This window comes from Sinorhizobium numidicum (assembly GCF_029892045.1).
GTDB classification, from domain to species: Bacteria; Pseudomonadota; Alphaproteobacteria; order Rhizobiales; family Rhizobiaceae; genus Sinorhizobium; species Sinorhizobium numidicum.
In genome coordinates this window covers 2,282,058-2,324,848 of record NZ_CP120367.1, presented here as the reverse complement: position 1 = coordinate 2,324,848, position 42,791 = coordinate 2,282,058, and the positions used below count along the sequence as shown (strand labels likewise).

The following is a 42,791-nucleotide window of genomic DNA, read 5'->3' as shown; positions in this document are numbered from 1 at the left end:
GTTCTCTTCCTTTTTGGTTGTGACCTTCCGTCCTCGGAGCGATGGACGCCGGCGCCGAAGACGGACGATCGACTAACGGTCTGAGCTTCCCGCCGCCAAGCCACGAGGCTCAATTAGTCAGGTGGCGCGTGCTCAGGCGGCTACTCGCGACGCCGCCACCGTCTCGACGAAGGCCGCGGCGTCCCGGGCGAAACGCTCGGGCTCTTCCCAGTGGAACGAATGACCGGCCGTTTCGTACAGCAACAATTCGGCGTTCCGGATCACGCCCAGGAGCTTGTCCTGGTCCGACCGCGGAAAGAAGTTGTCGTGGGCGCCCCATACGATGAGTGTGGGAGCCCCGATGCGCGGGAGATCGCGCGTATGATCGGCGTTCATCAGCCCCTGTAACGCCGCGCGCCATACCCTGGCGGGGACTTTGAGGCTTTCGCTGATGAAAGTCTCAAGGAGTTCATCCGGGATTGGCTGGTTGACCGTGCCACGTTGAAAATCGCACGCGAGATCCCTTCGTACCGGATCTTCGAGTTGCGAAACCCCTTCCCGCCAGAGTTCGTCCACAACGGCGTTACCCATGACGGTCGGGAACGAGCCCATAAGGACCAGTCCGGAGACACGCTCCGGGTAATCGATAGCGATGCGTTGTGCGATAAAACTGCCCATGGAGTGACCGGCAATGACTGCGCGGGAAATGCCGAGCCTGTCCAGCAGTCTCACGGCGTCCGCCGCGAAATCTTCGGGCGAGTAGCCGTTGGCCGGTCTATCTGCCTCGCCGTGCCCTCTTTGCGTAAACGCGATGGCGCGGATCGAAGCCGGAAACTTCGACAGCATCGGTTCGAACGAGCGCCAGCTATCGGAATAACCATGCAAGAGAAGCAGCGGCGTCCCGGCGGGATCGCCGTGCTCGACGCATGGGACCGAAAGGCCGTCGCCGAGTGTGACGGTGTATGACCTCAAATTTTCGCTCATGGCATTCTCCCTAGACGTGTGGTTCTGAGGTTTAGGACCGTTGGACTCAGGCCGAACTCCCGCCTCAGATTCTTTCGGAGCCGCGCTCGTTCCCTTCCGATCCTAGGCCGCGTCACGCGGCTTCCATGCAGCTCATACGGATCTGCTCGGTATGGCGATGATCGGTGCCGCAGCAGCCGCCGAGCACCTCGATGTGCCCGAAACAACGGCGCAGGTCCCGGTACTGCAGGCCGAGCTCTATCGGATTCCCGTCATCGAGTACTGTCGCGGCATCGAGCTCGGCATGGCTGCATTTCGAGGCGTTGGCCCTTATCCCGCACAGCCGTTCGACCCAGGCTCCGCCATCAAGCACGTTCTTGAATTGGGTCGGATGGGCGCAGTTGATCATGAAGTATTCCGGCCCGTTGCCGATCGCCCGATCAACGGCCTCGATGGCGTCCTGAAGGCGCTCGCCCGTGGGGAGGCGCCCGTCGGTCTCCACCGTGAAGGAAATGACGGCCGGTAGTCCGAAAGCCTGCGCCGCCCGGGTCACGCCGATCGCTTCGTTGGTATTGGTCATGGTGATGGCGGTGACCAGATCGACGCCGGATTCCGCGAAGACGCCGACTTGCCGAGCGTGGTAGGCCTGAGCCTCCTCCGGGCTCATCACCTTGCCGGGATCGTAGCCGTCGCGGCGGGGACCGATGCAGCCGCTGATAATCATCGGTGAGCGTTCGGTCTCGAACTCGGCCTTCAACTCGCGCAGGAGGGCGATCGCCTTGCGGTTGGCCTCATCGAGCGTCTGCGCGGAATAGCCGAGCTTGTCACCCCAGTCGCGGCTCGCCCGCCAGGTGGCGCTTTCCAGGATGAAGCCGGTTCCGTTCTTTCGCGCGATTTCCGCGTGGCGGCGATAACAGTCGCGCAGTGCTTGCGCGCCTTTCTCGTCCCGGAGCAGATGAAAGGCCGCGAAATGAGGAAGTTCGAGACCGTCCTGGAATATCGATCTGGTCTCGATTCCGGCGTCGGTTAAAAAGATGTCTCCACCAAGCTGCGGCAGACGATGTCTAAAATCGCTCATCGTTTATGTCCTCCGCTGCGGGACAGAGATGCGTAATCGCGGATGCGGTCGGCGACCACTACCCCATCGCGGCCTCTTCGCGCGTATTTTCGTTACTGTCTTTGCGCTATCGGTTATGATGCAACTCGCGTTCCTGGAGAATGACCGGAACGCCGGTTCTCTTGTCCGAGCCGCCGGACAACGGGGTGGACAATGGATGCGCTGCTGGACATCTGCCGGACGATGCAGCTTACCGGGGGAGTCTTTCTCGAGGCGGAGTTCACCGCGCCCTGGTGTGTGACTTCGCAGATCGCGCCAGAGGACTGCGGCCCTTTCATGCCGCCGCCGGCTCAGTTGATCGCCTATCATTACGTGACCGCCGGTCGCCTCATTCTGCAGACGGACGGGCATCCACCGGTTCCGGTTCAAGCCGGCGAGATCATCTTGATGCCGCGCAACGACGAGCACGTCATCGGTAGTGCGGCCAATCTCAGGCCGATTAACGCCCATTTCCTAATCCAGCCCGCAGCAGCAGGCGGATTGGCTCGCATCGTCTACGGAGGCGGCGGCGAGCGGACCCAAATCCTGTGCGGTTATCTCGGCACCGATACGCCCAATGCGACGATCTGTGGCATCTTGCCGAGGATGCTCAAAATTGACGTCGAAGAGGGAGCCTCCGGCAGCTGGATTGAGAGTTCGTTCCGCTTTGCCGCGCAACAGCTAGCAGAAGGCAGGATCGAGTCGCCGGCGGTCCTTGCGAAACTGGCCGAGCTGCTGTTCGTGGAAGCAGTGCGCCGCTATGCGAGGTCACTTCCACCGGAGGCGAGCGGGTGGCTCGCCGGCCTGCGCGACCGCGCGGTTGGGCGGGCGCTGGCGCTTCTGCACAGCCGCATGACCCACCGCTGGACGACCGAGGAACTCGCCCAGGAAATCGGGTTGTCGCGCTCCGCGTTTGCCGAACGATTCACAAGCCTCATGGGCGAGCCGCCGATGCGCTACCTGGCGAACTGGCGGATGCAGGTCGCGGCACAACGACTGAGGGGCTCCCACGAACCCATCGCTCGCATTGCCTTTGAAATTGGCTACGAATCGGAAGCCGCCTTCAACCGGGCCTTCAGAAGCACATTTGACATGCCGCCAACCGCTTGGCGCAAACTGCAGTCGGGTGTGAACGGCGCCCCTGACAGAATGATCAGTGGCGGACTGTGACGCCTAACTCCCTCGCCTGTTCGATGAGAAGCGAACATCCGCCCTGGGTCGACGGTGAATCAGCAGCCCAATTATCGCGGTGCGCGCGCCGGCAGTTTCCCTTCAATACATTATGCGATCTTTCGAGCACGGAACGAGAACATCCCTCGCTGCGACCGTCGAAGCTTGTGGAGGTAGAGCTGCTCTCGAACTTAGGAGACGTTGCACTGGGCTGGCCGCCTCCCGTCGCTGTCAAACGGAGCGGGCTTTCGAGCTACCTTGATCCATAAATTCTACCGGCCGCCGAAACCCTCGATTGAAGGCCGCGGAAGCATATGTTTGTCATTGTCGGGACACGCGGGCGAAAACAATCGCGCGCCCGCGCGGCGTTTTAACTTCTGCTACTTCACCGGTATCATAAGGTGGGCGTAGGGAGTGCCCGCCCACATCACATATGGTCTGGATGTGTCGGGTTTGGGATCCGTCGGATAGCCTTGCATCATGTCCGTCGCATTGACGATCATGACATGCGGGCCGGTTTCCACCCAGTTGTTACCCGCTTCAGGCTTCGTCGCATAAGGATCGGTGTTGCTCGCGTCGGTGCCGCCGGCCAGCATATACATGAAGCCCACCTTGCCCTTCGGCGGCTCCTTTTTTTGAATCCATGCCATCGCCCATTCCATCGCATTGGCATCGCCGCACATCGGGTCCTGGCCAGGCGTGACCGGATTGTCCGGCATGCACCAGAAACCATTCGTGCCTTCTCTCAACGTACGCATAGCACCCTTCTCATCCATAGCGTGGATAGCAGCGCCGCTTGCTACCGCAGTGGGCGCCGCGGATTCAGCGCTTTTGATCAGTGCAGCGTCGTCGGCGGCCGCGCCCTGCACAACTGCAACCAAACTGCTCGCCGCCAAAAGCGCAGCGGCCGTTAGAAGCCTTTTCATGGCCGTTCTCCCGGATCGAGTTCATCGTTGTCATGGTACGGCCTGCGGCTGTTCCGAGCCGTATTAGCCACAACTAAAATGATAGCAGATCGCGCGCACCCGGACAATGAAGCAGGTCATCCGCACCAGACTGGTGAACGCGCACCTATGCGCTTGGGCGATTGCCGCTTCCGACCCCATTGTATGGACCGGCTGCCTTTCGCAAGTGAGGCGTGCAGGGATAGCGGAAGTCGCTCATATGTATCCGGCCTGTCGATCGGCTCGCGGGCCATGGCCTTGATGGGGAATACGCACGCACCTTTGGTCTCATTAGCGGACAGGTTGGCGAACAACCAAAAGGGTCGTCAGACTCTGGATGCATTCATCGATCCGGTCCATGCTTTCTCCTCAGTCGCGAACTTGGTCGAGGCGTCGGCTCAGATGGCCATGGCCTCGTGGCGATGGCTGTCGAATGGCTTGTCGTTGCGCAGCACGCTCCAGGCGATGCGCGCCAGCTTGTTGGCCAGTGCGGTGGCGAGCTTGTTGCGGTGAAGCCGGGGCGCTGCGTTCTGCAGCCACGATCCGAAGCTGATGTCGGACCGCCGCTAACGGCCCTGCCAGAGCATCGTTGCTCCAGCCAAATCTCGGCCAGCCGTTCAGGGTGTGAATATAGCTCAACATTCTCCGCGTCCTTTGCGGTGAATATGGCCTTTAATCTCCGCATTGCAACAGTATTCTCCGCATTTTCTGCGGCGATTAGTGCACCGTGTTCACCGCAAGGGAGTAAGGGATATCGCCCCTCGTCTTGGACTCGAGACCTACAGCCCCGCCGCGGGCCAACATCCGCGTGTCTGCCCCGATGAGCCGTCATGCGATCTTTTGAGCAAGAAACACAAACACTCTTGCACTGGGATCGGCGAAGGTCATTCCGGAAATGTGACCCGCCGCAAGTGGAACTCTTAGGCTGCCGAACTTACATCCTCGTCGCCGAAAAATCGTCTTCACCTTGTCGGCGCCGGTTGACCGTTCACTAGTGCTGCCGCATCGCCTGAAGTTCCCTGAATCGCGAATTCCCGACTCGTACGAACGCTCACGGGCGTTGAACGGGTGTTCGCACGATATCTAAATACCAAAGGGTCCACAGTTCAAAAGTGGGAGACCGGCGCCAAGCGCCGAGCGGACCCGCACTGAAGCTCCGCTCAATTGTCCAGAAGCACGGGCGACAGATGTTGTCGCGAGGAGGTCTTCATCAGACCCAGCGGCAAGCCACTCCAACAGAAAGAAGGGGACATACGAGGCAGAGGCGCCGCAGTGCCGAAGCCAGTTCGCGCGCACTTGATCGATTATGAGGGCAGCCGCAGGTTTTAACGTGAGCAGCCGCCCGGAATGCAAAAACCGGGACCACTGCGCCCGGCAAGCTGCTCCGTTTGAGCGAGCGAAGACCGCCTCCCCTCACCTTCCCGGCCGCGCCAGCGATCTTGCAATGTCGATGATGTCGTCGCGCGAGGCGGTCGGGTCCTCCTTGTTCCAGGCGACGCCGAGGCCGATGCGGAAGTCGACGCCCCTCACCTTCCGGAGCTCGAAATTGCGGTTCGGCAGATCCTGCGTCCATTCCGGCGCAAAGCCGATGCCGAGGCCGGCAGAAACCAGCGAGACGAGCGAGAAGCTGTCGTCGCAGCTATAGGCGATGTTTTTCGTCAGATCGTGCTCTTCGAACTTTTCCGTAAAATAGCGCTCGGTATAGGAGAGGTTCGCCCTGGAAAAGGAGATGATCTTCTGGTCTCTGAGATCCTCAAGGCCGATCTCGCTTTGAGCGGCAAGCGGGCTTTGCTTTTCCACCGCCAACAGATAACGCTCCTGGGCGATCGAGAAGAAGCGCAAGGCGCCGATGTTTTCGACCGGCCTTATGAAGCCGAGATTGATCTTGACGTTTCTGCCGGCGACCGAGCGGGTGGCTTCGGTGGAGAGATCGACATCTCTTAAGATCCGGACACAGCGATCATGAAACACCTCCCCTGCCCTGGTCAGCGCCACCCGTCTCGTCGTGCGGGTGAGAAGCTGGACGCCGAGTTCCTTCTCCAGCGCCTGCACCTGATTGCTCAACGCCGGCTGGGCGATATGCACCCGTGCCGCCGCCCGACCGAAGTGCAGCTCCTCGGCAACCGCAACGAAATAGCTCAGCTGGCGCAGTTCCATGGATGACTCCGGCCGTGTTTCCTACCGTGCGCCTCAATTAATACCCTGTTTTGGGGTACTCGAAAAGCGGGTTTATTGAGATCGCTGGTTCTAACCAACTGGCGATCGAAATTGTCCTCTTTTCACGCGATTGTTTACGGCCGAATGATCGGCGGCCTCATCGCGGCTCGAAAGGCCGCAAACGTCACGCAGGCGGAGTTGGGCCAGCGGATTGGCCAGCGTCAAACCTTTGTGTCCAAATTCGAGCTGGGGGAACGGCGCCTCGATGCAGCGGAGTTCGTCAAGGTAAGCAGAGCGATCGGCGCTGACCCATACAAGATAATGCGGGATGCTGAATCGGATTAAGACCGACGTCTTACAGACGGGTTCCGATTGATACATTATGCGATCTTTGAAGTACATAACGAGAACACACCCGCCGAAGTCCGGTTCGTGCGTCAACGGCCGCTATTGACTTTCGTTCAGCGTCCTAATTGAGCCGATGTCGTACAAATGGTCGCGATGCCTCAGGCGATCTGCCATCTCGACGAAAAAGAAACCGGTCGAGGTGGACGGGACGCTGGCCGGCTCGCGCAACTGGAAAGCGAGATCTATCGCGGTGACGGCAGCGAGCGGATGAGTGGGTCAGATTGGTCATGTTTTCCTCTTCTGCGCTGCCAGTCATTGATTCTTTCGTCGCCGCTCAGACGCAGCGAACTTTCGGCGCTGGCGACGTCCGGTGTTGGGGGCAAAGCGAAGTTTCTCTGAGGTGGTGCCGGAAAAGCTCCCGGAATTGTTTAAACGTGCGGAAACCTAGAAGGCTGGCAAGCCGGACCACGGTGGTCGATGAGACTGAACACGCGGCCGCGACGGATCTCGCGGTCCCAAAGGCGACAATGTCGGGTTTGGCCAGCGTTCCGCGAAGAACGCGTTCGAGCTGGGGTGGCAAGACAAGCTTCCTCGACGCGATTATCTGTTTCAGTTCCGAGAGACTTTTCGGCGGCATGCTTGTCCCCTCCTGGACCTGATGAGGAGGCAACCGCCTTCTCCTCATCTGTTCCGCAACCCACGCTCATCGGCCGCTACCGGCTGATGGTCTGTTTGAGGGCATCGACGGAAGAGGTGATGCCTGCCTCGGTAGACATGGTGAAGTCCTCCATCTCGAGGCTTACCCAGCCGTTGTAGCCGCACATGCGCACGACCGAGAAAAACTCCTTCCACCACTGCAGATCACGGCCCGCGCCCACGGCAACGTAGTTCCAGCTGCGGTTCGCGACGTCGGTGACCTCCTTCAGTTCGAGAAGGCCGTTCACGTCTGCGAGGCCGCGCTCGATACGGGTGTCCTTGCCGTGGCAATGGTGGATCGCGTTGCCGAGCGCACGAGCGGACGCGATCGGATCGGCTCCCATCCACATCAGATGCGACGGGTCTAGGTTCATGCCGACCATCGGGCCGACTTCGTTGCGCAGGCGGAAAAGCGTCTCGGGATTCCGTACGAGCATCGCCGAGAAGTTTTCGAGCGCGTATCTTTCGACGCCGGCCTCCTTGGCCAGCTTCACCAGATCGTGCCACAGCGGGAAAGCGCGGTCTTCCCACTGATAGCGGTCTCGCTCGGGCATCTCGTCGGGCCAGCTCTTGGTGTAGACGAGCCAGTTGGGGACCACGTCGCCAGGCGCGGCTTCAGGCAGACCGGACATGGTCACGATGGTCTTGACGCCGATCTCGCCGGCGAGGCGGATCGTGTCCTTCATCTCTTTCAGGTGGCGTTTGCCCATCTCGCCCGGATCGAGCGGATTGGCCGAGCAATTGAGGGCCGCGATCTCAAGGCCGCGCGCCTCGATCTCCCTCAGCTTCGCCCTCAGGAGCGCTTTGTCTGCCAGGAGCTCGTCGGCCCGGAAATGTGGCGCCCGCGACCAGCCGCCGCCGGTCATCTCGATACCCTCGACGCCGAGTTTAACGGATTTGTCGAGCATCTCCGTGAAGGAGAGATTGCCCATGACATCTGTGCAAATCGAAAGTTTCATCTTGTCTCTGTCCGAAAAAGGGGGGCGCACTTCAGTGCGCCCCAGTTGGGGAGGAGCTACTTGAAATCGACCCAGGCGGAGCCGGCGTCGGCCGAGCGGACGCAGTTCTCCAGCCAGCGGACACCTTCGGTGCCGGCGCTGATGCCCGGGTAGTGGTGGGTTTTCAGGAAGGCTTCGTCGCCGCGGTTCTTGGCGTCGATCGCCTGCGCGATCCACAGGTAGATGTTCGACCAGCTGTCACCGAGGCCCTCGGTGTGCAGCGCGCCCATGCGGTCGACCGCAAGACTTTCTTCCTCGAGATAGGGCATGCCGTGATGCAGGGTGCGGTTCGGCTCGCCCTGGACTTCGTAGATCAACTGGTCGGGACGGCTGTCGGACCATTCGACGGAGGCTTTGGAGCCAACGAAGCGGTAGCGCTGCGAACCCATGTTGCCCGCGTCCACGGACGAGACCCAGAGGCGGCCGCGCGCCCCGTTGTCGTAGTGCATCAGCACCGTGGCATGGTCCTCAAGCGGTGCGCGGGTCGGGATAAACGCCTTGCGATCGCAGAGCAGCTTCTCGATCTTCATATGCGGCAGCACGATCTCGGACAGGTAGTAGAGATGCGTGCCGATATCGCCGAGGACGAAGGTGGGGCCGGCGGTCTTCGGATTGGTGCGCCATCTAACGGCCTCGCCGGCGCCAACATCGTCGCCCGCATTGAAGCCGTGGGTATATTGCATGTCGACGATGCGGATATCGCCGAGCATGCCCTTGTTGACCATGGCCGCCATCTGGTGAACCAGCGGATGGCCGGTGAAGCCGTAGGTGACGCCGACGATCAGGCCGTTCTCATTGGCGAGCTTCTCGATCTCCTCGCATTCGGCGACGGTGAAGAAGAGCGGCTTTTCGCAGATCACATGCAGGCCGGCCTCTAGGCAGGCCTTGTTGATCTCGTAATGGGTGAAGTTGGGCGTGGCGATCGACACGACCTCGAGGCCGTCGGGACGCCCTGCTTCGCCCGCGATCAGTTCCTGGTAAGTGGCATAGCAGCGGTCCGCGGCCACTCCCAGCTTGGTACCGAAATCGCGCCCCCGCTCCGCATCGAGATCGAATGCACCAGCGAGCAATTGGTAAGTGCCGTCCCTGAGTGCACCGGTGCGGTGCTTGTAGCCGACCTGGCCGGTGCGGCCGCCACCGATCATGCCCCAGCGCAGCGGGCGGGAAATCGTTCTTTCTCCGTTGATCATCCGATCATCTTTCCTGAAGTGGCCCGCCGGTTCATTCCGCCGCCATGGCGGTCGGAGGCCCGTAAAGGCTTGGTTTTGCTATCAAGTTGATTGATTCAAAGCCGCCACTGACCGCACGCAGAGCGGCATCGGCCACCAGCGTGGCCGCGTATCCATCCCAGGTGGATGGACCGGTCGCGGTGCCTGCGGCGGCCGCCACGAGCCATTCCCGGAACTCCTGGTCGTATGCTTCGATGAAGCGTTCGCGCCAGTCCTCGGGAATCGCCTGGCGGATGCCGTTCGAATCCGAAATCAGAGTTGCCGGGCGGTTCGGCAGTGCGGCGACGCCCGTCTCGCAGCTGACCTCGCCGCGGATGTCGTAGCCGTAGGCAATGTTCACCGAAATCTCGACGTCGACCAGAACGCCCGAAGCCATGTGCAAGAGCACGAAGATCGGGTCGCGCAACTCGCCACCACGCGAGGAGCGGCGCGGGACGCGCACCTCGACCCCAGTGACTTCGTCCGACAGGAGCCAGCGGGCGATGTCTGCGTCATGCACCAGCGTGTCGTTCAGCGGCATCTCCGACGTGTAGAGACCTTCGGGCACCGAGGCATTGCGGTGCACGGAATGGAACAGGAGCGGCGCGCCAAGTCTGCCGCTGTCGATTACGGCCTTGAGGCGGCGATAATCGGCATCGAAACGGCGCATGAAGCCCACCTGCACGAGACGCCGGCCAAAGGCCACTTCGGCTTCCATCACGCGAAGCGCGGCCGCCTCGGATGTGACCAGGGGCTTTTCGCAGAACACCGGCTTGCCGGCGGCGATGCAGGTGAGCAGTTGCTCTTCATGCGCGGGTCCCCAGGAGCAGATGACCACCGCCTGCACTTTTTCCGAAGAGATCAATGCCGTGGGGGTGGCGAACACCTCCGCTACTTCAGGGGCGGCGGCAGCGGCTCGGGCCTGGTCGATGTCGGTGACCCCCACGACCTCAACGCCGGACAGGACTTTCGTAAGGCGGCGGATATGATCCTGGCCGATCATACCCGTGCCGATGATGCCGACTTTAAGGCTCATTTTGCCCCCCAGTATTTGTCGATGTAGCGCTGCATTTCGGTGCGCATGAAGGTGCCGCTCTGGTCAGCCTTGTCCTCCCAGGCGAAAACGCAGGCGGTCATGATGCCGTCGAAGCCCACTTCAGCCAGGGTGCTGAAGAAATCGTCCCAGGGCACCTCGCCCTGACCGATGTTGAGGTGCTGGTGTACCCGGGCGTTGGTGCCCGGCGGATTGAGGATATATCTCAGACCAGAGCTGGCCTTGTGGTTGAACGTGTCGCCCACGTGGACATGGGCGAGCACGTCCTTGGCCTCGCGCAGCATCGCCTTCGTGTCGTCGCCGAAATAGAAGGTGTGGGGCGCGCAGTAGAGGAACTTGACGCGCGGGCTGTTGACCGTGCGGATGATATCGAGCGCCGGCTGCAGCGTCTCGCACCAGTCTTCCGGATGCGGCTCGACATGCAGGTTGATGCCTTCCTTCTCGAAGATTGGCACAAGCTCCTCCATCGACCGCCACCAGGCGTCCTCGCAAGCCTCGATCATCGACCCGGTGTGGCAGCAGTAGCAGGAGCCCTTGTCGGGATGCGGGCCGCGGCCGAACTCGGAGTTCATCGTGTCGACTTCCAGCTCGACGCAGATCTCGATGGCGCGCTTCCAGTGCTTCACCGCCGCCTGGCGCTCGGTCTCGTCGTTCGAGGCCCAGCGGTACATCGGTAGAAGCGAGGCAATGCCGACACCGCCCTCCTTCAGTGCCTTCTTGAAGCTCTTGATCCGCTCGGGAAAGACGCGCGGCGCCTTGAACCATTCGAGGAAATCGCCGCGCGGCGACAGCTCGATCCAATCGTATCCGAGTTCCTTGACTTTGCTGGGCAACTCCTCAAGCGACAGATGCCGATGCATGAACGGGTCGAGTGCGATTTTCATGTTGACCTCCTGATTCTGAACGCAATTCTCCCTCCTCCGACAGCGGTCCTTTCAGGTGCTGTCGAAGCTGAGCGCTTGCGCAATTCGTTTGTGATGCCGTCAGCGATTACTGGGCTGGCGGCGGCGGTTGGCCCTCGTGGCTTGCCATGTAGGTTTCGATCTGCGCCTCGAGGTCCGCCATGGTTTCCCCGCCCGCCATCAGATCGGTAATCTCTTCCCGGGTCTTCTCACCCCTGCGGAAATCGGCGGCGACCGCCCCACGGATGAGCACGGCGAAGTGATCGCCCACTGCCATCGCATGCATGACCTGGTGCGTGATAAACACCACCGCCAGGCCCCGTCGCTTCGCCTCGTTGACGATCCGCAGCACATGCGCCGCCTGTTTCACGCCGAGAGCGGCGGTCGGTTCGTCAAGGATCAGCACTCGGGCGCCGAAATGCACGGCACGGGCGATCGCAAGTGACTGGCGTTCGCCCCCTGAAAGCCCCCCGACAAGACGATCGCCATCGTCTATACGGGTGATTCCGAAGTCTTGAACGGCCTTGACGGCAATCTCGTTGGCCGTCTTGCGGTCATAGACCTTGAAGGGCCCCCACCCCTTCGTCGGTTCGACTCCTACAAAGAAGGAGCGGCCGATCGACATCAGCGGAAAGGTGCCGCCGAATTGGTGCACCGTCGAAATGCCCTTTTCCTGCGCCTCGCGCGGCCCGCTGAATTCGACCGGCTGGCCGTCCATCAGAATGGTGCCGCGCGTCGGCTTGTGTACCCCCGCAAGCGTCTTGATGAGCGTCGACTTGCCGGCGCCGTTGTCGCCGAGCAGGCAGAGCACTTCCCCCGCACGGACCGTGAGCGAGATGTCGTGCAGCACGTCGATCGGACCGAAGCTCTTGTCGACATGTTGCAGTTCAAGGATCGGAGTATTGTCAGACATGGTTGAACGCTCACTTCTTTTTCTTCGGCATGAGGCTCAGCGCCATCTGCCGGAAGGTGTTGTTCATCAGGACCGCGGCCATGAGCATCACGCCGATAATGAGGTTGGACCAGTTGCGGTCGATATCGGTGAAATAGATGCCCTGGCTGACGACAGCGAAGGTCAGCGCGCCGAGGAATATCCCGGCGACCGAACCAAAGCCGCCGGTGAGCAGCACCCCACCCACGACGATCGAAACGATCGTGTTGAAGATGTAGTTCATGCCACCGGAGACCTGGGCAGAGTTGAACAGAACCGCCCCACACATTCCGACGAACGAAGCGGCCGTGCTCGATAGTACGAACAGAGCAATCTTCAGCCTCTTGGTCGGGATGCCGGCATTGCGGGCGCTGACCTCGTCTCCTCCCATCGCGAAGATCCAGTTGCCGTAGCGCGTCGCGTGAAGCACGAAACCAAAGACCACCGTCAGCGCAAACCACCACAGGATGATCACCTGGAATTTGCCGAGGATGAGTTGGCCGAAGATCATCTTCGCCCAGGCCGGCGCTTCGAGCGGAACCGAGGCGACCCCGGTCAGAATGACCGATCCTGCAAGGACGAGACCCTGCACCGCAACCAGCGTGCCGAGCGTGACGATCAGCGAGGGCACGCTCGTGCGCACCGCCAGGAAACCATTGACCAGCCCCACGAGAACGCCAAAGGCGAGCGCGCCAAGCATGCCGATCACGATCGGCAACTCGTAATAGCCCGACAGAATGGCGATCGACATCGAGCCCGCCGGGATCATCGCGCCGATCGAGATGTCAAGCTCGCCAGCGATCATCAGCAGGCCGACGGGCAGCGCGACGATACCGAGATTGGCGGCGAAATTGACCCAGCTTGCCGCGCCGAAGAGCGTACCCAGGCTAACGCCGCCGAAAGCGACATAGAAGGCAATCACCGCGACGAAGCTCAATACGGCCCCGAATTCCGGGCGGCGTACGAATTGTCCAATGGAGAAATCGTTCATTTTCCCGCCCTCATTTCTTCTTCTTCGCTGCGTAGGACATCGCCATCAGCCGGAACCTGTCGTTCATCATCACCGCGAGCAGCAGGAGCGCACCGATGATGACGCTGCCAAGATTCGGGTCGATCCCGGTGAAATAGATGCCCTGGTTGACGATCGCGAAGGTGAGCGTACCGAAGACAATGCCCACCACCGACCCGGCGCCTCCGGTCAGAAGCACACCGCCGATGACCACGCACATGATCGAATTGAAGATGAACGATTGTCCCGCGAGCACCTGCGCGCTTTGGTAGACGAACACCTGGCTTATGCCGACGAAGGCGGCAGAGAAGCCCGACAGCATGTAGAGCGCGATGGTCAATCTGGCCGTCGGGATGCCGGCGTTGCGAGCCGAGACCTTGTCGCCACCCAAAGCGAGGATCCAGTTACCAACGGGCGAGATGTGCAGCAGGTAGAAGAAGGCAGCCACGAACAGGGCCCACCAGAAGATCGTCACCTGGAACATGCCGCCGACAAAATCGCCGAGGATCGCCTTGACGGTCGGGCTCGGCACGAGCGACACGCCGGTGCTGCCGGCGATGAGCACGGTGAAGCCCAGAGTCAGGCCCATGACGCCAAACATCGAACCGATGGTGACAATCAAGGAGGGCACCCCGGTCCGATTGACCATGTAGCCGTTTAGAAATCCGACGATGAGCCCGACGCCCAGGCCGGCGAAAACCCCGACAATCTCGGGAAGGCCATAGTGGCCGGAAATGATGGCCACCGTCAGAGATGCCGCCGGAATCACCGCGCCGATCGAGAGGTCCATTTCCCCCGCGATCATCAACAGCCCAACCGGGAGCGCGACGATACCAATCTCGGCGGCGACGTTGAGCCAGCTCGCATAGCCCGCGGAGGACAGGAAAACCTTGCCGCCCACCAGGGCAAAGAAGACGAAGACCGCGATCAGACCCAACAGCGACCCCGCTTCAGGGCGGCGGGAAAGCTGACCGATGGTCGCTTTGATGTTTTGGCCACCTGCGGGAACCGAGGTGACAGGGACACTATTTGTCGTGTTCATTCGATACCACCAATGAAGCCAGAGCCCGATAACGGTCGGCACTATTGGAAGACTGGAAGCCGCCTGCCTCACTGGCAGGCAGCTTCGCGACGGCTCAGCCGAAGCTTAGCGGGCGCCCGCCTGCACACCGGCCAAGGTGGCCTCGACGTTCGCTTTGTCGATCACGCCGGGACCGGTCAGGATTTCCCGGGTCGGCACGGTGAGGCCGTAATTGACGTTGGCGTTCAGGATCGAGACCGCGAGGTACCCCTGCAGGTAACCCTGTTGGTCGACCGCACAAAGCTGGGTGCCGTTTTTGATGTTGTTCAGGATGGTTTCGTCCATGTTCATGCCACAGACGTGCACCTGCCCCTGCTTGCCTGCCTGCGTCACACCGTTGACCGCCGAGTTCGTGTCGACGTTACCGATCGCGAATACGGCCTTGATGTCCGGGTTCTGCAGCAGGTGCGCCTTCAGGGCCTGGGCCACCGCCGTCGCCGAACCGAAGGAGGTTGCCGGCAGCGGCAGTGACGAGCCGACGCCGCCACCTTCGGTGACCCCATCGATCATGCCCTTGCAGAAGGCTTCAATGTTCGCAGCACCGGGCAGCGTGTTGAGGCAGACGGCGTTTTTCAGATCATGCTTGGCGAAGTAGGTGCCCGCAGCCTTGCCGGACAGGTAGTCGTTCGAACCGACATAGTTCATCGCGCCAAGGCGATCGGCAGCTTCGATGCCGCCAGCGTTGTAGATTATCAGCGGTATTTTTGCGTCGACGACCGCTTTGAAGGCGGGGTCCATGGCTTCCGGCACCCAGTCCGGCCCAACGATCGCATCGGCACCCTGATCGATGGCCTGACGGATCAGCTCAGCTGCATCAACCCCAAGGTTGTCGTAGTTCTGGGGCCCGAGCCAGGTTACCTTACCGCCCTGCGCCTCCACCACCTTGCCGGCATCCTCGGCGCCACGCTTCACGATCGACCAGAATGGATCATCCGGCTTGCCGCCCACAACGAAGATGTTGGCAGCCATAACGGCGGTCGCAGTGCAAGTGATGATGGCGGCAGCCGATACGGTTGCCGCGAGACGGCGAAATTCGATCATCTAAATCTCCTCCCTTGGCCCGCCTCCCTGGCGTGACCGTGAGGAGAAACATATCGGCTGCTTGAAATTTCAGAAATGGGAAATCATACTGAACATGCAAAAAGTGTCATGTAATGTCATTCATAATGACACAAATACCGTGAGAGGGGGAACATTCATGCGTCGGCCGACCATCGCCGATCTCGCCAAAGAGGCAGGCGTCTCCATCTCAACAGTCAACAGGATTCTTAGCGGCACCGCCTCGGTCAAAGGCACCACAGTGCAACTTGTCCAGTCGGCCGCAGAGCGCATTGGCTTTTACGGCGTCGGCGCTATCGAGGACCGGCTGCGCAAATCCGTACCGAAATATCGGCTTGGTTTTCTGCTGCAGCAATCCAGCCGTGAGCTTTACCAGCTCTTTGGCAAGAAAATCGTCGAGGCCTGCCATGCAAGACGTGACGAGGTCGTCGATCCGGTCATCGATTTCGTAGATCTGCTAACGCCAGAAAACATCGCAGGCCGGCTGAAGGCGCTTGGTGCAGATTGTGACGCCGTTGCGGTGATTGCAGCAGATCATCCGGTCGTCGCCCAGGCCATCCGCGAGTTGCACGATAAGCGCAAACCCGTCACTGCCTATATTACCGATCAATCCGCGCGGGAAAGGGCCGCTTACGTTGGAGCCGACAATTGGAAAATGGGCCGAACGGCGGCATGGCTTATCGGGCACATGACGCCCGCGCCAGGGCGTATCGCTGTATTCATTGGTAACCACCGCTACCAATGCCAGGATGTCGCCGACGCGAGCTTCCGCTCTTACATGCGGGAACACGCGCCGCATCTGAGTATCGAGGACAGTCGCCCCACCCATGAGGAACCGAGCGAGGCGTACCGGATGGTCAAGGAGTTGTTGGCGACAACGGATGACCTCGTCGGCATCCTGATCGTCGGGGGCGGCATCTCCGGGGTCCTACGAGCGCTGAGAGAAGCCCCCGAGGACCGGCGCAAGAACATCCGTGTGGTATGCCGTGACATCGGCCCGGAGACACAAAAAGGTCTGTCCGAAGGGCTGATTACGGCGGCCCTCTGCCATCCATTGGAGAAGACTTCCGCCACCTTGGTGCAGACGATGGTCGAGACGATCAATCAGGGCGCGCCGGGCAGCACAATCCACAGGACCGTCCCATTCGATATCGTGACGCCGGAGAATATGTGAGACGCCGCGGAAGCAACTAACTCCTACTCTCACTGACCTACTGATGAAGGAGATCCCCAGGAGGCCGAGCCGCACAAACCTCGAGGGAACGTTTCGCGACGAGAGTCTTCGACTCGCGGCCCCGATGCGAACTGCGACTCGAGACGTCTCCCACACATCAAAGCCCAGTGTGGGCGCTTACATCGCGCATGTGCCGACGGTGACGCCACCGCAGGCCTTCGCTTTGAAGAAGGCCGCCGAAATGCGCCCTATCGGCGCATATCGGCCGAATTGCTCGTTCACCTCGGACTTCCGCCCTCTACCCAACCGTGACGCGGATGAAGGCGAATTCTCGACCCTTTGTGGACGTCGGGACGCTTCAGCTTAAAGAGCGCTTTGATCCCAACACCATTAGCGTTCCATGTCGGTGATGGAAATTCATCAGTATCCTCGTTCACAGTGCAGTGTCATGCCGCTACAAACTGGCACAATTCACCCTGAAGGCACCGGTTGCCGTCTCGTCGTATTTGCGGGCCTTCTGGGGCTGAGCACAGGAAATTGTGCCCGAAGTGACGTCTTAAAGGGAGGAGACCGCCGATGGCCGGGAAGGGAATTGCTGTTATTGGTGCTGGCATGATCGGGGCCGCGCATGCCTCCGGGTATCGCACCTACGGTCCTCGCGTGGATGGATTGTCGACTCGGCTCGATACCGTCTGCGACGCCAACGCCGATCTGGCGACAAAGCTCGCACGCAATTGGGGGTTCGCGCGCCTTGCGAATGACTGGCGCGCGGTAATCGATGACCCGGAGATCGATATTGTGTCGGTCTGTCTGCCTAACTTCCTGCACACGGAGGTTACCCAGGCGGCGCTGAAGGCTGGCAAGCATGTTTTGTGCGAGAAACCACTGGCGCTCAGCGCGCGCGAAGCTCGTGCAACCCATGATCTGGCGCTCACTGCGTCGGGTAAATCCGGGACGGTCTTCAATTATCGCCGAATTCCGGCGATCACCGATATCCGGGCCCGAGTGAATGCGGGCGAACTTGGTCAGCCGGTACAGATCGTCATCTTCTATCAGTGCGACTATGCCGCCGATCCGATGCTACCGCACAGCTGGCGATACGAATTCGACCGCGCAGGCCCCGGTGCACTCCTCGACGTCGGCACGCATGCAGTCGATCTTGCGCGTTTCATTCTCGGCGACGTGGACGAAGTTAGCGGCGCGATTTCCACGATATCGATAAACGAGCGCTTTCTGCCTGCTGAGACGGCGACTGGGCACGGGCACGTGGCTCTGTCCGATAAGAAAGCGAAAGTCGACAACGACGATGTGATGTCCGCGCTTCTTCGGTTCCGGAATGGCGCGCAAGGTTTCGTCACGGCATCACGGGTGGCAGTCGGCATGGGGAACCGGATCCAGGTCGAGGTCTATGGAACCAAGGGAACGGCGCGCTTCAGCAACGAACTGCCGACCCATTACGATCTTGCCGTTTTCGACGGCAAGGGACCCGCGCCGTTCACGCGCATGATCAACCGGCCATCCTCGCCTTATGTCGGCGAGCTTGCCGCAGTGCCGCATGATCTGGTGCCGATCGGATATGCTGAGTCCTTCGGATTCATGATCCATGAATTCCTTTCCGCCATTGCAGAGGACAAGCCGTTCGAGAACGGATCCATCGAAGACGGATATCGCGCGGCGCAAGTGCTCGATGCGATCCAGGAGGCAAGCATGACAAACGCACCCGTCAAAGTTGGTGGCGAGGAATAAGTGATGAAGATCGGTTTGAACACGGACAGTCTGGGAGCGCTCAGCCTGGAGGAGACGCTCGATCACGCGGCGAGCCTCGGTCTCGACTGCGTGGAATTCGGGCTTGGTGGATGGTCCTCGGCGCCACATCTCGACATCGGCGAATTGTTGGCGAGCCCCTCTGAGCGGGACCGGTTGCTGGGTATGCTTCGCGAGCGCAAGCTGGAAATCTCGGCGTTGAACGCCTCAGGCAATCCGCTTCATCCGGGCGAGATAGGCCCCAAGGACAGCCAGCTCGCGCGCGATGCGATTGAGCTTGCAGCCGAGCTTGGCGTGGGACGGGTGATCATGATGTCGGGCCTGCCAGGCGGTGGGGTGGAGGAAAAGACGCCGAACTGGATCACCTCATCCTGGCCGCTGGAGGCGATGGATATGCTCGAATGGCAATGGACGGAAAGGGTCATTCCGTTCTGGAAGGATCTGGCTCCGTTTGCGGAAGTGAAGGGTATCCGCCTGTGCGTGGAGAATCATGGCCGCCAATGTGTCTATAATCCTGAAAGCTATTTTCGCCTGCGTGAGGCAATCGGTCCGACTGTAGGGATGAATTTCGACCCGTCGCACCTGATCTGGATGGGAGGCGATCCGGTTTCGGCCGTTCGCGCACTTGGCGTGGAGAATATCTACCACTTCCACGGGAAGGACACGCGTGTTGAGCCGCAAGCGCGTCTCAATGGCACGCTCGATACCAAGCATGTGGTGCCGGTTGTGGGACGTACTTGGAATTTCGTGCCTCTGGGACACGGTCTATCGCGGCGTGGCTGGCTCGAAATCGTCCAAGCCCTGTGCGAGGTCGGGTACGACGACGTGATTTCCATCGAAAACGAGGACTATACGCTCGAGATCAAGGCAGCGATTGCTGAAAGCGTCGATGTTTTGCGCTTTGCGATCGGTGAAAGCGAGCGTCGTCGGTCCGCCTGACAGGCACCCGTATTTCGCAGCTTCATGCCTTATCTTGTCGGAGTACAGAAAAGGCCTCGCATGGATAGCGAGGCCTTTTCTGTTTTCATGCCGGTTTCCTCCAATCAGGAGCGAGAGCTAGACCGCGATGTGATGCAGGAGCTTGCCGATGGAGTCCTTAGCATCACCGTAGAACATCCGCGTATTATCCTTGTAGAAGAGCGGATTCTCGATGCCGGAATAACCGGTACCCTGGCCGCGCTTGGAGACGAAGACCTGCTTGGCCTTCCAGACTTCGAGCACCGGCATGCCGGCAATGGGCGAGTTCGGGTCTTCCTGCGCGGCTGGATTGACGATGTCGTTGGAGCCGATGACGATAACGACGTCGGTCTCCGGGAAGTCCTCGTTGATCTCGTCCATTTCGAGAACGATGTCGTAGGGGACTTTCGCTTCCGCGAGCAGCACGTTCATGTGGCCCGGCAGACGGCCGGCAACGGGATGAATGGCGAAACGGACTTCCTTGCCGAGCGCGCGCAACTGCCGTGTCAGTTCGGAAACCGCCTGCTGCGCCTGGGCGACCGCCATGCCATAGCCCGGAACGATGATGACCGAGTCGGCATCGTTGAGTGCCGCACCGACGCCTTCTACGTCGATGGCGATCTGCTCGCCGTCGACCTCCATTGCCGGGCCGGTGGCGCCGCCGAAGCCGCCGAGGATGACCGACAGGAAGTGGCGGTTCATTGCCTTGCACATGATGTAGGAGAGGATTGCGCCCGAAGAGCCGACGAGTGCCCCTGTGACGATCAGGAGGTCGTTGCCGAGCAGGAAGCCCGTCGCCGCCGCCGCCCACCCCGAATAGGAGTTCAGCATGGACACGACGACCGGCATGTCGGCGCCGCCAATGGCCATGACCAGATGCGCGCCGAGCACGAAGGCGATCAGCGTCATGAGGTAGAGCGTCCACGAACCGGCGCCGTCCATGTAGAGCATCATCAGCAGGACGGAAACCGCGACTATTGCGACGTTGTAGGTGTGGCGTCCGGGTAGGATCAGTGCCTTGCCGCCGATCTTTCCCGCAAGCTTGCCGTAGGCGATGATCGAGCCGGTGAAGGTCACCGCCCCGATGAAGACGCCGAGGAAGATCTCCACTTCGTGGATGATCTTTTCCGCATTCGTCGCGAACTCATGCGCCGTCAGGTCGGAGTTGAGACCAATGAAGACGGCGGCAAGACCGACGAAGGAATGCAGCGCCGCGACGAGCTGCGGCATGCCGGTCATTTCCACGCGCTTGGCGAGGATGGTGCCGAGTATGGTGCCGATGATGAGCATCAGGACAAGCGTAAAGGAAAGCTCGACGCCCGGGCTGAAAACCGTGGCCATGACGGCGATCGCCATGCCGACGATGCCGTACCATACGGCGCGCTTGGCGCTTTCCTGGCCGGAAAGGCCGCCGAGTGACAGGATGAAGAGAACGGATGCCGCAATATAAGCGGCGGTGTGGATACCGAAAGACATGTTGGTCAGCCTCCGCTTGGAATTACGATTTCTGGAACATCATCAGCATGCGCCGGGTGACCATGAAGCCGCCGACGGTGTTGATGGTGGCGATCAGCACCGAGATGGCCGCCAGCACTAGAACCAGCCACCCGCCGGACCCGATCTGCAACAATGCGCCGATGATGATGATGCCGGAAATCGCGTTGGTGACCGCCATAAGCGGCGTGTGCAGCGAATGGGAAACACCCCAGATGACCTGAAAACCGACGAAGCAGGAAAGCGCGAAGACGATAAAGTGGCCCATGAAGGCCGGCGGCGCATAGGCGCCGACGAGCGCCATCAGCAGCCCCCCGATGACAAGTAGGCCGATCTGCTGGCGGGTTGCCGTCTTGAAAGCGGCGGCATCTTGGGCCTTCGTTCTTCCGGTGTCAGCTCCTTCGGTTTTTCCTTGGGTTTCTGCGCAGCGATCGCCTGGACCTTCAGCGGCGGCGGGAACTGTCTGGCGCGAGTTCGCGGAACTTTTCAAGCTGCTTTTCGCGGAACTCCGGCGAGGAAGGGGCCGCGTAACCGCCGGTTGCCGCACCGTCCTGGTTCTGATCGGCAAAGTCCAGATAGACGAATTCGGCGCCCATGGATTCGTGTCGCTTGGCATTTAATTTTGAGATTGCTGTACCAATGATTTCAGTTGGTTGGCATGACACTTAATTTGATGGGGTGGAGCGGCCTCCCAACGGCGTCTAGCCTCGCTGTTGTGAGAAACATGGGAAAGGAGCCACTCCATGAACCAGATTGTGACAATCGGACTCGACCTTGCCAAGAATATCTTCCAGGTTCACGGCATCGACGCATGCCGCAAGGTAGTCGTCCGTAAGCCATTGCGCCGCGGCGAGGTGATGAAATTCTTCGCGAGCCTTCACCCCTGCCTCATCGGCATCGCGACGGCTCATCATTGGGGCCGGGAATTGGGCAAGCTCGGCCACACGGTTCGGCTGATGCCGCCAGCCTACGTGAAAGCCTACGTCAAGCGCGGCAAGACCGATGCGGCCGATGCGGAGGCGATCTGCGAGGCCGTGACACGACCGACCATGCGTTTCGTCGCGGTCAAGAGCATGGAACAGCAAGGCGTTCTGATGCTGCATAAAACCCGCGACCTGTTGGTCCGCCAGCGCACCATGTTGATCAACGCCCTGCGCGGACATCTCGCTGAATTCGGCATCATCGCCGCGCAAGGGACCGCCGGCGTGAAAGCGGCGATCGAGGCTTTTCATGCGATGCAAGACAGCCTGCCCACATTGGCGCGCAAGGCGCTGCATGGATTGATCAAACAAATGCGCATCGTGGCCAGCGAAATCGACAAGATCGAAACGCAGATCTTGACCTGGCATCGGAATAATGCGGCAAGCCGGCGGCTGGCTGTCATCCCCGGCATCGGGCCGATCACGGCAAGCGCTATCGTGGCGGCGGCACCCGATGCAACACTGTTTTCCTCGGGCCGCTCCTTCGCGGCGTGGCTTGGTCTAACGCCGCGCTCGCATAGCAGTGGCGGCAAGGAGAAACTTGTCGGCATCAGCAAACAGGGCGATGGCTATATTCGGCGCCTGCTTGTTATCGGCGCCACGGCGGTGATCCGTCGAGCACGGCAGGACAGTGCCAGCAAAAATTGGGCGGCCAAGCTGCTCACCCGCAAGCCGGCCCGGCTGGTCTCGGTGGCCCTGGCCAACAAGACAGCGCGTATTGCCTGGGCATTGCTGGCGCGCAACCAAGCCTATACCGCTGACGTTGGTGCTGCATAATCGAATCTTCCGTTTAGCAAACTCGAATAGGAACGCTGGACGGTAGGTAGCGAGGGCTGATGAGATGTGATGGCAAACCGGTCGAACTGGGGATTGGATAAATCCGAGATTCTCAAGGCGCATCGAGCGCGCTAATTTGATTGGAACCCGATCCGCGGACTTCATCAGGGCCTGCGGCCATATGCGCCGCCTTGCGAAGGCCGGACACATGGCTTGCACCCGACCAGAGCGGCATCACAGATTTTCTCTCTTGCAACAAACGGCCGCTCCACACATGAGAATGAGCCGGGCAGGATTTTTTCATTTCAGTGAACGATCCGGCATCTTTTTCAACGTTTTAAACCTCATAGCGTGCCGGCGTCAGGTGGCGTGGTTCTCACTTTGCATAATTATTTGAGAACCGACGCGCTGAGATTCCCCATTAAGTGCCCCCGCCTGCATGAACTGCTGCATTCTTACGTTTAAGTGTTCTGAACCCGAGTGCACTGCTGGTCGGAGCTGCCTTGTGTCCGGTCTGTTGATGCGGCGCTCGTGGCCGCTGGCCATAATGCTCTCCGCGGATCGGGTCCGGTCAAAAGCCCGACCGCTATCTGCTCCAGTTGCTCGTCGTCGGCGACGCCCGCCGGACATGAGCTGTGTGGCGGTGCCGATGTTCGAGAAGGGGGGCGCCGTCGCGGGCGGCATCGCCATTTCGGGACCGAGCAGTCGCTTCGACATCAAGCACCTCGAATGGTTGCACGACGTGGCCCTCGAGCATGCGACAAAACTGTCCCGCACCCAAGGCGGCCTCGGCTGGGCAGCCGCTGGCTCTGTCTTCCTATCCTGCGGTCTGGATCACTCCGACCTCCCCTCATCCAATCGTCCGGCCGGAGGCGTCGAAGACGTGGACGCGATCCGCTGCGATGCCGAGCCGCACCGTGCTGCCCGGTTCCGCTTGGTATGTGCCCGGCAGTTCCACGGTCAGGAGATCGCGGAGGCCCGGGACGCGCGCGTGCAGCAGGCTCGACCCGCCCAAGCGCTCGACCAAAACGACGCCCCCCGCCAAGCCCCCGCTGTCGACGAGCGAAATGGCGTCGGGCCGGATGCCGAGTTCGACGCGGTCGCCCGGGGCGATGGCCCCCGAGACCGGCCGGGAGACGATCACCGGTCCGTCCGCACCGAGCCGGAAGTCGATCGGTCCATTGCCCGGCGCGGCGATCGCGAGAAGGAAGTTCATCTTTGGCTGGCCGAGGAAGCCGGCGACGAACCGGTTCGCCGGCTTCTCGTACAGTTCCAGCGGCGGCCCTTCCTGCTCCACCTGCCCATTGTTGAGGATAACGATCCGGTCGGCCAACGTCATCGCCTCGACTTGGTCGTGGGTCACGTAGATCATCGTCGTCCTGAGCTCGTCGTGGAGCCGGGCGATCTCGACGCGCATCTGGGCGCGGAGGTCGGCGTCGAGGTTCGAGAGCGGTTCGTCGAACAGGAAGACATCCGGCGATCGCGTGATGGCGCGGCCGATGGCGACGCGCTGGCGCTGTCCACCGGACAGTTGACGCGGCTTGCGCTCGAGCAGTTCGCTGATCTGCAGGATGTTCGCCGCGGCGTGCACCTTGCGGTCGACCTCGGCCTTGCTCACCCCGATCATCTTTAGTGCAAAACCCATGTTCTCGGCGACGCTCATATGCGGGTAGAGCGCATAGGACTGGAACACCATGGCAATGCCGCGGTCGGCGGCCGCCACCCTGTTCATCGGCCTGCCGCCGATCAGCAATTCTCCCGAGGTGATGCCCTCAAGCCCGGCGATCACGCGCAGCAGCGTGGACTTGCCGCAGCCGGAGGGGCCGACGAAGACGACGAGTTCTTTGTCGGCGATGGAAAGCGAGACATCGCGCACAGCCTCGACCTTGCCGAAGCTCTTGACGATATTCCTGAGGTCTACGGATGCCACGCGCCTAACCCTTCGCTCTGACGGCCCACATTTCGATCTCGACCAGATACCCCGGCAAGAGGATCGCCTGCACCGCGGTGCGCACCGGCAGCGGCTCGGGCATCGCCTCCTCGTAGACGGCGTTAAAGCGCGCCCAGTGGCCGAGGTCGACAAAGTAGATGTTGACCTTGAACACATCGCTCAGCATGCACCCGGCGCTCGCCAGGTGGCCAGCGCAAGGCAGCATCGCAATCGTCTGCTTTTCGATGCTGTCGCCGATGACGTGGCCTTCGAGATCGACGGCGACCTGGCCGGAGATGACGACGAGGCGCCGCACAGCGACCTCGAGCACCGGTGAGTAGGGGCCGGCGGTCACATCCTGGCGCGGCGCCCTTGGGGCGGCACTTCAATGGGTGATGGATCTCGTCACCGGCGAAGTCGGTCATCTCACTATCCCTTGACGGCGCCGCTGAGCAGGCCCTCGACGACAAAGCGCCAGACGAAGACGACCAGCACCAGCGTCGGCACGATGGCGATGAAGATACCGGTGTTGAGCAGGCTCCAACTCACATCAGTGTTGCGCGCCAGCGCCGTCATGACGACCGAGACGGGCCGCGTCCGGGTGTCGCCGGAAAGGATCATCGCGAACATGTACTCCGAGTAGGAGATCATGAAGGCAAACAGCCCCGTGGCGGCGACCGACGGTAGCGCCAGCGGCAGCGCGATGCGCCAGAAGGTCTGGAAGCGGCTGCAATGATCGAGAACGGCAGCCTCGAAGATCTCGGCCGGGATCTTGCGGAAGAACACCGACAGGATCAGCACGGTGAACGGCAGCGCCTTGGCGGTGTGGACCAGGATGATGCCGAGCTGGGTGCCGACGAGCCCCAAAAACTGCAACATCATGTAGATCGGCGTCACCAGCGCCACGGCCGGCACCAGCGGCGACAGGATCAGGTACATGAAGCTGATCTTCTTGCCGGGGAAGACGTAACGGGCAAAGACGAAGGCCGCCGGCGCGCCGAGGATGAGGTTCAGCACCATCGCGGCAAGCGCATAGATCGAGGAATTGACCAGCGCCCGCGGCACCTGCCGCGCGGCGTCCGAGATCATCGCGCGGTTGGCGCTTTCCTGCTGGTAGCTTTCGGGCAACTGCCCGGTAAAGACGTAGCGGTAGGTCTCGAAGTTCGGGCCTTCGGTGATGATCGACTTGTCGGGGCTGAGTAGGATACGATCGGGCACCAGGCTGCCATAGAGCGAGAGCAGTACCGGCCCGCCGGTGAACAGCAGGATCAGCGCGGCGAAGGCTACGGTCAGGATGGGATGCAGCCGACCAGCCATCTCAATCGCTCGCAAACAGGTCTGAGGGCAGCGCCCGGGTGATGGCGACGATCAGGACCGCGGAGATGACGACGACGATGAAAGCGACCGCCGAGCCGGCGCCGAAGTCGTACATCGAAAAACTCTCGCGCCAGATCTGGAAGCTCAAAAGCGTCGTCGCCGTCCCCGGGCCGCCGCCGGTCATGGCGTAGACCAGGTCGTAGCTGGTGAACGCGATCAGCGCGTTATAGACTAGCAGCACCACGATCATCGCCTTGATCTCGGGGAAGATGATGTAGCGGAACCGCTTCAGTGGATTGCGGCAGTCGATGGCCGCCGCTTCGAGCGTCTCGGAGTTGATGGTCGAGAGCGCCGCCATCATCAAAACGACGGCGAATGGGATTTGCGTCCATACATGGGCGAAGGTCACCGCCATCAGCGCGGTACGCGGGTTAGTGAGCCAGAGGATCGAGTCCTCGATCAGGCCGAGATCGCGCATGATGCCGTTGAGGATACCGAAGCTCGGGTGGAACACCCAGACCCACAGCACCGCCGAGATCGCGCCCGGCAGCACCCAGGGCAGCAGCACGATGGAGCGAACGACCTGCGAGCCGAAAAAGCGCCGCTGCAGGAAGAGTGCGATCAGCGTGCCGAGGATCACCGCAGACGGCGCGGCGAAGAGCGTAAAGACCAGCGAGTTCCGCAGCGCATCCTGGAAATAGTTGCTGGCAACGACGCGCCCGTAATTCCTCAGACCGACGAAGGGCTCGCCGGGGAACAGGATCATCACCTCGTGCAGCGACGTCCAGAGCGCGTGACCGATCGGGTAGACCGTCATCAGGATGACGGGCAACAGCGCCGGCAACAGCCACAGGCCCGGAAAGCGATTGATGGTCCACATGGATCGGGCGTCCCGCGAGGCTTCGGGTGACTATGATGGCGGACAGCGACTAGTCGCAATCCGCCGGCTTCAGGAGCAAGCTTACCTGCTCGCGAACTTCTCCTTGAGTTCGGTCCAGCGCTGCGCGCCGTCCTTCATCACCCGATCGACCGGGGCCTCGCCGACCATCGCCTGGGCCAGCAGCGGCCGGAAGTAGGCGGACCAGATCGAGGAGAACTCGGTATAGGTGCCGGCCTTGGCGATCGAAGCCTGCGCGCCGAGCGCGCCGACGTCGGCCCATTTGCCCCAGGCGGTGATCACGTCCTGGTCTTCGAACAGCGGCAGCTGCGCGAAGCCGAGACCTTTTTCAACCGCCCAACGCTTGGCAACCGTATAGGGCTTGCCGGCCATGAAGTTGACGAACTTCCATGCCGCCTCGGCGCGAACCGGATCGGCCGCGGTGGTCGCGGTGACAACATAGGACTTGGCAAAGCCGAGGGTCGAATGCTTCTCGCCCGGCATCGGCGCCAGCGCGAACTGGCCGGCGAGCGGCTGCGTTGCGGCGTCGTTGAGGGCGGCGAGCACGTAGGTAAAGACGATCGTGAAGGCGTGCTTGCCCGTGTTCATCGCTGTGATGATCGTCGACTCGTGGTTGTCCGACTGCACCAGCCCCTTGGCATAGGCGTCGGCGATCCACTCGAGCTGCTTGTAGGCACCGTTCTCGGGATCGGCGAACAGCGGGTTCAGCTCGGCGTCGAATAGTTCGGCGCCGCGGCCATAGGACTGCGCGACGAAGGCATCGTAGAAGTTCGGCAGCTCCTGATTGTATTCGTAGATGATCGGCTTATCCATGCCGCCAGCCTTGAGCTGCTCGGCCGCGGCCGTCACCTCTTCCCAGGTCGCGGGCACGGCAATGCCGGCATCCTTGAGGATCTTCTTGTTGTAGATGAAGCTGATAGTGTCCGAGTAGTACGGCAAGCCGTAGACCTTGCCGTCATAGGTCACGTCGGTGAGCGCAAAGCCGGCGATGTCAGCGGAAAGCTCCTCGATCGCCCCGGCAGGCGCGACCGAGTCAAGCGGCGCGATGAATCCGGCGGCGGCCCATGCCGGCAACCAATCCTGACCACCATAGACCACATCGGTCGGCGTTTTGCTGCGGATGCGCAGGATCAGGCTGTCGTGATAGTCGGGCCAGGCATAATCGGTGATGTTGACCTTGATCCCGGGATTGGCCTCCTCGAACAGACGGACATTGTCCTGGATGGTCTCGAGCGAATAGTTCCAGACGACGAATTCGAGCGTGAGATTCTGCGCCAGCGCCGGCTGCGCGGCGAGGCCTAAAGCCACGGCCGCGGCGGCTAGGAGTTTCCTGATTTGCATTTTGGGTCCATCCTCTCTGTCTCTTGGCGGCCGGTTAGTTGACTGACCGTGCCGACCGGCGGGGGTGCCCCAATTCTCGTTGACACTCCTGCTCGTTGGTTGAATTATAAGAACCACTTGAGATCAATTGCAACCACCTTCGTAGAACAGGTCGCGGGATGGCGCATAACGGCGAAACCAATTTCATCGGCGGGCACTGGCGCGGCGATCCGCAGGGCGAGACCAGACCGCAGCATTCCCCGATCGACGGAAGCGCCATCGGGCTGCTGTGCTGGAGCTCGCGGCAGGCGGCGGTCGATGCCATCGCCGCGGCGCGTGCGGCCCAGCCGGGCTGGCGCAAGGTCTCGACCTGGGATCGCGCCAGGACGATGCGCCGGATCGGCGACGCCATCACAGCACGGCGCCAGGAACTGGCGCGGCTGCTGACGCTCGAGCAGGGCAAGCCCTATGCCGAGGCGTATTTCGAGATCGGCAAGTCGGTCGACGGCTTCAACCTTGCGGCTGACCTGGTGAAATATCTCGAGGGCACCACCATCCCGACCGAGGACCCGACCAAGAGGGTGATGACCTTCTACCAGCCGCGCGGCGTCTACGCCGTGGTGACGCCGTGGAATTTTCCGGTCAACATTCCGGTCGAATACATCGCGCCTGGACTCGCGGCGGGCAACGGCATCGTTTGGACGCCGGCGCCGACCACCTCGCTCGTTGCCATGGCGCTGGTGGAAGCCATGGAGGACGCCGACCTGCCGCCCGGGATCCTCAACCTAGTGACCGGCGCCGGCAATGTCGTCGGCGACGAGATTGTCTCCAATCCCGGCACCGACGCCGTGGGCTTTACCGGCAGCGCGGCGACCGGCAAGATCATCAGTCAGCGCGCCGCAGGCAAGCCGCAGCTCATGGAGCTCGGCGGCAACGGCCCGGTGGTGATCCTCGACGATGCCGACCTCGATCGCGCCGCCGCGGCGACCGCATCGGGTTCGTTCGTCAATGCCGGTCAGGTCTGCTCCTCGTCCGAGCGCATCCTGGTCCACCGCAAGGTCTACGATGCCTTTGCCGGGCGCATGGCCGCGGCGGCGCGCGCGGTCGTCCTCGGCGATCCGCGCAAGGAAGGCGTGACCATGGGCCCGCTCAACAATGAGGGCGTCGCACGGAAAGTGGCCGAGCATGTCGGCGATGCCGTCTCCCGCGGCGCCACCGCGATCGCCGGGGGCAAGTTCCCGAAGGGCGCCCTGAGCCCGCTCTACTTCGAGCCCACCGTACTGACCGGCGTCACCCGCGATGCGATCATCAACAGCGAAGAGACTTTTGGACCGGTGGCGCCACTGCTCGTCTTTGACAGCGATGAGGAGGCGTTCGAGATCGCCCGCGACAACCGCTACGGCCTGGTGTCCTCGGTTTTCACCCAGGATATCGACCGCGCCTTCCGCTATGTCGAGGAAATGCCGACCGGGATCGTCAACATCAACGACACCTCGAACTATTGGGAGCTGCACATCCCGTTCGGTGGCGTTTCGGGCAAGGACAGCGGCACTGGGCGCGTCGGCGGCAGACACGCGCTGACCGCCATGTGCGACCTCAAAACCGCAACCTTCACGGTGCGATGATGCGCTGGGAGGAAATGACCTCGCCCGAAATCGGCGCGCTGGACCGCGCCGCGACGGTCGTTATTCTGCCGCTAGGCTCCGTCGAGCAGCACGGCAACCACATGCCGCTCGGCACAGATACGCTGCTGGCCCAGGCGGTGTCTCTGGCGGCGGCGGAAACCGCGGGCGACACAATCGTCATGCCGCCACCCTGGTATGGATTCTCAGCCCACCACATGCGCTTCCCCGGCTCGACAACGCTGCGCCCCGAAACGCTGATCGCTGTGGTCGAGGACGTGGTCGCCTCGGTGGTAACACACGGCTTCCGCCGCATTCTCATCGTCAATGGGCACGGCGGCAATAACGGCGTGATCGACGTGCTGGCCTCAACGCTCGGCCACACCCATTACGGTGCCGCCCGGATCGCCGCGCTCACCTACTTTGCCCTCGCGCGCGAGGCGATCGCAAAACTGCGCAAGTCGGAAAGCGGCGGCATGGGCCACGCCTGCGAGTTCGAGACTTCGATGGTCCAGCACCTCCGGCCCGAGCTGGTGAAGATCGACCTTGCCGAGACCACCTACCCCGACCCGGGCTCGCGCTACCTCACCACCGACCTGCTTGGAGCACAGGCCATCCGCCTCTACCACGACTTCGGCGACCTTTCGCCCACCGGCACCCTTGGCGACCCGGCGCTCGCCAGTCCAGAAGCGGGAAAGGCCTTCTTCGACGCCGTCACAAGCGAACTCGCCACGTTCATTGCCAACTTCCGCTTCTGGACCATTCCGGAGCGGCGGCCGTGATCGAACCGCTGAGAGTCGGCGTCATCGGTCTCGGCTTTTTCGGCGGCTGGCACGCCCGGGTCCATGCGGATCATCCCCCCGCCGGGCTGATCGGCGTCGCCGACCTCGATCCGGTGCGGGTCGCCGGGGTGGCCGGCATGATCGGCGCGCTGGGTTTGCCGATTACCACACGTTGCTCGCCCTGCCCGGCCGTCCATGGAGCGAGCCTCTGCCTGTTCTACGCACCAGATTGGGCGCGAATAGTTGACAATGGTGGCCCGATTCGCCTCATTGCCGACCACCTGGAGGACCTGCATTGATGACCATGACTGCCGCATTGCCGCAACTGACCGCCATCAGCACCAACGACCGGGCGACCCCGTCGCTGGTCTACCGGTCGCTGCTACGCAGCATCAAGGACGGGCTGATGGTGCCGGGTGCCAAGCTCCCCAACGAGCGCGAGCTCGCCCAGCAGCTCAACACCAGTCGCACGGCGGTGCGCAGCGCGCTGGCGATGATGGAGCGGCAGGGCCTGGTGCGCCGCCGCGTCGGCAGCGGCACCTTCCTCACTGACGATGCGCACGACGTATTCGGGCGAATGGACCAGACCAACGCCGCAAGCCACGAGGCCGTGCCGTCCTTCGCCGAGATCGTAGAGGGGCGCCTCTTGTTCGAGCCGGCAATGATGCACCTCGTCGTCAGCCGGGTGCAGGAGCACGAGATCGTCGAGATGCGCCGCATCCTCGAAGTGATCCTTGGCGCCACCACCTGGGAAGATTTCAAGGAAAGCATCTACGCGCTGCACCGGCAGATGTTCGCCTCGACCAAGAACAAGTTCCTCGAGCAGATCATGGCTTCGATCCTGGACGACCGCCGCGCCGTGCTGCTTGACGGTCACGACACCGGCAAGCCAGCGCCTAGCCCGGTGAAACAGCAGACCTACAAGGACCTCAAGTCGATTGTCGACGCAATTGCCGACCGCAACGGCCAGCGCGCCGAGGAGCTGGTTTCCAACCACCTGATGCGGACGCTTGCGACGATTAACATTTGGCAATAGGTACGCTTGGCCCAGAACTGGCCGACCGAAGGCGCCATTGAATGGCAGCTTCGCTTCTAGGCGAGCCGTGAATTCGAGCATGCCGGTTGGGAAACTGTCAGCAAAGGATACGAGCGGCATTTTGCGCGTCTCACCCACGCAGACCGTGCCAGCTATTTTGGCTGCCGCACGTGTTGCCAAGGGAATGCACGTGCTCGACGTCTGCACCGGCCGCTCGCGCGAGCCGCCCTGGAGCGAGGGGCGCAAGTCCTTCAGGACCTTCGCCCACGAGGCGATTTAATCGGCGTGATCGTCACGCGGCTCGATCGCGAGACCGAGGTCGGTGGCAAGAAAAACGCTGCCTTATTCGGCATCCAATTCCAGCCTAGCTTAGCTAGCTGTGAGCTTTCAGTAGGTTGTCCATCCGGCCCAGACCGGGAAAGCTGAGGTTGTCGAAGCTTCAGTGATTCTCGGAGGACCGGATGAACATCCACAAGAATGCGCGGCTGACGCCGCGCGGTCGAGAGCGAATTGTAAGGCAGGTCGAGAGCGGGCAGACGCCGGGGGCCGTGGCCAAAGCCGCAGGCGTCTGCCTGCGGACCATTCGGAAGTGGATAGACCGATATCGCCGCGAAGGATTGACAGGATTGCATGATCGCTCCTCCCGGCCCCATCGACTGCGCCGGCCGACGCCTGCGGCGATAATCGAAACGATCGAACGGCTGCGCCGCCAGCGCTGGACGGGCAAACAGATCGCCGCTGAGGCCGGCGTCTCGCCAGCGACGGTGAGCCGTATTCTGCGCCGGTTGGGCTTGAATAAGCTGAGCGCGTTGGAGCCGGAGGCCCGTGCGCCGCTATGAACGGGAGCATCCCGGCGAACTCATCCATCTTGATATCAAGAAGCTCGGCCGGATCGGCTCTGTCGGACACCGCATCACCGGACGACAAACTGGCATGATCAACCGTCACACCGGCATCGGCTGGGAGTGCGTCCATGTCTGCATCGACGATGCCTCGCGCGTCGCTTTCGTCCAAGTTATGCCCGATCAGCGCAAGAACAGCGCTGTCGCCTTCCTTGAGGCCGCCGTTGCTTATTACGCCAGTCTCGGCGTCAAAGTGCAGCGCGTGATGACCGACAACGGTTCCTGCTACCGGTCAAAGACTTTCCGGGCAGCCTGCAAGCGTCTCGGCCTGCGCCAGATCTTCACCAAGCCCTATACTCCCAGGACCAACGGGAAAGCCGAGCGCTTCATTCAGACAAGCTTGCGCGAATGGGCCTATGCTCGCGCCTACAACACCTCAGACGAACGCACCGCCGAACTGCCGCGATGGCTTCACCGCTACAATTGGCATAGACCGCATGGCAGTATCGGCTCAAAACCACCCATCAGCCGACTCGGTCTGACCGGGAACAACCTGTTGAGGCTCCACACCTAGTGCTTGAACTGCGCCACGTTTGCCTTGGTGAGCTGCATGACGCCGGTCTCCACCTTCTCCGGCAGTGGGTTGATGCCTGCGGCTTTATGGTCCGGCACCACTTTCATGGCGCCTGTGTTGAGCCAGTGCAGCAGATATACACCGAGAAAGGCCTCGACATAGGATTTCTGCACGACCGATCCGACGATCGTCCCATCCTCGATATAGGGCAGCATGTCGTCGTTCCGGTCCATGGCGACGATCTTCACCTTGCCCTGGAGGCCGGCTTCGGTGACCGCAATCGCAGCCCCCTTGCCGCTGTCGCCATCGGTGCCGCCGACGCCGATCACATCGGGATGGGCAAGCAGAGCCTGGCTATAGGCGGTCGGCGCGTAAGAGGGGTCGGCCTTGTCGTTGACGACATCGACAACCTCGATTCCCGGCGCGTTCTCCTTGAAATAGGTCTTGTAGCCTTCCACACGCTCCAGAACGGAGGGGGCCGGGAACGAGCCGAGCAGCACCTTCCCTTTTCCGCCGATCGCGTCGGCAAGCATCTTGCCGCCGACCTTGCCTGCCGCGAGGTTGGAAATGCCGAGATAGATCTGGCGCTTCGAGCCGGGCGCGTCGCCGATGATCATGGCGACGGGAATGCCAGCCTCCACTGCCCTGTCGATGCCTGGCGTGAGCGCGGCGGCATCGGCGGGGAAGATGAGCAGGCCCGCGGGTTTCTTGGCGATGAGCTCATCGAGCTGGCGCGCCTGCGCGGCGGTGTCGAAATCGAGCGGCCCTGTGAAGGCTGTCTTGACGCCCAGAAGCTTCGCGCAATCTTCGAGCGCCTTGCGATGGTCGACCCAGAACGGAACCTGGGTGACGCAGGATAAGAAGACATATTCCATCCCGGCTCCCTGCGCGAACGCCTCCGCGCTGAAGCCAGGCAGCAGGCTGAGGCCCGCCAGGCCCAGTCCTCCAAACTTGAGAAGATCGCGGCGATCCATGTCGAGTGTGGTCATTTTTTCCTCCCTTGCCTTTAACCGTCGAGATGACGGTTCATTCGTTGCCGCGGCGCACGAGCATGTCGAGTGCGACCGCGGCCACGAGCACGGTGCCGGTGACGATCATCTGCCAGTAGATCGATACTGCCAGCATGGTCATGGCGTTGTTGATGAGGGCGACGAAGATCACCCCGAGGAAGGCGCCGAGAACCGTCCCTTCGCCGCCGCGCAGACTGGCGCCGCCGATCACTGCGGCTGCGAGAACCTGCAGCTCAAGCCCGGCGCCAGCGGTAGGGGTGCCGCTCATCAGCCTGGAGGCAAGCAGCACGCCGGCGAGCGCGGCAAGCAGGCCCGAGAGCATATAGGCGACGATGCGGACGCGCTCGACAGGCAGGCCCGACAGGCGCGCCGCCCTTTCATTCGATCCGATGTAATAGATTTGGCGGAAGAAACGTACATGCCGCATGGCCAGATCGAACAGGACGACCAGCCCGAGGGTCGTCCAAACCAGGAAAGGGACGCCAATAAACTGCGCCTTGCCGGCCCAGGCGAAGGCGGCCGGCAGGTTTGACAAAGAAAAACCCTCTGTGAGCACCAATGCTATCCCTCGCGCGATCGACATCGAGCCTAGGGTCGCGACAAGCGGGTTGACGTTGATCTTGGTGACGACCAGCCCGTTCGCCAATCCGATCGCGGCGCCGAGCGCGAGCGCGGCCAGGACGGCGAGCGGGATCGGCCAGCCGTCGATGATTAGCAGCGCCACGATGGTGCTTGCGAGCGCGAGAACGGAGCCGACGGACAGGTCGAAACCGCCCGAGGCGAGCAGCATTGTCATGCCGATGGCGATGATGGCGGTCGGCGCCATACCGACTGTGATCGCCCGGAAATTAGCCATGGAGAAGAAGAAGGGAGAGGCCAGCCAGGTGGCGATGATGAGTGCCACGATCAGAAGGGCGAGCGTCAATTCGCGCGTCTCGATGATGAGACGCAGGAACTGCCTGCAGACCAGCTGAACTGTAAGGCGGCGCATGTTCTCGGCTCTCATGCCACCGCTCCACTTTTATGGCCTCGTGTTCCCGCAGCGAAGGCCATGACGAGTTCTTCGGTTGCGCTTGCGGTCTCGAGCTCTGCCGCGATCCGGCCCTGCTGCATTACGATGATGCGGTTGGTGAGCGCAAAAAGTTCGGGCAGGTCGGATGAGACGAACAGGACCGCCTTGCCTTGGGAGGCGAGGCGGCGGATTTCCTGATGGATGTCCTGTTTGGCGCCGATGTCGACGCCCCTGGTCGGCTCATCGATTATGATGATCTCGGGCCTCCTTTCCAGCCACTTCGCGATCATCAGTTTCTGCTGATTGCCACCGCTGAGCTTGGCGGCCGCCGCGCAAAGCCCTGGGACCCGAATGTGAAAGCGCTCGACGGCTTTTTTCGTCGCCTCGCGGCCCGCGGCCGCGTTGAGCAGGCCGTTCCGGCTGAACCGGCCAAGCGCTGTCACGATGATGTTGTCTACGACCGATTTCGTTACAAAGAGCCCTTCCTCCTTCCGGTCTGCAGGCACATAGGCGACGCCGAGCCGCATCGCGTGACGGGCATCATGGAAGCGCACCGGATCTCCGCGAACTTCAATCGTGCCGCAATGAACCGGAACGATTCCCGCCAAAGTCCGCGCAAGCTCGTCCCGGCGTGCACCCATCAGGCCCGCCAACCCCACCACTTCGCCGAAGCGCAGGGTGAGGTCGACGCCTGAAAACTCGCCCCGTCGTCCCAAGTTTCGCGCCTTCAGCGCGACCCCACCGCCGGCCTGAGCCGACGGAGCCGTCAGCGCAGCGAAGTGGCGGCCGACCATGTCCTGCACCACCAGATCGGGTGATATCGCGTCCGTATGATTTGTGCTCACCAGCCGCCCATCGCGCAGGACCGTGATCCGGTCGGCAATGCGGAAGACCTCGGGTATGCGATGAGTGACATAGACAATGCCGATTCCGCGCTCCTTGAGGCGGCGCAAGACCTGAAAGAGCGCCTCCACCTCGACCGCATCGAGCGCGGAGGTCGGCTCGTCGAGGAGCAGGATCCGCGAGCTGAGCGACAGCGCCTTGGCGATCTCCACCAGTTGACGCATGCCGACCGGCAGCCGCCCCACGGGCCGGTCGACGTCCGCTTCGACATCGAATTCAGCCAGAATGTCCCGCGTCCTCCGCCGAAGCTCGCGCCATCGAACAAGGCCGAAGTGGGTGGGTGCGCGGCCGGCGAAGACATTCTCCGCGACCGTCAGCGCGCGAGCGAGGCTGAGCTCCTGAAAAACCGTCCCGATGCCAAGCGCCTGCGCCTTTGCGGGCGTATCGATTGTGACCTGTCGAGCGTCTATCTCGATCGAGCCTGAGTCGGGCGCGACGACGCCTGACAATACGCCGAGCAGTGTAGATTTCCCAGCACCGTTCTCGCCCAAAAGCGCATGGATTTCGCCGGCTAGCAATTCGAAATGGACGCCTTGGAGCGCCCGGGTCATTCCGAACGAGCGCGAAATGCCGCTTAATCGAAGGAGCGGCTCGGCCATCACATCGCCTCCGCAACCTCCTTGTCGGCAGCCGCTATGTCCTCGATCTCGGCCGAATAGGTCTCCCGCGTCCGCCCGATATGGACATCCAGGATGGCGAGCGTTGCGGCGAGGTCGCGCTGCCGCACCGTCTCCAGCATCTGGCGGTGCTCGCGGAACGACATCTTGGTGTGGAGCGGCTTGGTCGCGAGATGGGTCCTGAGAGCGGCGATCTTGCCGACGTTGCGTTCGTAGGCGTCGCGCAGATAGCTGTTGCCGCAATGCTCAAGGAAGGTGGCGTGAAAGCGGGTGTCGAGCTCTAGATAGGCTCGCTGATCACCGCGCTGTTGGGCCGCCGTCATCTCCGTGACGACCGCCCCCAGATCGGCCGCGAAGGTCTCAGGATTGCGCGAGATCGCGAGCTTCAGCGCTGCCGCTTCGACCGCGCTCCGAAACTCGCAAATCTCGTGGACTTCGCGGGCACTGAGCGTGAACACGAACGCGCCGCGCTGAGGATAGATCAGCACCAGGCCTTCATTGCGCAATTGAGCGAGCGCTTCCCGCACCGGGGTCTTAGAGACGCCGAGATCATCTGCGAGCTGCCGCTCCGAGAGCGGCTGCCCGAGTTCGAGGTCGCCGTGAATGATCGACGTACGCAGGTGGGAAAGAACCGTCTGCGCCAGCGATTTGGGGCGCTCAATGCGCCGAACGCCGGAATTGCGGTATATTTTCGGTTTGTCTGCCATCTGGAATGTGATATACCAGACAGCAGCACATGGGACAAGCGGTTTGATGCGGCGCGCCACGCTTTAGGAGCGCTCCGGGATAGGATCGCATGGACAGGGCTGAGCTTCTCCTTGATTGCCACAACCAGCACGGCGAGGGTGTGCTGTGGAACCCGAACGACGGCCGCGTTTGGTGGACGGATATCCATGGCTGGCATCTCTGGTGGTACGAGCCTGAGTCCGCCAGATCCGGTTCTGTTGCCATGCCCGACCGCGCGTGCTGCTTCGCGCCCCGGCGGAGCGGAGGGTTCATCATCGCCTTCGCCAAGCAAATTGCGTTCTTCGATCCGGAGAGCGGCGCGGTGTCCTCCATCCATCGCTTCGAGCCCGACAATCCGGACACGCGCCTCAACGACGGCCGCACCGATCGCCAGGGCCGCTTCATAGCCGGCGGCATGAACGAGGGTTCCTCGGAGCCGGTTTCCACCGTCGTGCGCGTCGATCTCGACGGATCGGTGTCCACCATCATCAGCGGGGTCGGGTGTGCCAACAGCACCTGCTTTTCGCCGGACGGGCGGACGATGTATTTCGCCGACTCCTTCGCCGGCACGATCTGGGCCTATGACTACGATCCTCGCACAGGGATCCCCTCCAACCGCCGCGTGCTGAAGGATTTTCAAGGCGAAGCCGGCATTCCGGACGGCTCGTGCGTGGATGCCGAGGGTGCTGTGTGGAACGCGGTCTGGGAAGGCCAGCGGATCGTCCGCATCCTTCCCGACGGCAGGGCCGACCGGACGATCGAGGTGCCGGTCTGGAAACCGACATGCTGCGCCTTCGGCGGAGCGGAACTGGATACGCTCTACATCACCACGTCACGGCTGGCCATGACCCCGGAGCAGCTCGCAGCGGAGCCGACGGCCGGGGCGCTTTTTGCATTCCGGCCAGGCGTGCGCGGCGTCGCAGACCAGCCTTTCGCCGGATGAGAAAACAACGAGAGGAAGCGCGCAACGCCCAGGGAGAACAGGATGAACGTCATGAGAAACGCAACGAAAATTCTCGCTGCCGGCCTGGCGCTTGCCATAGGGCTGGCGGTTGGAGCCGCGTGGGCACAGGAACTCTCTTACCCGGCGCCGAAACCGCTTCAGGCGTCGGCCCAGGCTCCCATCAAGAGCTTCAAGGGACCGAAGGGAGCCCATATCGCCTACATGCCACCGGCGACCGAGTTCAACTACTACATCGCGATCGGCGAAGGCATAAAGAAGGAGGCGGCCAAGCGCGGCATCGACACCTTCCTACTCGCGCCGCAAAGCGGAGCCGACATCAACGGCCAGATGGGCATGCTGCAGGACGTGATCACGCGCGGCGTCGATGCGATCATCCTCTCGACGCATGACGAGCACGCGGCGGCTCCCCTGGTGAAGCGCGCGGTGGATGCTGGAATTGCAGTGGTGATCGTCAATTCCGACATTCCCGACTTTCCTGCCCCTGTCCACGCGGTGGTCGGCTATTCGCAGCGCAAGGGCACGCACAAGCTCGGCGAATATGCCCTGAAATTGACTGATGGAAAGCCGATGATCGTCGGGATTCTGGAGGGGCAGCCCGGCTATCATTCGACCGAGCGGGTGGGCGGATTCCTGGACGCCATCAAGGGCTCGAATTTCAAGGTCGTCGCCAGCCTAGACGGCAAATGGAACGTCGAGGGCGGTAACGCCGCCGCGATGGACATGCTGCAGGCGCATCCCGATATCCAGTTGATCTTCGCTGCCAACGATTACGAGATCATGGGCGCCGCGCAGGCTGCGAAAGCACTCGGCCGCACCGACCTTCTATTGTTCGGCAATGACGGGGATACCGGCGCCGGCCTAGAGCAGATCGCCGCCGGCAACGTCACCGCAACGGTCGACACAACGCCCTTTGTCATGGGCCAGATCGCGCTCGCCATCACCGCCGATATCCTCGCCAACAAATATCCGGGCGGCTGGGTCGAGACCCCGACGCAGATCGTCGACAAGAACAACGTGATCGACATCCTGCGCCATCCCGAAACGCTCTATCCGAAGCCCTCCAAGGCATATTGATGCGCAGGAGCATGGCAGATCGCTGGATCCCGCCGGGAGCAACACGTGACACATGGTGAAGTTATGAGCGTGGACAGCGATACCGTCTGGGAGTTGCGGGGCATCAGCAAGGCATTCGGCGTGGTGCTGGCAAATGACGATGTTTCGCTCGCGCTTCGCCGGCACCAGATCCATGGGCTCGTCGGCGAGAATGGCAGCGGCAAGACCACTCTTATTCGGACGCTTTCAGGCGCGCACCGGCCGGACGGGGGCATGATCCTGCACGAGGGTGCGCCCGTCACGCTCGACAGCACGCTCACGGCCCGCTCGCTCGGCATCGCCACGGTGTTCCAGGAGTTTTCTCTCGTTCCTGAACTGACTGTCGCGGAGAATGTGTTCCTGGGGCGATGGCCCGGCAGCTACTTCAGCATCGATTGGCGCTCCATGCGCGAGGCGGCGCACAGAACCCTGATGGAGCTCGAGCTCGACATCCCTCCGGACGCTGTGGTCGGCGAGTTGCCGGTCGCGCAGCAGCAGCTTGTGGAAATCGCCAAGGCGATGGCGGCGAGGGCGAGCCTGATCGTGCTCGACGAGCCGACCACGGCGCTCGGGGTGACGGAGATCGAGCATCTGCACGAGCTCCTAAGGCGGGCACGAAAAAACGGCGCGGCGATCCTCTATATTTCCCATCGGCTCGACGAGGTTGTCGATCTCTGCGACGTGGTCAGCGTCATGCGGAACGGCCGCATTGTTAGCGGAGCCGACCACACGCCGCTCGATGTAGGCGCCATCATCTCGCTTATGATCGGCAAGGAGATGGAGGAGCAGTACCCGAAGATCCATTGCAGGCAGGGCGAGGTGCTTCTGGAAGCGCTCGGCATCTCCGCCGATCCCAAGCTCCATGACGTGAGCTTCACTCTCCATCGCGGCGAAGTGCTCGGATTTGGCGGGCCGCTCGGCTCCGGCCGAAGCGCTATCGCGCGCGCCCTGTTCGGCGTGGTGCCGCTGGCCGGCGGAGAAATTCGGCTGCATGGAAAGGCGCAAGTGATTCGCAGCCCGGCGGGCGCAATCGCCGCCGGCATCGCGCTCCTCACCGAAAACCGCAATATCGACGGCCTGTTCTTCAACTTCACCGGCCCGCAGAACATCACTGCCGCAAGCCTCGCCGATCTCGACCGTGGTCTCTGGCTCGATCTTGCGCGCGAGCGCAAGGTGGCGGGCGATCTCATCCGCAGCCTGCGAGTAAGCCGTGCCGCCGAAACCGAGCTGGTCGGCCGGCTGTCAGGAGGCAATCAGCAGAAGATCCTGCTCGCGCGATGGCTGAACGCCAATGCGGAGGTCTTCATTCTCGATGAGCCGACCAAAGGCATCGATGTCGGAGCCAAGGTCGCCATCTACCGGCTGATCAACGAGCTGACCGCAGCGGGGAAAGGCGTCATACTGATCAGCTCCGACGACAAGGAGCTGCTCGCCATGTCTGATCGCATCGCGATTGTGCGGCGGGGCCGCATCATGCGCATCGCCGAGGCGAAGACGCTGACCAAGGCCGAGCTCATGGGCGCCGGAGAAAGGCGGGATGCGGCATGAAGCGGCTGTTTTTCCTTCCCGTCACCGGCCCGGCGATCGCCACGATCGTCGTTGCGCTTCTCGTCATGTCCACGACGGACCGTTTCCTTACCCCAGGCAACCTGAACAATCTCGCTCTTCAGGTCAGCATCGTCGCTCTCGTGGCGATCGGTTCCACGGCGGTAATCATCGTCGGCGGCATCGATCTGAGCCCCGGATCCATGATCGCGCTTCTGACAATGCTGCTCGCTATGATGCTGAAATTCTGGGGCTTCGGATTTTGGCCTGCTGTTGTGCTCGCTCTTGCTACCGGCGCTGCGATCGGCGCCCTCAACGGAGCGATCACCGCCTATCTCCGCATTCCGGCCTTCATCACCACTCTCGCCGGCCTGAGCGCCTATCGCGGCCTAGCATTCATGTTCAACAACGGCTCGCCCGTCTTCGAGGCGTCGGATCGTCTCGAGCCGCTGTTCTACGGCAGGCTGGCCGGCATCCCGCTTCCCCTGATCTATATTGTTCTGTTCTTCGCGGTCGCCCACTGGCTTATGCGGCGCACCCGCCTCGGACGCTCGATCTATGCGGTGGGTGGCAATGCCGAGGCGGCGCGGCTATCCGGCATCAAGGTGCGGCGTATCCAGCTTTGCGCGTTCACGTTGGCTGGCCTGATGGCGGCGATCGGGGCGATTCTGATGGCGGCGCGATTGAATTCGGGCTCGCCCAACTACGGCGCCGGCCTCGAATTACAGGCGATCGCCGCAGCCGTGATCGGTGGCGCCAGCCTCGCGGGCGGGCGCGGTGACATGGTGGCCACTCTCTTCGGTGCGCTGACGGTAACAATCGTTCAGAACGGACTGAACCTCAATGCTGTGGCGACATCCACGCAGAATGTCGTGATCGGCGCGATCATCGTTCTCGCCGTGGCGATCGACATGTGGCGCGGCGAGCTCAGCCGCGGATTCGTCTGGGCCCTCGGTCTGCTGCACTCGGCGCGAGGCGCACGGCAGGAAAGGAGGAAAGCGCAATGACAGCCATCACGTTTTCCCATATCGGCGTCACCGTCCCAGATCTCGAGAAGGCGGTCGCGTTCTACGCGAAGGCCTTCGGCTTCTACGTGATAATGCCGCCGACCGAAATCCAGCACGACGACAGCGCTATCGGACAGATGTGCGACGATGTGTTCGGTCCAGGGTGGGGAAGCTTCCGCATCGCCCATCTCTCGACAGGCGACGGCATCGGTATCGAGCTCTTCGAATTCCCCAGAACGGCGCCGGAGGAAAAGCCATTCGAATATTGGCGGCCTGGCCTTTTCCATTTCTGCCTGCAGGACGAAAATCTCGAGGAGCGGGTCAAGATCATCGAATCGCTCGGCGGCCGGCAGCGGATGAAGCAGGTGCGGTTCTATTATCCGGGGCAAAAGCCCTACCGGATGATCTATTGCGAGGACCCGTTCGGCAACGTCATCGAGCTCTACAGCCATTCCTACGAGCTCACCTATTCGGCCGGCGCCTACGTCTGAAAGGAAGCGAGCATGGCGCGCAAACCCAAGGTCGTCATCACCGACTACGACTATGGCAATCTCGACATTGAGCTGCCGATCCTTGAAGCGGCGGGAGCCCGGGTTGTCGCCCTGCAGGCCAAGTCGGAGGAGGAGCTGTTCGAAGAAGCGCGCGACTGCGACGCGATCATGAATCAATATGCGCGTGTGGGTTCGGCGACCATCGATCGCATGGAGCGCTGCCGGGTGATTGCGCGATACGGCGTCGGCGTGGACATTGTCGACGTCGAGGCCGCGACCCGGAAGGGGATCCTCGTCACCAATGTCCGCGATTACTGCACCGACGAGGTGGCCGACCACGCCATCGCGCTCTGGCTGGCGCT

General features: G+C 61.9%; 41 protein-coding genes and 4 pseudogenes (1 of these 45 only partly in view). 21 read left to right on the top strand and 24 right to left on the bottom strand.

Annotated elements, in window-relative coordinates; translation table 11 throughout:
• Positions 1-132: 132 nt before the first annotated feature.
• Both PYH37_RS11060 and PYH37_RS11055 read right to left on the bottom strand, forming a co-directional pair.
• On the bottom strand, positions 133-963 hold the full coding sequence (locus PYH37_RS11060) for an alpha/beta fold hydrolase (RefSeq protein WP_280731447.1): 831 nt from the start codon (positions 961-963) through the stop codon (positions 133-135).
• A gap of 112 nt (positions 964-1,075) precedes the next feature.
• On the bottom strand, positions 1,076-2,020 hold the full coding sequence (locus PYH37_RS11055; RefSeq protein WP_280731446.1) for a homocysteine S-methyltransferase family protein: 945 nt from the start codon (positions 2,018-2,020) through the stop codon (positions 1,076-1,078).
• Positions 2,021-2,212: 192 nt separating this feature from the next.
• Here PYH37_RS11055 and PYH37_RS11050 point away from each other — a divergent pair, with 192 nt between their 5' ends.
• Entirely contained in the window at positions 2,213-3,208 is a 996-nt protein-coding gene (locus PYH37_RS11050) for an AraC family transcriptional regulator (protein WP_280736681.1), read from the top strand.
• Positions 3,209-3,588: 380 nt separating this feature from the next.
• On the opposite strand, the gene PYH37_RS11045 is transcribed toward PYH37_RS11050, so the two are convergent.
• Positions 3,589-4,089 carry a hypothetical protein gene (locus tag PYH37_RS11045; protein WP_280731445.1) on the bottom strand — a complete coding sequence of 167 codons (501 nt, stop codon included), beginning with the start codon at positions 4,087-4,089 and terminating at the stop codon, positions 3,589-3,591.
• A gap of 1,131 nt (positions 4,090-5,220) precedes the next feature.
• Between PYH37_RS11045 and PYH37_RS11035 the strand changes: the two are divergent.
• A pseudogene (locus tag PYH37_RS11035) lies at positions 5,221-5,348 on the top strand (helix-turn-helix domain-containing protein); the annotation flags it as partial.
• 217 nt (positions 5,349-5,565) lie between these two features.
• On the opposite strand, the gene PYH37_RS11030 reads toward PYH37_RS11035, so the two are convergent.
• On the bottom strand, positions 5,566-6,309 hold the full coding sequence (locus PYH37_RS11030; RefSeq protein WP_280731444.1) for a LysR family transcriptional regulator: 744 nt from the start codon (positions 6,307-6,309) through the stop codon (positions 5,566-5,568).
• Positions 6,310-6,453: 144 nt separating this feature from the next.
• Between PYH37_RS11030 and PYH37_RS11025 the strand changes: the two genes are divergently transcribed.
• Together PYH37_RS11025 and PYH37_RS11020 are read left to right on the top strand one after the other, a co-directional pair.
• On the top strand, positions 6,454-6,654 hold the full coding sequence (locus PYH37_RS11025) for a helix-turn-helix domain-containing protein (protein WP_280731443.1): 201 nt from the start codon (positions 6,454-6,456) through the stop codon (positions 6,652-6,654).
• A gap of 147 nt (positions 6,655-6,801) precedes the next feature.
• Positions 6,802-7,056: a hypothetical protein gene (locus tag PYH37_RS11020; RefSeq protein WP_280732542.1), complete on the top strand. Its 255-nt coding sequence runs from the start codon at positions 6,802-6,804 to the stop codon at positions 7,054-7,056.
• Here PYH37_RS11020 and PYH37_RS11015 read toward each other — a convergent pair.
• The 9 genes from PYH37_RS11015 to PYH37_RS10975 form a co-directional block, all read right to left on the bottom strand.
• Positions 6,992-7,294 (bottom strand): MurR/RpiR family transcriptional regulator, encoded by a 303-nt coding sequence (locus PYH37_RS11015; RefSeq protein WP_280731442.1) that lies wholly within the window; start codon positions 7,292-7,294, stop codon positions 6,992-6,994. The two genes, PYH37_RS11020 and PYH37_RS11015, sit on opposite strands and share 65 nt — an antisense overlap.
• A gap of 76 nt (positions 7,295-7,370) precedes the next feature.
• The gene (locus PYH37_RS11010; protein WP_280731441.1) at positions 7,371-8,312 is read right to left on the bottom strand and encodes a sugar phosphate isomerase/epimerase family protein; all 942 of its coding nucleotides are present in this window, start codon (positions 8,310-8,312) and stop codon (positions 7,371-7,373) included.
• A gap of 56 nt (positions 8,313-8,368) precedes the next feature.
• Complete coding sequence (locus tag PYH37_RS11005; RefSeq protein ID WP_280731440.1) at positions 8,369-9,541, bottom strand: Gfo/Idh/MocA family protein; 1,173 nt, start codon at positions 9,539-9,541, stop codon at positions 8,369-8,371.
• Positions 9,542-9,572: 31 nt separating this feature from the next.
• Positions 9,573-10,595, bottom strand: coding sequence for a Gfo/Idh/MocA family oxidoreductase (locus tag PYH37_RS11000; RefSeq protein WP_280731439.1), 1,023 nt, complete (start codon positions 10,593-10,595; stop codon positions 9,573-9,575).
• A complete protein-coding gene (locus PYH37_RS10995) occupies positions 10,592-11,497 on the bottom strand; it encodes a sugar phosphate isomerase/epimerase family protein (protein ID WP_280731438.1) in 906 nt (301 codons plus the stop codon). Before PYH37_RS10995 ends, PYH37_RS11000 begins: the two co-directional genes overlap by 4 nt.
• Before the next feature lie 106 nt (positions 11,498-11,603).
• Complete coding sequence (locus PYH37_RS10990; RefSeq protein ID WP_127677175.1) at positions 11,604-12,428, bottom strand: ATP-binding cassette domain-containing protein; 825 nt, start codon at positions 12,426-12,428, stop codon at positions 11,604-11,606.
• Positions 12,429-12,438: 10 nt separating this feature from the next.
• A complete protein-coding gene (locus tag PYH37_RS10985) occupies positions 12,439-13,437 on the bottom strand; it encodes an ABC transporter permease (protein WP_280731436.1) in 999 nt (332 codons plus the stop codon).
• Between the two features lie 10 nt (positions 13,438-13,447).
• Positions 13,448-14,497: an ABC transporter permease gene (locus PYH37_RS10980; RefSeq protein WP_280731435.1), complete on the bottom strand. Its 1,050-nt coding sequence runs from the start codon at positions 14,495-14,497 to the stop codon at positions 13,448-13,450.
• A 105-nt stretch (positions 14,498-14,602) separates the two neighbouring features.
• On the bottom strand, positions 14,603-15,577 hold the full coding sequence (locus PYH37_RS10975) for a sugar ABC transporter substrate-binding protein (protein WP_425336057.1): 975 nt from the start codon (positions 15,575-15,577) through the stop codon (positions 14,603-14,605).
• A 157-nt stretch (positions 15,578-15,734) separates the two neighbouring features.
• On the opposite strand from PYH37_RS10975, the gene PYH37_RS10970 reads away from it, so the two are divergent.
• From PYH37_RS10970 to PYH37_RS10960, 3 genes are all read left to right on the top strand, one after another.
• Positions 15,735-16,769, top strand: coding sequence for a LacI family DNA-binding transcriptional regulator (locus PYH37_RS10970; protein ID WP_280731433.1), 1,035 nt, complete (start codon positions 15,735-15,737; stop codon positions 16,767-16,769).
• Between the two features lie 576 nt (positions 16,770-17,345).
• Positions 17,346-18,515 carry a Gfo/Idh/MocA family protein gene (locus PYH37_RS10965; RefSeq protein WP_280731432.1) on the top strand — a complete coding sequence of 390 codons (1,170 nt, stop codon included), beginning with the start codon at positions 17,346-17,348 and terminating at the stop codon, positions 18,513-18,515.
• 3 nt (positions 18,516-18,518) lie between these two features.
• On the top strand, positions 18,519-19,472 hold the full coding sequence (locus tag PYH37_RS10960) for a sugar phosphate isomerase/epimerase family protein (protein ID WP_280731431.1): 954 nt from the start codon (positions 18,519-18,521) through the stop codon (positions 19,470-19,472).
• Between the two features lie 117 nt (positions 19,473-19,589).
• Here PYH37_RS10960 and PYH37_RS10955 read toward each other — a convergent pair whose 3' ends face one another.
• Both PYH37_RS10955 and PYH37_RS10950 read right to left on the bottom strand, forming a co-directional pair.
• Positions 19,590-20,966 (bottom strand): NAD(P)(+) transhydrogenase (Re/Si-specific) subunit beta, encoded by a 1,377-nt coding sequence (locus tag PYH37_RS10955; RefSeq protein WP_280731430.1) that lies wholly within the window; start codon positions 20,964-20,966, stop codon positions 19,590-19,592.
• 22 nt (positions 20,967-20,988) lie between these two features.
• Positions 20,989-21,598: pseudogene (locus PYH37_RS10950) on the bottom strand (proton-translocating transhydrogenase family protein); the annotation flags it as partial.
• 129 nt (positions 21,599-21,727) lie between these two features.
• On the opposite strand from PYH37_RS10950, the gene PYH37_RS10945 reads away from it, so the two are divergent.
• Both PYH37_RS10945 and PYH37_RS32415 read left to right on the top strand, forming a co-directional pair.
• Positions 21,728-22,741: an IS110 family RNA-guided transposase gene (locus tag PYH37_RS10945; protein ID WP_280731429.1), complete on the top strand. Its 1,014-nt coding sequence runs from the start codon at positions 21,728-21,730 to the stop codon at positions 22,739-22,741.
• A 439-nt stretch (positions 22,742-23,180) separates the two neighbouring features.
• Positions 23,181-23,504 (top strand): annotated as a pseudogene (locus tag PYH37_RS32415) (IclR family transcriptional regulator domain-containing protein); the annotation flags it as partial.
• A gap of 87 nt (positions 23,505-23,591) precedes the next feature.
• Here PYH37_RS32415 and PYH37_RS10940 read toward each other — a convergent pair.
• The 5 genes from PYH37_RS10940 to PYH37_RS10920 form a co-directional block, all read right to left on the bottom strand.
• The gene (locus PYH37_RS10940; RefSeq protein ID WP_280731428.1) at positions 23,592-24,671 is read right to left on the bottom strand and encodes an ABC transporter ATP-binding protein; all 1,080 of its coding nucleotides are present in this window, start codon (positions 24,669-24,671) and stop codon (positions 23,592-23,594) included.
• Positions 24,672-24,675: 4 nt separating this feature from the next.
• On the bottom strand, positions 24,676-25,026 hold the full coding sequence (locus PYH37_RS10935) for a RidA family protein (RefSeq protein WP_280731427.1): 351 nt from the start codon (positions 25,024-25,026) through the stop codon (positions 24,676-24,678).
• Between the two features lie 74 nt (positions 25,027-25,100).
• On the bottom strand, positions 25,101-25,988 hold the full coding sequence (locus PYH37_RS10930) for a carbohydrate ABC transporter permease (RefSeq protein ID WP_280731426.1): 888 nt from the start codon (positions 25,986-25,988) through the stop codon (positions 25,101-25,103).
• A 1-nt stretch (position 25,989) separates the two neighbouring features.
• Positions 25,990-26,868 (bottom strand): carbohydrate ABC transporter permease, encoded by an 879-nt coding sequence (locus tag PYH37_RS10925; RefSeq protein ID WP_280731425.1) that lies wholly within the window; start codon positions 26,866-26,868, stop codon positions 25,990-25,992.
• An 81-nt stretch (positions 26,869-26,949) separates the two neighbouring features.
• The gene (locus tag PYH37_RS10920; protein ID WP_280731424.1) at positions 26,950-28,227 is read right to left on the bottom strand and encodes an ABC transporter substrate-binding protein; all 1,278 of its coding nucleotides are present in this window, start codon (positions 28,225-28,227) and stop codon (positions 26,950-26,952) included.
• Between the two features lie 158 nt (positions 28,228-28,385).
• Here PYH37_RS10920 and PYH37_RS10915 point away from each other — a divergent pair, with 158 nt between their 5' ends.
• The 6 genes and pseudogenes from PYH37_RS10915 (at position 28,386) to PYH37_RS10890 (ending at position 33,062) form a co-directional block, all read left to right on the top strand.
• Positions 28,386-29,831 (top strand): aldehyde dehydrogenase family protein, encoded by a 1,446-nt coding sequence (locus tag PYH37_RS10915; protein WP_280731423.1) that lies wholly within the window; start codon positions 28,386-28,388, stop codon positions 29,829-29,831.
• A gap of 14 nt (positions 29,832-29,845) precedes the next feature.
• Complete coding sequence (locus PYH37_RS10910; RefSeq protein ID WP_280731422.1) at positions 29,846-30,610, top strand: creatininase family protein; 765 nt, start codon at positions 29,846-29,848, stop codon at positions 30,608-30,610.
• Positions 30,607-30,909, top strand: a complete 303-nt coding sequence (locus PYH37_RS10905) for a hypothetical protein (protein WP_280731421.1) — start codon at positions 30,607-30,609, stop codon at positions 30,907-30,909. Before PYH37_RS10910 ends, PYH37_RS10905 begins: the two co-directional genes overlap by 4 nt.
• Entirely contained in the window at positions 30,909-31,646 is a 738-nt protein-coding gene (locus PYH37_RS10900) for a FadR/GntR family transcriptional regulator (protein WP_280731420.1), read from the top strand. Before PYH37_RS10905 ends, PYH37_RS10900 begins: the two co-directional genes overlap by 1 nt.
• A gap of 79 nt (positions 31,647-31,725) precedes the next feature.
• The gene (locus PYH37_RS10895) at positions 31,726-31,926 is read left to right on the top strand and encodes a hypothetical protein (protein ID WP_280731419.1); all 201 of its coding nucleotides are present in this window, start codon (positions 31,726-31,728) and stop codon (positions 31,924-31,926) included.
• Positions 31,927-32,107: 181 nt separating this feature from the next.
• Positions 32,108-33,062: pseudogene (locus PYH37_RS10890) on the top strand (IS481 family transposase).
• Here PYH37_RS10890 and PYH37_RS10885 read toward each other — a convergent pair.
• Genes PYH37_RS10885 through PYH37_RS10870 form a run of 4 tightly spaced genes read right to left on the bottom strand, consistent with a single transcriptional unit; the run spans position 33,059 to position 37,311 of the window.
• The gene (locus tag PYH37_RS10885; protein WP_280731418.1) at positions 33,059-34,051 is read right to left on the bottom strand and encodes a substrate-binding domain-containing protein; all 993 of its coding nucleotides are present in this window, start codon (positions 34,049-34,051) and stop codon (positions 33,059-33,061) included. The pseudogene PYH37_RS10890 and the gene PYH37_RS10885 overlap by 4 nt on opposite strands.
• Positions 34,052-34,088: 37 nt before the next feature.
• Positions 34,089-35,078 (bottom strand): ABC transporter permease, encoded by a 990-nt coding sequence (locus PYH37_RS10880; RefSeq protein ID WP_280731417.1) that lies wholly within the window; start codon positions 35,076-35,078, stop codon positions 34,089-34,091.
• On the bottom strand, positions 35,075-36,586 hold the full coding sequence (locus tag PYH37_RS10875; protein ID WP_280731416.1) for a sugar ABC transporter ATP-binding protein: 1,512 nt from the start codon (positions 36,584-36,586) through the stop codon (positions 35,075-35,077). The genes PYH37_RS10880 and PYH37_RS10875 overlap by 4 nt, the downstream gene beginning before the upstream one ends.
• Entirely contained in the window at positions 36,586-37,311 is a 726-nt protein-coding gene (locus tag PYH37_RS10870; RefSeq protein ID WP_280731415.1) for a GntR family transcriptional regulator, read from the bottom strand. The genes PYH37_RS10875 and PYH37_RS10870 overlap by 1 nt, the downstream gene beginning before the upstream one ends.
• 89 nt (positions 37,312-37,400) lie before the next feature.
• On the opposite strand from PYH37_RS10870, the gene PYH37_RS10865 reads away from it, so the two are divergent.
• The 6 genes in view from PYH37_RS10865 to PYH37_RS10840 are tightly spaced (at most 45 nt apart) and all read left to right on the top strand, a layout consistent with a single transcriptional unit that may run on beyond the window.
• The gene (locus tag PYH37_RS10865) at positions 37,401-38,273 is read left to right on the top strand and encodes an SMP-30/gluconolactonase/LRE family protein (protein ID WP_280731414.1); all 873 of its coding nucleotides are present in this window, start codon (positions 37,401-37,403) and stop codon (positions 38,271-38,273) included.
• Positions 38,274-38,315: 42 nt separating this feature from the next.
• Complete coding sequence (locus tag PYH37_RS10860) at positions 38,316-39,368, top strand: sugar ABC transporter substrate-binding protein (protein ID WP_280731413.1); 1,053 nt, start codon at positions 38,316-38,318, stop codon at positions 39,366-39,368.
• 45 nt (positions 39,369-39,413) lie between these two features.
• A complete protein-coding gene (locus tag PYH37_RS10855; protein WP_280731412.1) occupies positions 39,414-40,934 on the top strand; it encodes a sugar ABC transporter ATP-binding protein in 1,521 nt (506 codons plus the stop codon).
• Positions 40,931-41,938, top strand: coding sequence for an ABC transporter permease (locus PYH37_RS10850; protein ID WP_280731411.1), 1,008 nt, complete (start codon positions 40,931-40,933; stop codon positions 41,936-41,938). Before PYH37_RS10855 ends, PYH37_RS10850 begins: the two co-directional genes overlap by 4 nt.
• Positions 41,935-42,429 carry a lactoylglutathione lyase family protein gene (locus tag PYH37_RS10845; protein ID WP_280731410.1) on the top strand — a complete coding sequence of 165 codons (495 nt, stop codon included), beginning with the start codon at positions 41,935-41,937 and terminating at the stop codon, positions 42,427-42,429. Before PYH37_RS10850 ends, PYH37_RS10845 begins: the two co-directional genes overlap by 4 nt.
• Before the next feature lie 12 nt (positions 42,430-42,441).
• On the top strand, positions 42,442-42,791 hold the 5' end (the start) of the coding sequence (locus tag PYH37_RS10840; protein WP_280731409.1) for a C-terminal binding protein. Its footprint extends 670 nt past the window's final position; only the first 350 of its 1,020 coding nucleotides appear in the window; it begins with the start codon at positions 42,442-42,444; the stop codon falls past the right edge of the window.

What these genes read in the sequence shown, in the direction of transcription:
- PYH37_RS10960 (WP_280731431.1), top strand. Translation starts at nt 18,519, where the DNA reads ATGAAGATCGGTTTGAACACGGACAGTCTGGGAGCGCTCAGCCTGGAG.
- PYH37_RS11050 (WP_280736681.1), top strand. Translation starts at nt 2,213, where the DNA reads ATGGATGCGCTGCTGGACATCTGCCGGACGATGCAGCTTACCGGGGGA.
- PYH37_RS11060 (WP_280731447.1), bottom strand. Translation starts at nt 963, where the DNA reads ATGAGCGAAAATTTGAGGTCATACACCGTCACACTCGGCGACGGCCTT.
- PYH37_RS11000 (WP_280731439.1), bottom strand. Translation starts at nt 10,595, where the DNA reads ATGAGCCTTAAAGTCGGCATCATCGGCACGGGTATGATCGGCCAGGAT.
- PYH37_RS10885 (WP_280731418.1), bottom strand. Translation starts at nt 34,051, where the DNA reads ATGACCACACTCGACATGGATCGCCGCGATCTTCTCAAGTTTGGAGGA.
- PYH37_RS10920 (WP_280731424.1), bottom strand. Translation starts at nt 28,227, where the DNA reads ATGCAAATCAGGAAACTCCTAGCCGCCGCGGCCGTGGCTTTAGGCCTC.
- PYH37_RS10910 (WP_280731422.1), top strand. Translation starts at nt 29,846, where the DNA reads ATGACCTCGCCCGAAATCGGCGCGCTGGACCGCGCCGCGACGGTCGTT.
- PYH37_RS10850 (WP_280731411.1), top strand. Translation starts at nt 40,931, where the DNA reads ATGAAGCGGCTGTTTTTCCTTCCCGTCACCGGCCCGGCGATCGCCACG.
- PYH37_RS10980 (WP_280731435.1), bottom strand. Translation starts at nt 14,497, where the DNA reads ATGAACACGACAAATAGTGTCCCTGTCACCTCGGTTCCCGCAGGTGGC.
- PYH37_RS10955 (WP_280731430.1), bottom strand. Translation starts at nt 20,966, where the DNA reads ATGTCTTTCGGTATCCACACCGCCGCTTATATTGCGGCATCCGTTCTC.
- PYH37_RS10945 (WP_280731429.1), top strand. Translation starts at nt 21,728, where the DNA reads ATGAACCAGATTGTGACAATCGGACTCGACCTTGCCAAGAATATCTTC.
- PYH37_RS10865 (WP_280731414.1), top strand. Translation starts at nt 37,401, where the DNA reads ATGGACAGGGCTGAGCTTCTCCTTGATTGCCACAACCAGCACGGCGAG.
- PYH37_RS10990 (WP_127677175.1), bottom strand. Translation starts at nt 12,428, where the DNA reads ATGTCTGACAATACTCCGATCCTTGAACTGCAACATGTCGACAAGAGC.
- PYH37_RS10975 (WP_425336057.1), bottom strand. Translation starts at nt 15,577, where the DNA reads ATGATCGAATTTCGCCGTCTCGCGGCAACCGTATCGGCTGCCGCCATC.
- PYH37_RS11030 (WP_280731444.1), bottom strand. Translation starts at nt 6,309, where the DNA reads ATGGAACTGCGCCAGCTGAGCTATTTCGTTGCGGTTGCCGAGGAGCTG.
- PYH37_RS11055 (WP_280731446.1), bottom strand. Translation starts at nt 2,020, where the DNA reads ATGAGCGATTTTAGACATCGTCTGCCGCAGCTTGGTGGAGACATCTTT.
- PYH37_RS10880 (WP_280731417.1), bottom strand. Translation starts at nt 35,078, where the DNA reads ATGAGAGCCGAGAACATGCGCCGCCTTACAGTTCAGCTGGTCTGCAGG.
- PYH37_RS11025 (WP_280731443.1), top strand. Translation starts at nt 6,454, where the DNA reads ATGATCGGCGGCCTCATCGCGGCTCGAAAGGCCGCAAACGTCACGCAG.
- PYH37_RS10995 (WP_280731438.1), bottom strand. Translation starts at nt 11,497, where the DNA reads ATGAAAATCGCACTCGACCCGTTCATGCATCGGCATCTGTCGCTTGAG.
- PYH37_RS10985 (WP_280731436.1), bottom strand. Translation starts at nt 13,437, where the DNA reads ATGAACGATTTCTCCATTGGACAATTCGTACGCCGCCCGGAATTCGGG.
- PYH37_RS10895 (WP_280731419.1), top strand. Translation starts at nt 31,726, where the DNA reads ATGCCGGTTGGGAAACTGTCAGCAAAGGATACGAGCGGCATTTTGCGC.
- PYH37_RS10930 (WP_280731426.1), bottom strand. Translation starts at nt 25,988, where the DNA reads ATGGCTGGTCGGCTGCATCCCATCCTGACCGTAGCCTTCGCCGCGCTG.
- PYH37_RS11005 (WP_280731440.1), bottom strand. Translation starts at nt 9,541, where the DNA reads ATGATCAACGGAGAAAGAACGATTTCCCGCCCGCTGCGCTGGGGCATG.
- PYH37_RS10875 (WP_280731416.1), bottom strand. Translation starts at nt 36,586, where the DNA reads ATGGCCGAGCCGCTCCTTCGATTAAGCGGCATTTCGCGCTCGTTCGGA.
- PYH37_RS10970 (WP_280731433.1), top strand. Translation starts at nt 15,735, where the DNA reads ATGCGTCGGCCGACCATCGCCGATCTCGCCAAAGAGGCAGGCGTCTCC.
- PYH37_RS10915 (WP_280731423.1), top strand. Translation starts at nt 28,386, where the DNA reads ATGGCGCATAACGGCGAAACCAATTTCATCGGCGGGCACTGGCGCGGC.
- PYH37_RS10900 (WP_280731420.1), top strand. Translation starts at nt 30,909, where the DNA reads ATGACCATGACTGCCGCATTGCCGCAACTGACCGCCATCAGCACCAAC.
- PYH37_RS10870 (WP_280731415.1), bottom strand. Translation starts at nt 37,311, where the DNA reads ATGGCAGACAAACCGAAAATATACCGCAATTCCGGCGTTCGGCGCATT.
- PYH37_RS11020 (WP_280732542.1), top strand. Translation starts at nt 6,802, where the DNA reads ATGGTCGCGATGCCTCAGGCGATCTGCCATCTCGACGAAAAAGAAACC.
- PYH37_RS11015 (WP_280731442.1), bottom strand. Translation starts at nt 7,294, where the DNA reads ATGCCGCCGAAAAGTCTCTCGGAACTGAAACAGATAATCGCGTCGAGG.
- PYH37_RS10860 (WP_280731413.1), top strand. Translation starts at nt 38,316, where the DNA reads ATGAACGTCATGAGAAACGCAACGAAAATTCTCGCTGCCGGCCTGGCG.
- PYH37_RS11010 (WP_280731441.1), bottom strand. Translation starts at nt 8,312, where the DNA reads ATGAAACTTTCGATTTGCACAGATGTCATGGGCAATCTCTCCTTCACG.
- PYH37_RS10925 (WP_280731425.1), bottom strand. Translation starts at nt 26,868, where the DNA reads ATGTGGACCATCAATCGCTTTCCGGGCCTGTGGCTGTTGCCGGCGCTG.
- PYH37_RS10845 (WP_280731410.1), top strand. Translation starts at nt 41,935, where the DNA reads ATGACAGCCATCACGTTTTCCCATATCGGCGTCACCGTCCCAGATCTC.
- PYH37_RS10965 (WP_280731432.1), top strand. Translation starts at nt 17,346, where the DNA reads ATGGCCGGGAAGGGAATTGCTGTTATTGGTGCTGGCATGATCGGGGCC.